Source organism: Sediminibacterium sp. GW821-FHT12F12, from assembly GCF_058806635.1.
Genome location: NZ_JBXAPW010000003.1, coordinates 172,729 through 230,399, shown reverse-complemented (window position 1 = coordinate 230,399; position 57,671 = coordinate 172,729). Strand labels below are relative to the sequence as shown.

Sequence of the window (57,671 nt, the reverse complement as noted above, 5' to 3'; positions counted from 1 at the left end):
CATCCATCAGTTCCAATCCGGAAACCATCAGTGCTTCCTTTAAAGTTTGCCATTGTGTATCCTGCAGTGTTTCCATGATCTCTACTTCGCCCAGGTCTACCACCATATAGTGCAGCCCCATTTTCTTCAACTCTTCCTTCACTACCATTTTGCATCTTTGGCTTACCATGTATTTGATAAATAGTTTCATGATTACTGTGTTTTTATGCGTAAGCGGTAAACGGTAGAAATACGCTTCTCGTAATTTCTGTTAATGATGATGAGGGGAAGGATAATAATTACTCTGTTAAGGCTTGACCGTAAACGGAGGTAGGGAGTGTATAATTGGCTGATGAGTCTGCCTGAAGGTAGTCTATTAAACCCAGACCTGCAGATATAGATATTCCTTCGGCGCTTATAATACAAAAGTCCGTAAGTAACTACTTACGGACTTTTGCTGTTATCAGTTGCAATTAATACAGCGTAAATTCTACACGTCTGTTCTGCTGACGGCCAGTGGCTGTCTTATTAGAAGAAACAGGTTGTGACTCACCATAACCTACCGCTTCAATGCGGCTGCTGCTGGCATTTTGTGATACCAGATAGTTCTTCACAGACTCTGCTCTGTCTTTAGACAAGCGCATATTAGCCTGGTCAGATCCTACATTGTCGGTATGTCCACCCAGCTTCAGGCTGAATCCCTTTTTCACCAGCAGTTCAGCTACCCTGTTCAGGTAAGGATATGAACGGGCGCGGATGGTTGATTTGGCAAAATCAAATTCCAGATTACGGATGGCTTCATTTACGATCTTTTTATCTTCTTCCGTAATTACGTACGTATTGTTGTATACTTTGATAACTGTGTCTTTAGCAGGCACTGCTACCGGTAAGGCACAACCCGCACCATCTACTTTTACACCAGCAGATGTGTTCGGACACTTATCAAAATAGTCAGATACGCCATCGCCATCGCTGTCCATTTTCATCCTGTTCATATCACTACGCATGGCATTCATCTCGGCCATATGTTTGTTATGTCTTTCTTCGGCTGCTGCCATAGCTGCACTCAGGGCATCATTTTTGTCCTGCATGCTTTTAGCCAGTTGAGCCGGTGCATTGTGTCTGGCTAACTGGGGTTTGGTTGTTTTACCAAGAATGAATTCCAGTCCGATGTGTGCATAAGAAAACTTATCACTGTTATAAGCAGGACCTTTTATATAACCATCCAGGTTATCGGCATCTACAAAAGCCATGGTATAACCCAGGTCTAAATTAACACTGGGAGACAAGTTGGCTTTGATACCAAGTCCCGCAGGAATAAAGAACTCTGTATTACTGCCTTCTGCATTAAAACGGACGGATGTACCCGCACTGGTGATCATGGTAGGTTTGAAATTAACCGCACCACCACCGATTGATAAATAAGGCTGGATAGAGGTATGCAGTTGTGACCAGTTGATATTGCCCAGTGTAACCACACCGCTTAAACTGGCTGCCCAGTTAACATCGGTTTTAAATGATTTGTAAGGACTGATGGGAGGCTGACCTACCCAGAGTTTATCGTTATTGGCTTCTAAACTGCCTCTCACTACATCCAGCTGTAAGCCGAATACATGTGAGGTCTGGAATTTGATATAACCACCATATTCCAGGGTTGGCTTCCACTTCGAAAAGTCGTTGCGGCCACCGGAAGCTGCAAAAGGGGCCATAACGCCCGCGTGTAAACCGATAGACCAGGTTCTGTATCCCTGATTGCCAGAGAATAACGCAGGTTCTATAACGGTGGTACTCTTGTAACTTGTATCCTGTGCGGTACCCGCCGTTACACTAAGCAGTGTGAGGGCGAATAAGGTTGTCAGGTGTGAAATGTACTTTTTCATAGCTGTGAATTTTGAATCCGGAAACTCCTTTATTGGAGAAAACCAGTGATACAAAGGTCAGTAGCAGGGTACAGACCAGCCTTACAGGCTTGGTAGGGATTATTACATGATTCACATATTATATAAGAAAACCGGCCTGCTATGGTAATGGCAGGCCGGTTTTCAACGTGGGTTCTTGCGGTATTTATTGATAACGATAAACTTTTTTGATCCGGTACACATGCTGCTGCGATGTGTATCCTTTGTAACTCACATATTCCTCTACCGGATAACCATCCGCATTATAGATGAATTCGGTTTTATAAGGAATAACAGAAGGGAAACCGCCACTATAGATTTTCTGTTCCAGTAAACGGTTGTTTTTGGAGCTGTTTGACAGGAAAATATCCGGATAACCCAACTGGTGTTTGGGGTTGATATAACTGTCGTAGTTGTACACACTGGACTCTCCACTACCTGTAGAACTGATGGCTTTATCAGACACCAGGTTGCCATTCCGGAACTGCATGGTGTAAGTCATGCTGTTGCCGTTGTAGAACAGATAATTGGCCGAAATGACCTGATGGGCATTGAACTGGCTGTAGTCAAACAATACATTGGTAGACTGGTCATAACTAACATTACTTACCGTAGCGATCTTTCCTGCTGCATACGTGAAGCCGGAAAACCCGGTAAGCGTGTTGTTGTCAGGATTGAACCTTTTGATTGTGTCAAGCTGCGTACCATTGTATATAAACTGGTACTGGTTGGTTAATGGCAGGTTGCTCGACTGTATTTGCTTCTGGTAAAACTTGATAGCAGACAAACGGTTATTGGCATTGTACAGGTATTCTGTGCGTGTATCCGGTACCAGGCCCGCTGCGTTTTCTATGAAAGTAGTTTCTTCCACCAACAATTTAGGCTGGCGAACGGCTGTCAGATGCAGCTGGGTGGTGTTGCCCAGTTCTGTTTTGCTAAGTGTTTTCTGTGCGTTAGTGTTCCACTTGGCTACCTGGAAAGAGAAAGTTTCATAATTCTCCGGTACCCTGATCTGGGTAACACCTTCCTGCAGTTCTATTTCCCTGATCCAGTGCTGACCGCCGGTGCTGCCGGCATCAACCACCAGTTTGCCGGGCAAACTGTCGTATACTACCTCACCCACAGTAATCGTCAATTTTACCGATAATTCTTTAAAAGCGATTTTGCCAAAATCATCTGCCGTATAACCAAAACTGGCTGGCGAGTCGGTGGCATCTACTTTCAATACCTGTACCGCTGCGGCGGTAACCCCTGTTTCTGTAATACTAACCGGAATAGATACCGGCTTGCTCACCAGTGCCGCTTTTGCTGAATTTGATTTAGGTGCTGCATATACAGCCGTATCGCTTGCTGTGGTTACAATAAATTTGGAAAGTACATAAGAACCCCTGGCCAGTGCGATTCTGTCGGTTTTATATACACCCTGGATATAATCAAGGGTCAGTTTTTTGTTGCTCACTACTTCCTGTCCCTGCTCGTTGTTAACGCTCACCAAAGCGTATAACTGTCCCTGACCCAACTGAACCCCGTTAGCGGATAATTGTAAATAAGTAGTTTGATCAACTGATCCCGGTACCGGCACCGCGTCTTCCGTTGTTTTGCGGCAGGAGGTAATGGTGATAATTGCCATCATCGCCAATGCGAAAGGCATAATAATCTTCTTCATAAATGCTTGCAGGTTTCTTTTAATAAATAGAATAGTAATCTTCGATATTCACGGCCTTGTATCCAGCTTTGTGGATGGCTCCGATCACATGATTTTCATCGATCGCATCCGGAGAGTAGACAGTCAGTTTTTTATCGCTGATGCAGAGATCCAGTTGCCAGTTGCCACGGCCAACAGCATTATCGAGATAGGGCTTTACCTTTTGAAAAGCAGATTCACTGCTGATATTGGTTTTATAAGTAATAAGTTCCATTTTCTTGTGCGTAGGTAATAAAAAACCTGCTTACACATGCCGGTTGCCGACGGTAAGCAGGTAGTTTTCAAATGCAAATATAAATTTCAGTAATAATTTTTTTGCCGACGATACATATGCTGCACATAGTCTACTTAAATGGTCATATATACAGATGTGCGGTAATGTTCACGAGGTAAATACCTGTTTATCATAGTGTAGCAAACTTCAGCCGCAGACTGTTACCTACTACGCTGATACTACTCAGGGCCATTGCGGCGCCGGCCAGCATAGGATCCAGCAGGAAGCCGTTAACCGGGTACAACAAACCCGCGGCAACCGGTATCCCGATCAGGTTATAGATAAAGGCCCAGAACAGGTTCTGGCGGATGGTTTGTACGGTTCTTCTCGATAGCTTCAGGGCCTTGGGTATGCTGTTCAGGTCTGAAGTAATCAATGTCATCTTGGCCACATCCATCGCAATATCGCTGCCCTTGCCCATGGCAATACTAACATCGGCCTGGGCCAGCGCATGACTATCATTGATGCCATCGCCCACCATCGCCACCGTTTTCCCTTGCTGCTGTAACAGTTTTACAAACGCAGCTTTATCGGCTGGTAACACTTCTGCTTTAAACTGAGTAATGCCTGTTTCTCTGGCAATAGCCGCAGCGGTTTGTTTGTTATCGCCGGTCAGCATATACACTTCAATCCCCTGCTGCTGCAGGTTGGTTATGGCAGCTTTTGAACCGGCTTTGATGGCATCGGTAATGGCTATCACGGCTACCGCCTGTTTGTTCTCTGCAAAAATCACTACGGTTTTGGCCTGCTGCTGCCAGCGGCTGATAGTAGCCTGCATATTGTCATCTATGCTGATATTTTTTTCTGACAGCAGGGTACTGTTGCCAAGCGTAAAAATTCTGTTCTGGTACTTTGCAGTTACGCCTTTGCCGGTAATACTTTCAAAAGAATCCAGTATTACTTCTTTACTGCCTTCCTGTGCCAGGTGTTTTACAAGTGCTTCGGCAAGCGGATGTTCAGATTGTTTTTCTATTGCCAGTAAAACGGATTTCAGCATCGGCTGATCAGATGCATGCGTGAATACCATATCACTCACGGTGGGTTTTCCTTCTGTAATGGTGCCTGTTTTATCGAGGATGATAGCATTCACCCGATGGGCCAGTTCCAGACTTTCGGCGTCTTTGATGAGGATATTATTTTCGGCACCTTTTCCCACACCTACCATGATGGCTGTGGGTGTGGCCAGCCCCAGTGCACAGGGACAGGCGATCACCAATACGGTTACTGCCGTTAAGAGGCCATGTGTAAAGGAATTTTCTCCTCCGAGTAATATCCATACAACAAATGTGAACAGGGAGATGCCCATTACGGTGGGTACAAAAATGCCGGCAATTTTATCAACCAGTTTTTGTACGGGTGCTTTACTGCCCTGTGCTTCCTGCACCAGTTTAATGATCTGCGCCAGCACGGTTTCACCACCCACTTTTTCGGCACTAAAGCGGAAACTTCCCTTTTGGTTAATGGTTCCTGCAAATACTTTGTCGTTTTCTTTTTTCTCTGCCGGAATGGGCTCGCCCGTGATCATACTTTCATCTACATAGCTGTTCCCGTTTACTACACAGCCATCCACCGGTATTTTCTCCCCGGGTTTTACCAGCAACAGATTTCCTGCCTGCACCTGGCTAACAGGAATTTCTTTGGTTTCGTTGTTATTGAGTACCAGGGTAACCGTTTTGGGTTGCAGGCCCATCAGTTTTTTGATAGCGGATGAGGTATTGGATTTAGCAGTTTCTTCCAGCAGTTTACCCAATGAGATAAAAGCAATGATCACTGCCGCGGCTTCAAAATACACATGGGCATGTAAACCACGGGCATGCCAGAAATCAGCAAAAAATGTGTTAAAACTGCTGAACAGGTAAGCGATACCGGTACTCATCGCTACCAGGCTATCCATATTGGCTTTGCCATGCATTGCCTGTTTCCAGGCATTGCTGAAAAAACCGCGGCCAAAATAAAATACCACTACTGTGGCAAGCGCCATCATGACATAATTACCATAAGGCATATCCATAAAAAACATCCCTATGACCACGATAGGGAGAGAGAGGATGCTTGACCAGATGGTTCGGTTTTTAGCAGCGCGGAAGTGTTTTTGCTGGGCCTGCTCTTTGGCTTCATCCCGGTTTTCGGTAACAACCACCATATCGTACCCGATGGCACGTACCGATTGCTGCAGTTTTTCGGGATCGGTAACAGCAGGATCGTAATGGATCCATGCGTCCTGACTGGCAAAATTAACACCCGCATCTGCTACCCCTTCTGTGGCTTTCAGCATAGATTCTACGCTGATGGCACAGGAGGCACAGCTCATCTCCAGTATGGGAAAAGTTTCTTTTACCAGTGCTGCCTGTTCTTTTTTGTTGGATAAGTGTACCATAACTAAAACATTTATACAAAAATCCGATATACCTGCTGCATGGTTGTTATACAATGCTGGGATAGATTCATATTATTTCAGGAACGGGCCGGCAGCTGTGCCGCCTGTTTGTTTTGCTCGATCGCTGTAAAATAGGCGGGTGTTAAACCTGTGTGCTGTTTGAACTGCCGGGAAAAATGTGCCGTGCTGCTGAATCCGAGTGCAAAGGCGACACCGGAAACACGCTGCCTGTTATATACCATCATTTCTTTCGCTTTGCTGATACGATACCGGGTGATGTAATTTTCCAGGCTCTCTCCCGCCTCTTCCGAAAAACTATCGCTGATGCTCTCATAACTCCTGTTTAGTTTTTCAGCTGCCAAACGGGAGAAACGGAATGCCTGCGGAAAATCGAAATGGCCGGAGTATACCTCGGCTACCAGCTCCCGGGTTGCCCGGGTCAGTTGGCTTTTTTTGGATTGCAGCAGGCTGAATCCGAGTGGTTCCAGCTTTTGTTGCAGCAATTGTGCTTCAATAGGGGTAGGGTGCAGCAGTACCAGCTCTCCCAGTTGCAGATGTTGTATGGGATAGCCCAGTTGGCCGGTCGCTTCCCTGACGGCATGGATACAACGCTCGCAGACCATGCCCTTGATATAAAATAATTGCTCCTGCATAAAACGGTAGTTTAGTACTGCAAACTACTTACGGGATATGGGGCAACTGTTACAGAATGGTAAGGAACCGTTATATAATTTTCAGGATCAGATCTTATCCAGCGGGATCCTGTTTTTTTCTTTCAGGTTACGGAACTGTGAAGCGGTAAGGCCGGTAATTTTTTTAAACTGGAGCGATAGATGCTGTACACTGCTGTAGCCTAACTGGTGGGCAATTTGGCCCAGGCTCAGTTCATCGTATACCAGTAATTCCTTTACTCTTTCGATTCGCTGCAGGATGGCGTATTTTTCGATGGTGATACCTTCAACGGAAGAGAAAAGGGTGCTGAGGTATGTATAATCCAACCCGAGTTTTTCCTCCAGAATGGCAGATAATTTCAGGTTAAATTCGTCATTGTTGCGGTGTATCAGCGATACGATCGTGGTTTTGATTTTTTCTACGGTTCTTGATTTTTTATCGTCCAGTAATTCAAAACCGATCGCTGATAGGGCATTGGATAAAACGTTGAGCCGATCCTGTCCGGGTGTTTCTGCCAGTTCTATTTCGCCCAACTGCACATGACGATACGTAAGCCCCAGTTGCTGCAGCTCCTGCCGTACCGCCATGATACAACGTTCACAAACCATATTTTTCACATAGAGAAACATATCAAAGGGGGGGCGTTGAATAAATACATGACGAAGATATTTATTTATCCTAATTCCTCATCCGTTGTCAGGCTAACGATAAACTTTACTATCTTTCTTTCATGAAAAACTGGCTCATTCTTGGCATATGTATTTTGTGTATCACTAATGGCTTACAGGCCCAGGTCCCTGCTCAGACCGTTCCTGATTTTCGTTTCCTGCAAAAAAACGGTACAGCTTTCACCCGCCGGCAATTGCCATCCGGTAAACCCCTGTTTTTTGCCTTTTTTGATATTACCTGCGATCATTGCCAGAAAGCCATGCAATACCTGAACAGCCACTACCGCGAGCTGGGCAGAGCCGCTATTTACCTTGTTACCCTCGATCCCGGACCCAGTGCAGAAGCTTTTCTCGGCAAATATGCCCCCCAATTACTCCGTCAACCCAATACGGTATTGCTGCGCGATACCCGTAACCAGTTTATCACTCTTTTTCAACCCCGGAAGTACCCATCCCTCTTCCTCTATTCGCCCCAGCAGCAACTGATCCTGTACAGCGATGAAGAAAAGGACCTGTCAGCCTTTGTTACAAAAATGAAAGGTGCAAAGTAAAAATCAGGCACATATTCTCTTTAGCGCCCAACAACCTTAAAAAGGGCTTATATGATTTTAATCAGCAAATAAATACAGAAGAATGCCTAATTTGTATTGGGCTTATCCGTATAGCAGAGTGTAGCTATCAGAAACAGGTAACTGGATTGATTATTTGCCGGCTATATGCTTCTGCATACGCGGCCGGTTAAACAGGTGAATCGGGTTTGTGTATGAATTTTATCCGAAAAAATAGCCTAACTGTAGCTGGTCTTGTTACCATCCTGGTCAGCGTGCTGGTAATTACCGGCTGGGTGCTGCATATTCCCCTGCTTACATCAGTATCCCCCGATTTCATTTCTATGAAATTTAATACTGCTATTTGTTTCCTCTTCACGGGAATTGCCTTACTGATGATTGGGGAAAAAAGTGGCAGAAAGGCTTGTGTCGTCTGCCTTATCATAGTTACCCTGATTGCTGTACTCACACTGATTGAATATATATTTTCTGTTAACATAGGGATAGATGAACTTTTCTGGACAGAGGGTCCCGGAACACCCTACACGGTTTATCCGGGCAGGCCCAGCGCACTAACGGTTGTTAATTTTCTGCTCCTGAGTTTTGTATTATTCAGTATCCGTAACAGAAAAATATTTGTACTTAGCTGGACTGCACTCTTCATTTCCCTTTTAATTGCAGCCGTTTCCGTCATCAGCTATTTTTTTGGAAATCCTGAATTGATCAGTATTCCTTCCCTTACTGTTCTTGCATTGCATACTGCCTTGCTGTTTCTGGTCATCTGCGCGGGTATTTATTATTCGATTTTTTTTCACCGAACAGCCCTTTCCTTTCAGCGAAGAATGATCAGTGGCTTTCTGGTGATCGCTTTCGTGATTCTGCTGGTGCTGTATCTGGATAATAAAACAGATAAGCAGGTTGATAAAACGGCTGATCTCATTCTAAACAATACAGAAAGCATTGTTCTGGCGGATGATATTATTGCTACTCTTACCCGGATGGAATCTGGTGTGCGTGGATACATGCTGATACGCGACTCCTCTTTTCTCAGCCCAACTATAGAAGAAAAGAATATATTGAAAAAGCGTCTGGAACAATTAAAATACCATGTTGCCAGGCACCCCCACCAGCAACTGCGCATGGATACCCTGTCGGCACTGGTAGCAAACCGTATCATTCTACTCGATTCCTCTTTACTCCTTTCTGGAAGGCAGGTTTCTTTACAAAACAACCTTAGGAACATTCTTGTTCGAACCCCTGTTTTAATGAACCGGATTATCGCTGTATTGAATGATCTCAAAAAAAAGGAACAGGAACTGGTGGATGAAGTACAAGCCAAAACCAATAAGCAAAATGCCAATGCCAACAATGCAATCCTGTTTCTGGGGTTTACCATTTTGGCCATTTTTCTATCGCTTATTCAATTGATTTTCCGTACCATCAAAGCACGTGCCAATGCAGAAGAGAATGCTTTGCAACTGGCAGCTACGCTGGAGCAAAAAGTGAAGCAACGGACTGCACAGCTGGACATGGCAAATGTACAGCTACACCGGTTGGCTGTACATTTACAGGATAAACGTGAGGATGAACAAAAGCAACTATCGCGTGAAGTAAATGATGAAATCGGACAGCTGGCATCTGCTGTAAAAATGGATATCGACTGGTTGGCCCTGCATGTAACCGATCCTGATCCGAAAGTGAGTAAACGGATTGGTAATGCGAGTAAGATTCTGCAAACCCTGATTAATGATGTTCGTAAAATCGCATCTTCGCTTCGGCCTGTAATGATTGATGAACTGGGACTGAATGCATCTATCAAATGGCTTTGCGAACAGTTTACCAAAACAAGTGGCGTTACCGCTGTATTTACTGAAGAGATGGATGATGCCGGCATTTCGCAACAGATCCGAACAGAACTGTTCAGGATCTGCCAGGAATCATTGACCAATATAACCAAACATGCACAAGCCAAAGAAGTAACCGTAAGGCTTTGGAAAACCAATGGCAGTATAGAATTAACCATTACAGATGATGGCAATGGGTTTGATGCCGTACATGATTCAGACCGGCTGGGTTTGATAAGCATCAGGGAAAGAGCGCTGGCTGTTAATGGCTCGTTGGAGATAAAAGCCGGGCATGGAAAGGGAACGGTTGTTCGGGTAAGAATTCCTGCCGCCTGAATACTGCTTTGATTCCGGAACCAACTTTACTTAGTTTTGCCTCACCATTCATTACCGTATGCTGTATATAAAACGATATTCCACACAATGGATCCTGCTGTTAATATGGCCAATAGTAGTAACTGCATCTACTCCTGTTAATTCGCCGGATTTTTCCTGTGTGGCACCTGCCGGATCCGGTTTTCAGGATAGTATCAGGATAATGACCTATAATGTACACCACTGTAATCCTCCCGGTAAAGCAACGCAGGGTGTGATTGATATCTCGGCTATTGTAAAAGCGATCCGCAGCCAGCAGCCGGATCTGGTGGCTTTACAGGAGATTGATGTAAATACCACCCGTTCAGGTAAAGAAATCAACGAAGCGGCGGCCATTGCAGAAGCCCTAGGTATGTATTTTTATTTTGGCAAAGCTATTGATTATGGCGGAGGTGGGTATGGAGTTGCCATCCTTTCCCGATACCCTCTCTCCGAAACCCGTACCCAATGGTTATCAAAGCAGGCAGATCCCAAAACCGAACGCAGAGCACTGGCCACGGCAAGGGTAACCATACCAGGTGGTAAACAGATCCGTTTTGCGAGTACCCATCTCGATGTAGAGAATGCTGCTAACCGTTTATTACAGGTGCAGCAGATTGCCGAAACCGCCCGGCAGGATTCGATCCCCTTTATACTGGGTGGAGATCTGAACGATAGGCCAGGCAGTCAGCCACTATCGCTTCTCGCTACACAATTACAGCTTACCTGCGATCCCTGTATGCCTACTTTTCCGCAGGATCTTCCCACAGAAGTGATTGATTTTATCGCTTTCTCTCCCAAAACAACCGCTAAAGTAATCAGTCATTTTGTAGTGCCCGAAACCTATGCTTCTGATCACCGGCCCTTGATGGCGGTATTATTGTTCCGGTAAACAAAAAAACAGTAGCCGTTTGCACCGAAATACCCCTGTTACTATTTCAGGCTGTATGTAGGCTGTTTTTGTTTTATTATATTTTATATTTAGAAATTGTTTGCATTAATTGGAACAACATGTTTACCCATGCTACGAAAATTCCGCTTCCCTGTCTGCCAACAAAGAGATTATCTTCCCTGCGATTGGATGAAGCTTATGCCAATCGCGACGCCGCAGGGAACAGGAAGTTTTTACAGCAAAATAGGCAGAGTGGATTTTTGCCTGATTAACTCAAACAGCTGCTTTAACTGCTGTACCGGTTTGTGATGGGGGCAGTGTAAAAGAAACCGGAGCAATTGTTGAATGTATGGCAGGCAGATATATTTTCACCAGTACAACTTACTTATGAAACAAGTCTTCATTTTATTGTTTTCCGTTTTCTGCAGCAATGCGGTATTGGCCCAACCGGCCCACCAGGTAAAAAACCTGAAGATCACGATACTCAGTACCATGCTGGCCCAAAAAGGAATGGGCGAATGGGGTTTTGCTGCCCTCGTAGAAGCCGATTCAGCAAAAATTCTCTTTGATGCCGGCAGCCACGAAAAAACCGTACTGGAGAACAGCAAACTTTTGAATATTGATCTTTCACAGGTTCCACGTTTTGTGATCAGTCATAATCACTGGGATCATACCATTGGCTGGATGCCGCTGCGTAACGAAATCAGCCGTACTAACCAACAGGCATTGTCTGTTACCCATGTAGGCAAAGGAATATTCGATACACGCCTGACAGAAACAGGGGAAGATGAAACCAAAATGCAGCAGGATTCAGCCTTGTATGTACAATCTGGCGGAAAAATCATTACCCATGCTTCTTTTACCGAAATTTCACCGGGCATCTATGTAACAGGGCCTGTAGCCAGAAAATATCCTGAAAAAAATTACGACCAGCGCTGGCAGAAAAAAGATGCGGCAGGTAAAACAGTGGGCGATATTGTTCCGGAAGACATGTCGCTGATTATCCGTACAGCAAAGGGGCTGGTACTTTTATCCGGTTGCGGACATTCCGGTATCATTAATACCATTACCCAGGCGCGCGATCACCTGCAACTGGAAACAGTATATGCGGCTATTGGCGGTTTTCATTTGTTACAGAACAGCGATGAGCAGATCCGCTGGACGGCTGATGAACTCAAAAAAGCGGGCATCCGTTATTTTATGGGAGCCCATTGTACAGGTATAGAGCCGGTATACCAGATCAGGGAATGGGCCGGATTAAAAAGAGGAGAATCAGTGGTTGGGTCTGTGGGGGCTACTTTCGACCTGGTGAAAGGTTTTACACCCGGGGCATTGGCGAGATAATAAGGATCGAATCATTTTATAATACCGTGTCTCAACCGGTGATCCCGGAAAGCTGTAACCAGGATCACAGTGGTATATCTTTTTCTTCTTCTTCGCAGAAAATATGTCCGACAAAACAATAGCTGTTCATGGGGCTCCTAGCTGCGGATACTATATAGGCTCAAGCACTGTTTATAATGTTGATTCATGCACGCCTGCATTAATCAGATTTTCTTATAGGTAAACACGATCCTCCGTGTTGTTATTATTGACCACGTAGTTACAATCGGCATAGCTGTGAAACATACCAATTTCTGGAATGAAAACTGGAACAGTTTTATGGCTTAAGTTGATTGTATGCTTTCATTTAGTGGTTTTTGTATTCAATGCACTTTATGAAATTGTTATTTCTGTAATTGTTGTTCATATTTAGTTAACCTTATCATAATACCCTTCCGTATGTTAAGCAAATCAAAAAAGAGTTATTTGCACAAAAAATTAAAATGAAAAAAGAACTAACGCTTTTGATTTTAATTTCATTTTTCAGTTGCACTGTTGCTTATGCACAGACTGTGATTAAAGGTGAAGTTAAAAATGAAAGATCTGAACCATTGGGAGGTGTGTCTGTGTTAATTGAGAATACCGGTTTAAAAATGAAGAAGACAACCGTTACCGGCCCTGATGGTGTTTTTGTACTCTCTAACCTCACAAAATCCGTTACTTACAGGCTTAGTTTTTCTTATGTAGGGTATGCTACTAAAGTAATTGAGAATGTAGTTACCGATAATGACAGATTACTCTCCATTACCCTGGCTCCTGCCAAATCAGAACTGGACGATATTGTGGTAGTAGCCTATTCTACCCAAAAGAAAGTAAATCTTACCGGTGCCGTAGACCAGGTATCGGGTAAGGTGCTGGAAAACCGTTCCATGTCCAACTTTTCGCAGGGTATTCAGGGTTTTATTCCCAACCTGAACCTGGTAATGGGCGATGGTAAACCTACCCAGTCTCCTGCCTATAATATCAGAGGTAATACTTCCATCGGACAGGGTGGAAGTGCACTGATCCTCATTGATGGAGTGGTAGGAGATCCTGCTCTGCTGAATCCGAACGATGTGGCCAACGTAACAGTTCTGAAAGATGCAGCATCTGCCGCAATTTACGGAGCAAGAGGTGCTTTTGGTGTGGTATTGATCACTACCAAAAATCCTACCAAGGGCAAAACAAGCATTACGTATTCTTCCAATTATTCCAGTAAGTCACCGATTGTGCGTCCGGATTATGTTACCAACGGATATACTTTTGCCAGAATCTTTAACGATGCCTGGAGTGCCTGGAACGATTATTCCCAGTTTCCGCAGAACGTGAACAAAACCGTTAAATTTTCTCAGGCCTATCTGGCAGAATTCAAGAAACGTAACGACGACCCTTCTTTGCCTAAAGTAGAAGTGGATGCAAACGGTGAATATGTGTACTATGGCAATACGGATTGGTACGATATCCTCTATAAGAGAAACACATTGGCGGTAGATCACAATATCTCTATCAGCGGAAGCAGTGATAAAGCAAGCTTTATGATCACCGGCCGCTATTATGGTCAGGATGGATTGTTCCGATACAATTCTGATGATTATAAAATGTACAATTTCCGGGCAAAAGGAACCATCCAGGTATTACCATGGTTGCGTTTTGAAAACAATGCGGATTATGCCAGTATGCAGTATCACAATCCGTTGAATGTGGGTGAAGGAGGTGGTATCTGGCGGAATATTTCAGATGAAGGACATGAAATGTCTCCCTTATTCAACCCCGATGGGAACCTGTCTTATTCTGCCGCATATACAGTAGGTGATTTTGTATATGGGAAAAACGGTATCGATTTTGATAAACGTACCCTGCGTAACAGAATTGGTTTTGTTTCTGAATTCTTCGATAATACTTTCCGTATCAAAGGGGATTTTACTATCCAGAATATCGATGACAATTCCAAAACCGTGCGTGTTCCGGTTCCGTATAGCCGTAAACCGAATGTGGTGGAATATATTGGTACTACTACCAATGATATTGCAAACAGCTACACAGAAACCCAGTACCTCGCTACCAATATTTACACTGAGTATGAGAATAAGTTTGCAGAAAAACATTATTTTAAACTACTGGCCGGTTTTAACAGCGAACAGTCTACTTACAAAGGACTCACTACCAGCCGTAATGGACTGATCTATGACAATGTGCAGAGTATTAACCTCGCATTGGGAACGGCGATTACTACGGCCGGCCCTTACGAACAGTGGGGGGTACGTGGTGGATTCTTCAGGCTGAACTATGGCTTTGACGACAGATACCTGCTGGAAGTGAATGGCCGTTACGATGGCTCTTCCAAATTTCCCAGCGATAAACGCTATGCTTTCTTCCCCTCCGTATCCGGCGGCTGGAGGGTATCTAAAGAACCTTACTGGAAAGTATCCCGAAACATTATTTCCGACCTGAAAGTACGGGCATCTTACGGCTCTTTGGGTAACGGTAATATTGCTTCGTACGCGTTTATGGAACAGTTCGGTATCAGTCAGTCGGGCCGGGTACTGGGAGGTATCCGTCCGCAAACCACCGGACAACCTTCTGTGTTGCCTGATAACCTTACCTGGGAAAAAGCCACTACTACCGATATCGGTGTAGACGCTTCTTTCCTGCGAAATAAACTGACACTGAGTTTTGACTGGTATGTGAGAAATACGACGGATATGTTTACAAATGGTCCAACACTGCCAGCTGTATTCGGTACCAGCGTGCCAAAAGGCAACTATGCCGATCTGCGAACCAAAGGCTGGGAAGTAGTGGCATCATGGAGAGATAATATTTCTGTAGCGCACAAACCCTTCAACTATGGTATCAGGTTATCGTTATCCGATTACCAGTCGGTGATTACCAAATACAATAACCCTACCCAATTGCTGAGTGATTATTACGTGGGTCAGCAACTGGGAGAAATCTGGGGTTATGTAACCGATGGTTTCTTTACGGCTGCCAATATCGGCGAAGCCTCCAAACAGTCTTTGATCAAGAGCTCCAATTCCGGAACTACGATGATCGGGGATGTAAAGTTTCTTGACCTGAACGGTGATGGTGTGATTAACACAGGCGCAAACACCGTTGCCAACCCGGGCGATCGCCGCATTATCGGTAATGCACAACCCCGCTACTCTTTTGGTGCCTTATTTGATTTTGACTGGAATAACTTTTTCTTCAGTGCTTTCTTTCAGGGGGTAGGTAAACAAAGTTGGTGGCCCGGTGCAGAAGCAGATGCATTCTGGGGGCCTTACAACAGGCCTTATAACCGCGTACCAACAGAAATGGTGGATAAGATCTGGTCTGAAGCCAATCCCAATACCTATTTCCCCCGGTTGAGAGGATATATTGCGCAGGGTACCGGACGTTCATTAAACGTAACACAAACCCAATACCTGCAGAATGTAGCGTATATCCGTTTAAAGAATATACAGCTGGGGTATAACCTTCCCCAATCCCTGATTGGCCGTTTAAAACTGAGCCAGGCCAAAGTATATGTTTCGGCAGATAATGTATGGACCTACTCGCCTATGTATAAGATTACACACAATCTTGATGTGGAAAATATCCAGGGATCAGACAGGGTGCTGACCAATGGGGGCAACGGAAACGGGCAGAATTATCCCATCCTGAAAGGATGGACAGTAGGAATTACCATCGGCTTATAATTGATCATCATTCATTAATTCAGATATGAAAAAGATACTTTTCTCCATAAGTGTAATAACAGTGCTGTTGGCTGGCTGTAAAAAACTTGACCAGGAACCTCAGGCCACAGCTTCTAAAAGCGCGGTATTCGGTAATGAAAAAGGATTACAGTTGTATGTAGCTTCTTTCTACAATAACCTTCCATCCGGTAACGATGTGGTTAGGGCAGATGCCATGAGCGATTATGGCGCCAGAACAGATGTGCCTGCTTTTCTGACGGCAAATGGCTTTACCGCGCTGCAAAGCTCAGGGTGGAGCTGGTCTCCCCTCAGGAACATTAATTATTTTATCGAAAACTGTACAGATCCTGCTGTGCCCGCAGGGGTTCGTCAGAACTATATCGCTATTGCCCGTTTTTTCCGTGCTTTGTTTTATTTCGATAAAGTACAGCGTTTTGGCGATGTGCCCTGGTATGGGAAAACCATCGACATTGCAGATTCTGCTACTTTGTATAAAGCAAGAGACCCGCGTGCACTGGTAATGGACTCTGTGCTGGCTGATCTTGACTTTGCTGCCAGTAATATCACGGCTACCGATCCTACACGCAGTATGATCACCAAATATGTGGCACTGGCGTATAAATCCAGGATCTGTTTGTTTGAAGGAACCTTCCGGAAATACCACGGTGGAACAGGTGGCCTTACCAGCGCAATTGCATCAACCGCAGACCAGTGGTTGCAGCAGGCGGTTGCCGCGGCAGATAAAGTAATGACCGAAGGCGGTTTTAAACTGAATACGGCCAATGGTACGGATCTGTCTTACAGACAATTATTCATCAGCAAACAACCGGTTACTACCGAAGTTATACTCTCGAATGTGGTAGATGCCACCCTGAATGTATTGAACGATGCCAACTGGTACTGGACCTCGGCCACTTATGGCTCGCGCCTCAGCTTTACAAGAACCTTTGTAAATACATACCTTAACACAGATGGCACACCTTTTACCGCTACAGCCGGCTACCAGACAAAAGTATTTGCCGATGAGGTAAAGAACCGCGACAAACGTTTACAACAGACCATCCGTGTAGGAAATTATAAAAGGATCAACGGTGGCGCACCTGAAGCTGCTCCTCCGGTATTCTCTTATACCTATACAGGATACCAGCCCATTAAATGGTGTTTGGATGATGTGTATTTTGATGGAGGAACCCGCAACGATAATTCTATTTCTCTGATCAGGTACGCAGAAGTATTACTGAACTATGCCGAAGCCAAAGCAGAGTTGGGTACGTTTACAGATGCTGACTGGGCCAAAACAATTGGTGCTTTACGGGCCAGGGCGGGTATTACCGGAGGGTTAACCACCAGGCCCACACTGGCAGATACTTATCTGCAAACAAATTATTTTCCCGGTATTACGGATCCTTCACTACTGGAGATCAGGCGCGAGCGCGGTATTGAACTGGCCTGGGAAGGTCTGCGTTTTGCCGATCTGCTGCGCTGGAAAAGAGGCGACCTGCTTACCCAACCGTGGAACGGGTTTTATGTGCCTGCGCTTAATGTACCGATGGACCTGAATGAAGACGGAAAAAATGATGTATTGTTTTACAGTGGTACGGCACCCGCGGCAATTGCGGGGGTAACTTTTATCAATGTATCAGCTACGCTTTCCAATGGATCGGTTAATCCGCAAAAACTGAGTGGCGGTAATTCAGGCGAAATTACCTGGCTGAATAATGCCGTTAGAAAATGGGAAGATAAAAAATACCTGTATCCCATACCTACTGCAGACCTGCTGATTAATCCAAAGCTGGGGCAGAACCCGGGCTGGTAATTTCCTTGTTGATAACGGATGTACCGGAAAGAAAAGGAAACAGGGTACACAACCCTGTTTCCTTTTCTTCTGTTTGCTGAAAATATAAACAGGTAGTCAATAACCGATACAACACCTGTATTGTACCATTTTTATACCATACACCCATGAAAAAAATAATCGTCATTGCCGCATGTATGTTGATAAACCTGTTGGCAGTGCAGGCGCAACAGATCACTATCGGCACATTCAATCTCCGTTACGATAATCCCGGCGATACGGGTAATCTCTGGAAAGACCGCGCCCCCATTGCAGCTGCCCTGATCCGGTTTCATGGCTTTGATATTGTTGGAACACAGGAAGGATTACGCAACCAGCTGGACGACCTGCAGAAAGATCTTCCGGAGTACAGTTTTTATGGAATTGGCAGGGATGATGGAAGATCAAAAGGCGAACATTCTGCGATCTTCTACAAAAAAGAGAAGTATGACCTGCAGCAGAGCGGCGATTTCTGGTTATCGGAAACCCCGGAAAAACCCGGTTTTGGATGGGATGCCAGGATTAACCGGATCTGTTCATGGGTAAAACTGCGCGACAGGAGAACTACAAAAAGCTTTTATGTTTTTAATGTTCACTACGACCACCGGGGTGTACAGGCCCGTGTGGAAAGCAGTAAACTGCTTGTTCGTAAAATAGAAGAGATTGCCAGGGGTGAGGCCGTGATCCTTACAGGAGATTTTAACGGCAACCATCAAAGTGAGTGGTACCGGTTTATACAGAATGGCACTTTGTTAAAAGATGCTTTGTGGCAGGTAGATCATCCTTACAGGAATAACGGAAGTTTTAATAGTTTCAAAACCGGGAACCCTTCAGAAGATATCATCGATCATATTTTTCTGTCGAAGCATTTTACAGCAACAAGGTATGGTGTGCTTACCGATACCTATCACGGTAAATTTCCTTCAGATCATTATCCTGTACTGGCAGGTATAGAACTGAAATAAAAGGAAAAGGAATCAGTCATATCTGATCAAAGGTTCCGGCAGAAGCTTCTGCCGGAACTTTTTGTTTAGGGATGCTAAGATACTGGTAAGCGAAAAGATGCCTATTTTCAGGGCAAAATAACACCTGATGAAAGCTACCCATCCCGATCCCCGGCTGATCTCTTTCAGATCGCTGGTGCAGGCAATCGGTTGGTTAAGTGTATTACTACCTGCGGCTATGTTGGTGGGTAATTACCTGTTTGGAAGTTGTAAAGCCATTCAGGATTCTGTAAGTGATTATTATTATACTGTTACCGGTGATCTGCTGGTGGGCATTTTATGCGCAGTGGCTTTGTTCCTGATCTCTTACAAAGGGTATCCCGGCGACCGGTTGGATAGTATCTTATCTACGCTGGCAGGGTTACTGGCATTGGGCGTGGCATTTTTCCCCACCAACGAAACCAGTGCCGATAGTTGTGCCATCATTCACCTGCCGCTGAATGAACTACGTAATAACCTGCACAATGTATTTTCTGCTGCTTTGTTCCTGGTACTCGCTGCCATCTCCCTGTTCCAGTTTACCAAAAGCAGAGGTGTTACCATTACCCCCCGGAAAAAACAGCGCAACCATGTTTATCGGATCTGTGGTGTGGCTATGCTGGTCTGTATTGTGTTGCTGGCCCTGTACACCAATACCAGGGATACCATGCCCTGGCTGAAACCCTACAAACCTGTTTTCTGGTTCGAGTCGGGTGCCCTCTTCGCCTTCGGGATCTCCTGGCTGGTAAAGGGTGGGTTGTTTTTGCGGGATAAATAATAATAGTAACGTCTTGTGCTATCGGATAATTCAAAATTTGTTGGTGCCGAGCGAAGGCGAGGGCAGACGAGGGTAGACAAAATGATGCGTTGGCAGAAGAAAAAGCAGTCCCGCCATCGGCGGGATAAAAGGGAAGGGGCTCCCGCCGGTAGCGGGACCGTGAGCGAAAAAAATCCTGACTATCAGGGTGATTTTTAATGGCACAATACATTAATAGTAGTATTGCCCCTCTGCCGGAATATCCGGTTGTAAGAATTAAGGTATTTTCCCCATAGCCGCAACTTCCTCTGCAGGAGGGGAATAACAGGGAGAGTAGGCCCGGGTTGCCAACCTGTTTTCTGGTCTTTTTATATTTCCTGATGTTCTCTTGAATGGATGACTGGAATGGGTAATCGGTAAGTTCTAAAAGTTACCAGTAGTTAACAATCAGGCCTGGATGCTTTACAGGAAATCGCTGATCATTCCTGCTAACCTCTTTATGTATTGTTTTTCAGGAAGATGTCATTTTACAAGTTAGAAGATGAGATGCAGCCCTTATGTAACATTTGTTACATAAGGCTCTGCTGGTTCTCTTTTTTTTCTATTCTCTGAAGTTTGCTGATAAAAGTCATGTATCAACAAAGTAATTATCATGAAAGCGGACATGCGCGGTAACGAGTTTTACACTTTCATAATACAGTAATAAAATCAACAAATGAAAAATCTTATCATTCTCGGAGCCGGTACTGCAGGTACGATGATGGCAAATCACCTGCACCATCAGTTAAAATCACCAGATTGGCAGATATCTGTTATTGATGAACGCGAAGAACATCATTATCAGCCAGGGTATCTTTTTCTTCCGTTTGATATATATACGCCGGAAGATATCATAAAAACCATAGAGGAATTTATACCCAAAGACGTAAAACTTCTCAAACAAAAGATCAGCCGGATTGTGCCAACAGAAAACAAAGTACAGCTCGCAAATGGCGATGAATTGGCTTATGATGTTCTGATTATTGCCACCGGCGCAAAAATTGCTCCTGAAGAAACAGAAGGAATGAAAGGTTCCGAGTGGCATAAATCTGTTTTTGATTTTTACACTTTTGAAGGGTCTCTGGCTTTGCGTAATAAATTGAGAGACTGGCAAGGGGGTAAACTGGTGATTCATATTACCGAAATGCCCATCAAGTGCCCGGTAGCCCCACTGGAGTTTTCGTTCCTGGCGGATTCTTTTTTTAAACACAAACACATGCGTGATAAAGTGGAGATCACTTATGTAACTCCGCTAAGTGGTGCTTTTACCAAACCCAAAGCCACGGAAGCACTGGAACACCTGCTGCATGAAAAGGGAATCCATATTGAAAGTGATTTTGCTATCGAGCATGTAGACAACGAAAAGAAAGAGATTGTGGATTATGGAGGAAGAAGGATCCCCTTTGATATCCTGGTAACCGTACCCACCAACAAAGGAGATGCTTTACTTGAAAGGTCCGGCATGGGTGATGACCTGAACTATGTGCCAACACATAAAGCCACCCTGCAATCCAAAGAGTATGCCAACATTTTTGTGTTGGGAGATGCCAGTAATATCCCAGCCTCAAAAGCGGGTTCTGTTGCCCACTTTGAAGCGGAAATTTTAACAGATAATATCCTCCGGTATGTAAAAGGAGAACCCCTGCTGGAAGAGTTTGACGGACATGCCAACTGTTTTATCGAAACCGGCAATGGCAAAGCATTGCTGATCGATTTCAATTATACACACGAGCCCGTTGAAGGAAGCTTCCCGTTTGCAGGTATCGGCCCGTTACGGTTACTTAAAGAGAGCAGGATGAACCATATGGGCAAACTAGCTTTCAGATGGATTTATTGGAATGTATTACTTAAGGGAACACATATTCCGTTTGTGTCTGCAACCATGTCGGAAAGCGGCAAAAAATTCGATTAATCATTTTATTATCTAATTATCTAAACATTAAAATAACAGGTTATGGAAAAGTTAATAGCAGGTAAATCAATTACCGTAAACGAAGAAGGTTACCTGACAGATTTCAGTCAGTGGGATACAACTGTTGGAGAAACATTGGCAGCTGAAGCTGAGATCACTTTAACTCCGCGGCATTGGGAAGTTATCAAATATCTGCAGGATGAACATAAAAACCAGGTAGCCCTCAGTATCAGGCGCATTGGGAAAAGCGGCCTCGTAGATATTAAAGAGTTCTACCAGCTATTTCCTGTTGCGCCATTAAAGACGGCCACAAAGATTGCCGGTATACCCAAACCCGCAAGTTGTATCTAACAAAAATAAAATTTGTCAATTATGAATGAGAATAAGAAAACTATTAAAAAGATGATGATCATCTTATCAAAAGGAACACTGGAAAACGTTTATGCTGCTTTTGTGCTGGCCAACGGAGCCCGTATGGAAGGTATAGAAGCGGAAATGTTCTTTACTTTTTTTGGTTTGGAAGCTATTCACAAAAAGAAACTCGAACACCTGCATGTAGCTACCGTAGGTAATCCTGCCATGCATATGCCAACCATGTTAGGAGGTTTGCCGGGTATGGAAGCCCTGGCCAGTGCCATGATGAAAAAGGAAATGGAAAAAATTGACATGCCGGATGTACATGAATTCCTGGATATCCTGACGGCTTCGGGCGTAAAATTATGGGCATGTAAATTGGCAATGGATATGTTCCATTATAAAAGAGAAGATCTGTACGATGGCATTGACGCAGTGATCACCGTAGGTGACTTTTATAAGCAAAGTGAGGGTGAAGGCGTACATATGCTCTTTGTATAAAACAGCGATCGTAAGATAACGTAACACACGCATTGTTATACCTGTTTCCGCAAACGGATAAATTCATGTTTTCCATAAACTGCCAGGCCGTATCTCAAACAGAAAGTAATTCTTTAGCGCGATGATTCGTGATGCAAAGAGAAAGCCGGTATGACATACAATTCTCGTGAAGAACATTTAACAAACATTCATTTCACAGACATGCAGGTTAAAATTACAATTATGAAAAAGATAATCATTACAATGGGCTTTGGTATATTACCTTTTCTTTTATTAGCGCAGACCGGGCATATCATGCAAGGCATCGGTGCAACCAATATGTCAATGGGTGGTGCCGCAACGGCGCAGCCAATTGATATTAACGGTGCTTTACAATGGAACCCCGCATCCATATCGGCATTTAGTACAAAACAGTTTTCCTTTAATGCCGGATTATTTTTCTCCTCACCGGCTTTATCATCAACAGCCCCCACGTCCGGTGGTCCTTTTACCGGGTTAACCAAAGATGCAAGAGGTGTTTCGGTAATGCCGGCACTGGCCATGGTTTGGGGCAATAAAAAGGGTAAACATACTTTTGGCGTATCCGCATTTGGTATCAGCGGTTTTGGCGTAAATTTTCCTGAGAACAACTCGAACCCGATCAGTATGCCTCAGAGCGAAGGAGGTTTTGGACAGATCAAATCTGATTACCAATTGCTGCAGGTAGGAATTACCTATGCGTATAAAATTGATGAACACTGGTCAGTTGGCCTGGCACCTACTTTTAATTATTCATCACTTGAACTGGCACCCAATCCGCTTTCTTCTCCCAGTTCAACCCTGGGTTATCCTGTAAGTAATAAAGCAAGTGCTTTGGGTATTGGCGGACAGGTTGGTGTTTTTTACAATTCAGGAAAGGGAATCAAACTGGGAGCTTCTTATAAAACACCACAATACTTTGGCGAATTTGATTTTAAGAATACTTACCTGAATGGAACAGCTGCTCCGAACGTAACATTCAAAATGAATTATCCAGCCATTTTATCGGCTGGCATAGGATATTCCATGAACCAGTTTGACCTGGCGGTAGATTACCGGTTTGTAAATTATGCCAACACAGCAGGTTTTGCCGCAAAAGGCTGGACCAGTACCGCATCGGTAGCCGGATTTGGCTGGAAGAATATATCCATTGTTTCAGCCGGTATCCAGTACAAAGGCATACAGAAATTGCCTTTACGGGTGGGGTATACCTACAGCTCAAATCCCATAAACAGTGAGCTGGCTTTTTTCTCTACGCCTGCAACCGCCATTATTAAAAATGGATTCCAGTTTGGATTGGGATATGAAGTTACAGCCAGATTTACGTTGAATGCAATGTACCATCATGGATCAAGCGGCGGCTCTACCAGTGGCCCCTTATTAAACCCGATGATGGTAACAGCCACGAACCCTTATGGTGCTATTCCTAACAGTAATGTTTCTTACAAAATGACGACAGATCTCGTTATGCTGGGGATCAACTATACCTTCTGATCAAACTAACAAAAAGTACATGCAAAATGCCGTACCCCGTGCGGCATTTTGCATGTATGGCAGAAAGCAGGAAAAGGAACTGACTGCTGTCAGGAGACACCTGCAGAGAAGGGAAGAGAATCAGCTGAATATATTTCGGAAAGTACAAGTGAGTGACACAACCCCAGCCGCCCCAAGCCGGGTAGCCGGCATAAAAAAGCCCGCCTTTGCAAATGCTTCGGCAGGCGATGTAGTCCCGACAAGAATCGAACTTGTATCTAAAGTTTAGGAAACTTCTATTCTATCCATTGAACTACGGGACCGATTAATTAGTAATTAACAATTAGCAATTAAAAATTACAGAAAGACTTGTTATTACTATTTACTCATTATTATATGTAAAGAACTTGTATCAAAAGTTTAGTCCCGCCATGGCGGGATATTCTATCCATTGAACTACGGGACCAGGGTAATTGACAATTAAAAATTAGCAATTAACAATTAGGACAGTAAGGTTCCTATTACCAATTACAAATTTTTAATTTTTAATTTTTAATTTTTAATTTTTAATTTTTAATTTTTAATTTTTAATTTTCACTCCCTCTCGGGCTGCAAAAATAATAGATTCTCCTATTCCCCGTTCAACAGATTTAAGCTGACTCATTGGTGCAAAAGCACTTTTACGGGAAATAATTTAGCCCGGATCAGCCATTTCTTCTGTATTTTCAAGGCATTAAAACAGCTTTATGAAGATATCCCGTTTGCTGCTGGTGCTGGCAGCTGTGTTCTGTAGCAGTCAGTTTCTCCGGGCCCAGACGGCCGGTTCCAAACCCAAAGCCGTATTGAATCATGTGGCCATTTATGTGGTGGATCTGGAAAAAACCCGTAGTTTCTACAGCGGCGTGTTTCAGCTGGATACAATACCCGAACCCTTTCACGATAACCGCCATATCTGGTATTCCATTGCCCCCGGCGTGGCCCTGCATGTAATACAGGGAGCCGATGTGCCCAAAGAATATTTTCTCAATAACCATATCTGTTTCAGTGTGCCCAAAACAGAGGTATTTGTGGGTATCCTGCAGTCGCGCAAGATCCCTTACTATAACTCCAAAGGCGTTATGGGCGAGATCACCAACCGCATAGACGGCGTAAAACAGATCTGGGTGAAAGATCCCGATGGCTACTGGATTGAAGTGAATGATGCTAAAAACTGAGGGGGTGAATGGGTAATGGTGAATAGTCAATGGTGAATAGGGGGAGGCCCCTATTGACAATTGCCCATTCACAATTGACTACTCACCTTTTCCCCTATCTTTGCCCCTCTCAAAAAAGGGTTATGAAGTTTTACAATCTATTGATCAAATACCGTTTCTGGCTGGGTTTATTGGCTATTGCATTGGCGGTTACAGTTAATGTGATGAGCAGTTTCTGGCCATCTTTTATACTGTACTTTATTGGTGTGATCGCCATTGCCAGTCATTTCTTCATCGGACCCATGCGCCTGATACAGGAACCCATGGAAGCCGGTAATATTGAAGAAGTAGAAAGAATCCTGAAAACCATCTGGTATCCGGGATTGCTGTACAAACCTGTCCGTTCTACCTATTATACCATTCTCGGTAACCTGGCCATGATGAAACAGGATTTCACCTCTGCCGAGGCGCACCTGAAAAAAAGCTCCGAACTGGGTTCGCCTATGCCAGAGGCTGAAGGTTCCAACAAACTGCAGCTGGGCATGATGGCCATGCAGCGGGGCGACCTGAAACAGAGCGAGAATTATATCCGTGCCGCTATCCGTGCCGGCATTCCCGATAAAGAAAGTGAAGCGGTGGCTTATCTGAGTATGTGCCAGATCTTCATGAACAAACGCGAGTTCCGCGCCGCCAAAGATTTTTTCCGCAAGGCCAAAGCCTGTAAACCCAAGACCAAACAGGTGCTGGACCAGGTGAAAGAGATCGAAAAATACATTTCCCGTATGCCCGGATAGGAATCGGGACGCTCAAAGCGGCCTGAACCCTGCATAAAGCAGCCTGAACCCTACAATCTTCTTAGTATATTCACACTTACCCTATTTACGAAAGATCCATTGCCACCCCGCAATGGATCTTTCTTTTACACCCATCGCAGAGAAACTGAGGAAAATCATATAATATATTTCCAAAGATGAGTAGTTTCATGGAGTGAAACAAAACTGGCAGAAATTACTGGTGGTATGCCTCCTGTGCCTGCTGTTGGTTTGGCTGCTGGTTATCATAATAAGAGCCCTCTAAACATTTAAATAAAACAAGTATGAAAAAAAACATGGGTAACACCGATCGTATTATCCGCGTAATAGCGGCTATCATTTTTTCGGTACTGTATTTTACCGGTACTGTAACCGGTACGGTTGGACTGGTATTAGTGATCCTGGGAGCTGTTTTCCTCGCCACTTCTTTTATCAGTTTCTGCCCCTTGTATACACTGGTCGGCATCAATACCTGCGAGAAAAAAGCTTGATTAAGTACAGGTAAGCAGAAGGGGGCGGCCCCCCGCGCCCCGCTTACTTGTCTTTTTATTGTATGTATTATGGTGATAGTCGCAAATCAAAACTCCCTACTCACCACTGACGACTCACGATCCCAACTCCCCGATTATCTGGTTTGATGAGATTGTTACGCACTGTATAACTAACCAAAACTCCCTACTCACCACTGACGACTCACGATTCCCGCCCTCACTGCAATGCCTGATACACCGCTACCTTAAACTTTTCTGCTATCTCCCCGTGTGTGAAGGGATATTGTTGTAACACAAACTGCGCTACTATTTTTTCTTTGGGATCTATCCAGTACGATGAGGCAAACATACCTCCCCAGCTGAATGTACCGGGCGATAACACTGTTTTGGCGGCAACACGTTCTGTTACAATATCAAAACCCAGCCCAAAACCAGACTGCCTTACATCGCCTGTCTGGTTCTGCGTCATCATGTCAATACTATGCCGGCTCAGTAAACGTTTGCCATTATACTCGCCCTTATTAAGTAACATTTGCATAAACACGGCATAATCGTAAGCCGTAGAAACCAGTCCGCCGCCACCGGAATAAAAACTGCCATCACTGAGTATGGGGTAGTCGCGGTAAAAACTGCCGTTCACTGTGATCATCTCGGGCGTGTTAATCACTTTTTTCCGGTTGTCTTCGGAATGTAACATGGCCAAACGACTGTGTTTTTCTGCAGGCAGATAGAAATAGGTATCCTTCATCCCCAATGGATCAAAAATGCGCTGGCGGAAAAAAGCGTCCAGGCTCAGGCCACTAACCACTTCTATCAGGTAACCCAATACATCGGTGTTCAATCCATAGGTCCATTTTTCGCCAGGTTGGTGTACCAGTGGCAGGCTGGCCAGTTTCAGGATATTATCACCCAGCTTGCCGCCTTTTAATCCAATACCGCCTACTACACCAGCTTTGGCATAAATAGCATTCATGGTTTCGCTGCCGATCTGCGCATAACCGATACCCGAAGTATGTGTTAACAGCTCGCGTATACTGATCTCCTTTTTGGCAGGAACTGTAGTATAGGTTGTATCGGCCTTATTGAATTTATCGAGTACCACCGGTTTGTGGAAGGCAGGAATGTATTTGGAGATGGGCTCATCCAGGAGAATCTTTCCCTCTTCATACAACATCATTACTCCCACACTGGTAATGGCTTTGGTTTGCGAAGCAATACGCCAGATCGCATCTTTCTGCAGCGTTTTGTTCTTCTCCCTGTCGTCGTATCCCAATGCTTTATGGTATACAATATTGCCATCTTTGGCTACCAGGGCAATGGCGCCCGCTATCCAGTTACTGTCTATATACTGCTGAATCAGGGCATCCACCCGTTTCAGGCGCTCAGCCGAAAAATGATTATTCTCCGGCAACCCGTTTTTCAGCACAGGCTGTTGTGCCCATGCATTGCTGGCTACTACACATAATAAAGTAAGGAATACGGCAAGCTGTTTTTTCATGTGGTTTGATTGAACTGGTAAGTTCATGAACAAATCAGAAAAAACAAAAAGAATCGTGGGGCGTGAGGCGTGAGTCGTGAGTCGTGAATCGTCAGTCGTGAATCGTCAGTGGGCAATGGTCAATGGTACATCCTGTGGGTTAAACTCCCTACTCACCACTCACGACTGACGATTCACGACTCACCACCCTCTCCACTACTTCCGGAAAATGCCTGTGCTCCAGCACATGGATCTTTTCGGCCAGTTTTTCGGGGGTGTCGCCGGGTTCGATGGGGCAGGTAGCCTGGAATATAGGGGTGCCTTCGTCGAAATGCTCGTTTACATAATGGATGGTAATGCCGCTTTCTTTCTCGCCAGCGGCGATGACGGCTGCATGTACATGCATGCCGTACATACCCTTGCCACCATATTTGGGAAGAAGGGCAGGATGGATATTGATGATTTTATTGGGATAGGCAGCTACCAATGCATCCGGCACTTTCCAGAGAAAACCGGCCAGCACCACAAAACCGATCTCCCGGCTTCTCAACTCAGGCAGGTAGGCATCTCCCCTGAAAAAACGCTCTTTTTCTATCAGCAGGGTAGGGATCTGGTTGGCGGCGGCTATACCAAGCACTCCTGCCCCCGGTTTATTACAAACAATCAATGACACTTTAATAGAACTATGATTTTTCAGGTGGGCAATGATCTTTTCGGCATTGGAACCTGCGCCGGAGGCGAAAATGGCGATTTTCGTGAGTCGTGAGTCGTGAGTCGTGAGTTGGGAAGCAGGGCTTTTCACTCCAGACTCCAGACTCCAGACTCCTAACTTATTCAGCAGTTTCTTCTCGTATTTCCAGAAAAAAGCCCACTGCCCCAGCAGAAAACCGTAGGTGAGCAGGATGGCCTGGTAACCGAATACCAGCATGCCCACGCGCAACAGTACTTTCCATATCCAGAATGTGCTTTCATCCATGCCCAGCCAGCTGGTGATATAGCGGGTAAGGGCCGCGGTGGTGGTACCTGTAAGGCCAAAAACAATGAAAAGGATCCAGAATTGACGGGTACTTACCCCCCATTTGTCCTGCAGGCGTTTAAACATGGGCCAAAATTGGGATAAAAATCTGACTAATCTTTTGCTCTTTGTCAAATAACTTCGCTCAATCAATATCGTTCCAATTCCATGACAGGTTTTGAAACAATATGATGAGAATCGGCTGAAACTCAAGCCAGACAAGGATAAAAAAATTTTCAGGCCTTGGAGTTTTTGTCAGCTTCCTGTCATATTTTTGCAGCCGTTCACGGATATTTTTCCACACCAAGAACCACAGTTTGTGAATATGATATCTTTTAGACGTTTCGCCAAAACCTTCGTCACCGGAACTATCCTTTTCCTGAGTTTTTCTCTGGGTACTACAGCAAATGCGCAAGATGGGAAGTCTCTTTTCCAGACCAATTGTGCGTCTTGTCACGCGGTACATAAAAAATCTACAGGTCCGGCCCTGACTGGCGTGGAAGACCGTTGGCCCGATAAAGCCAAGCTCCATGCCTGGATCAAAAACAGTGCAGCTGTGTTAAAGTCGGGCGACAAGTACGCCAACGACCTGTACCTCGAATACAGTAAAACAGCCATGCCAGCTTTCTCCAGTCTGGCAGATGCTGATATAGATGCGATTCTAGCCTATATCAAGTCTGTACCTGCCCCCGGCGCTGCCACCCCAGGTGCTGCTGCTGCCGGTGCGCCTGCACAGGATGGAGACAATACCTTATTATTTGGTATTCTTACCCTGATTCTTGCCGTGGTGGCCCTGATCCTGTTACAGGTGAACGCTAACCTGAAGAAATTAGCCGACGAGCGCGAAGGATTTGCCCCTGTTGAGCCGGTTCCTTTCTGGAGAAACAAGAGTTATATCGCTTTCCTGACCGTTATTCTCTTTATAGTAGGTGGTTACCTCACTTCAAAAGGTGCCATGGCGCTGGGCAGAAGCAAGGACTACCAGCCGGTACAGCCTATCTATTATTCGCACAAAGTGCATGCAGGTGTTAACCAGATCAACTGCCAGTATTGCCATACGGGTGTTTACCAGGGCAAACAGGCTACCATCCCTTCTGTGAATGTTTGTATGAACTGTCACATGAACATCAACGAGTACAAAGGCGAAAAACTGTACGATGAAGAAGGTAAAGAAGTGAACGGTACCGCAGAGATCCAGAAATTATACAAATACGCAGGATTTGAAGAAGGCAAACCATGGGATGCTGCCAAAGCTAAACCCGTTGAGTGGGCCCGTATTCACAACCTGCCCGACCACGTATATTTTAACCACTCTCAGCACGTGAAAGCAGGACAGGTTGCCTGTCAGACCTGCCACGGTGAGATCCAGAAAATGGATGAAGTAAAACAGTTCTCCGACCTGAGCATGGGTTGGTGTGTAAACTGTCACCGCGAAACCAAAGTGCAGTTCAAAGACAATGGTTTTTACAGCATTTACGAAAAATACCACCAGGACCTGAAATCAGGCAAGATGGATAGCACCAAAGGTGTTACCGTTGAGAAAATCGGTGGTACTGAATGTCAGAAATGTCACTATTAAGAATTTGAAAATGGGGCAATTTGAAAATTTGAAAATGATTTTCAGACCCGGGTTTCAAATGATTGTTTTCGAAACGCAGTATATAATTGTAGTATAAAAGAAAGAGAGAATTTTTGAGAGGCTGATACAGCATTTTCAAATTTTCAAATTCTCAAATTTTCAAATCAGTATATGGAGCAAAAAAAGCACTGGCAAAGTTTTGGAGAGCTGAATCAGTCTGACGCGTACAGCAAGGATGTGAAAGATGAATTCAGAGAAGAACTACCTTTTGTTGCCGATGAAAGCAAAAGCACCAGCTTTTTAGAAGCAAAAGCGCCCCGCAGGGACTTTTTAAAGTATCTCGGTTTCAGCACAGCCGCCGCAGCCGCAGCCGCCAGTTGCGAAATGCCGGTGAAAAAAGCGATCCCCTTTGCCAATAAACCGGAAGATATTGTACCGGGTGTTTCCAAATACTACGCTACCACCTATGTACAGGATGGCGATGTAGTGAGTGTACTGGCCAAAGTGCGCGATGGACGTCCGATCAAAATAGAAGGTAACGATCTGAGCCCTATCACCAAAGGCGGTACTTCTGCCCGCGTACAGGCTTCGGTACTCGACCTGTACGATACTGCCCGTCTGCGTTTCCCTACCATCGATGGAAAAGAAGTAACCTTCGAAGCCATTGATAAAGCCGTTGCCGGTATCCTGGCCGGTCCGGTGGTTGTGTTAACCAGCTCCATCACTTCACCTTCTACCCAACAGGCCATCAATCAACTGGTTGCCAAATTCCCGGGTAGCCGCCACGTAACGTATGATGCGGTTTCATACAGCGGCATGTTACTGGCCAACGAAGCTACCTATGGCAAAAAAGCCATTCCTTCTTACCATTTCGAAAATGCAAAAGCGATCGTGAGCATCGGTGCCGATTTTCTCGGTACCTGGCTGAGCCCGGTTGAGTTTGCGAGACAATACGCTACCGGAAAGAAATTAGACGAGAAGAACCCCGAGATGAGCAAACACATTCATTTTGAAAGTGTAGCCAGCCTCACTGGTTCCAACGCGGATGAAAAATATTTGCACCGTCCATCTGAAACAGGTGCTGTAGCAGCTGCTTTGTTAAGCGCTGTGAACGGTCAGGCAATTACTATTTCCGATGCCAAACTGAAAGCCGGTATCGAAAAAGCTGCCAAAACCCTGAACGCCAATAAAGGCGCTGCATTGGTGGTTTGCGGAAGCAATGATGTAAATGTTCAGATCATCGTAAACGCTATCAACGAAGCCATTGGTGCCGGTGGTAAAACCATCGACTGGTCTGTTACAGTCAATACCCGCCAGGGTGTGGATGCAGACTTTGCCAAACTGGTAGAAGATATGAATGCCGGTTCTGTAGGTGCTTTACTGGTACATGGTGCCAACCCGGCCTATACCTGGTATGATGCCGAGAAATTTAAAGCCGGTCTGAAAAAAGTAAGAACCACCATCTCTTTCAGCAGCAAGCTGGATGAGACCGCAGAACTCTGCAAATATGTAGTACCCGATCATAACTACCTGGAAAGCTGGGGTGATGCCGAACCGATTACCGGTCATTATTCCTTTATCCAGCCTACTATCTATCCTTTGTTCAAAACCCGCCAGTGGCAGGATAGTCTCCTGAAATGGAGCGGTGCTACCACCGATTACCTCGCTTTCCTGAAGGTTTTCTGGAGCGCGAAAGTGGGTGGCGAAACCGGTTGGGACAAAGCCTTGCAGGATGGAGTAATCAATCCCGCTGCCGGTGTATTAAGCGGAGCAGCTTTTAACGGAGCATACGTTGCCGCGGCAGTTGCTGCGGTAGGTACTGCCAAAAAAGGCGGAGAGATTGAACTGGTACTGTACGAGAAAGTAGCGATCGGTGCCGGTCAGGGTGCTGCTAACCCATGGTTACAGGAATTACCCGATCCCGTTACCCGTGCCACCTGGGATAACTATGTAATTGTATCGCCAGCCCTCGCAAGAACCCTGTTGAATATTGATCTGAACAATGGCGGTCAGGCAGATGCGTACGAAGTAAATCCTCCGAAGAAAGTTGTAAAAGTAACGGTGAACGGCAAGAGCGTAGAGCTGCCTGCCCTCATCATACCAGGAACCCATCCCAACACCATCGGTATTGCCGTGGGTTATGGAAGAAGTGAAAAACTGGGTAAATCTGTGGTAGGTACCGGCAAAAACGCCTATCCTTTTGCTTCTTTGAACGGTGCTACCGTCAGTTTTGTGAACAGCAATGTAACCATTACCGCTACCGGCGATAAATATCCTGTTGCCTTAACACAAACCCATAGCCGTTACGATACCGCACAGGGTAACCGTACGGAAGTAATGAAAGAATTAACACTGGCCGAATATAAATCACATCCTACTGAGATCAGAGAAGAGCGCGAAGCTGAACTGAAACCATGGGGTGGACTGGAGAAATTTGAAAGCCAGGGTACCATTTATCCTGTGTACGACCGTCCGGGTATCAAATGGGGCATGAGCGTAGACCTGAATACCTGTAATGGTTGTGGCGCCTGCGTAGTGGCCTGTAATGCAGAGAACAACGTTTCTGTAGTAGGTAAACCGGAAGTATTACGCGGACACGAAATGCACTGGCTGCGTATTGACCGCTATTTCAGCGGCGATATGGATAACCCGAATGTGGTATTCCAGCCCATGATGTGCCAGCACTGCGATAACGCTCCTTGTGAGAACGTTTGTCCGGTAGCCGCTACCAACCACAGCAGCGAAGGTCTGAACCAGATGACTTATAACCGTTGTATCGGTACCAGGTATTGTGCCAACAACTGTCCGTATAAAGTACGTCGTTTTAACTGGGCCGATTACAACGGTTCCGACAGCTTCCCAGACAATCAGGAAGGTATTGTGAGCGATGTGGTACTCGATATGAACGATGATCTTACCCGCATGGTACTGAACCCGGATGTTACGGTTCGTTCACGTGGTGTGATCGAGAAATGTTCTTTCTGCGTACAGCGTTTACAGGAAAGCAAACTGAACGCCAAGAAAGAAAGCAGACCGATGGTTGACAGCGATCTGAAAGTGGCTTGCCAGCAGGCTTGTCCTACCAACGCCATCAACTTTGGTAATGCCAACGATGCCAACAGTTCTATTACCAAAACAAGAAAAGAGAATCCGAACCGTCAGTTCTATGTGCTGGAGCAACTGCACGTACTGCCTAATGTAACCTATATGGCAAAAGTGCGTAACCTGGAAGAAGAACACCATGCAGCCGGCGCGAAGGAAGAACATCAGGCAGAAGGCGCAGAGAAAAAAGAAGCGGCGACCACTCATTAAGGTGAATGGTGAATGGGCAAAGGTGAATCTATTATTGACTATTCACTATTGACCATTGACAAAAGAGGAGTAGCGAACAGCAGTACAAGTGAGTGACACAACGAAGTTGCACAAAGAACAAAAGTTGATTCAATAAAATACTATCCCGCTGCAAGCGGGAGGGACCAATAAACAAGACCAGATGCATTTAAAGTACGAATCACAGCTCAGGGAACCATTGGTGAATGGCGACAAAAACTATCACCAGGTTACAGAAGACATCGTTCGCCCTATTGAAGCGAAGCCTTCCAGACTTTGGTATGTCGGCTTTTACATAGCTGTCGCATTGTTGCTGTTTGGTGTATATTCCATTTACCGGGATGTTACCTACGGTATCGGCCAGTGGAACCTGAATAAAACAGTAGGTTGGGGTTGGGACATAACCAACTTCGTATGGTGGGTAGGTATCGGTCACGCCGGTACACTGATCTCAGCGATCCTGTTGCTGTTCCGCCAGGGCTGGAGAACGGGTGTAAACCGTGCGGCGGAAGCGATGACCATTTTTGCGGTAATGTGTGCGGGCCAGTTCCCCATCTGGCACATGGGCCGTGTGTGGATGGCGTTCTTTGTATTACCTTATCCCAATACCCGTGGTCCTTTGTGGGTGAACTTTAACTCACCGTTATTATGGGACGTATTTGCGATCTCTACTTATTTCACCGTATCGCTGTTGTTCTGGTACAGTGGTCTGATCCCCGATCTGGCTACCGTGCGCGACCGCGCTTTCACCAAACTGCGTAAGCGTTTGTATGGTATTGCTTCTTTCGGCTGGACAGGTTCTACCAAACACTGGCAGCGCCACGAGAGCTTATCGCTGGTACTGGCGGGTTTAAGTACCCCACTGGTATTGTCTGTACACACGATCGTATCCTTCGACTTCGCCACCTCCGTGATTCCGGGTTGGCATACTACCATCTTCCCTCCTTATTTCGTTGCCGGTGCCATCTTCTCCGGTTTTGCCATGGTGCAGACCCTGATGGTGATCATACGCAAAGTGTTTGAAATGGAAGACTATATCACCCTCGGTCACATTGAGGCGATGAATAAAGTGATTGTACTGACCGGTTCTATCGTAGGTATTGCCTACCTCACAGAGCTGTTCATGGGTTGGTACAGCCAGAACAAATATGAGGGTTACACTTTCTGGTACAGCCGTGCATACCTGTTCAGTCCATATGGCTGGAGCTACTGGGGTATGATGGCATGTAACGTATTGAGCCCGCAGATCTTCTGGTTCCGTAAAATGAGAAGGAACCTGTTTGTGACCTTCTTCATGAGTATCATCGTAAACATCGGTATGTGGTTCGAGCGTTTTGTGATCATCGTTACTTCGCTGTACCGCGATTACCTGCCTTCCAGCTGGTCTGTTTACTACAGCCCTACTATCTGGGAGATCGGATTCTATGCCGGTACATTCGGATTGTTCTTTACCTGCTTCTTCCTGTTTGCCAAATACATGCCTGTAATTGCGGTAGCAGAGATCAAATATGTACTGAAAACAACCGGAGAAAACTATAAAGGTAAAATGGACAAGATCGAAGAGCAGAAGCTCGAAGAGTTTGTTCACGACCATGCACATTAATACAACACCCCTGCCCTGCAAAGGGATGGATGAATATAAAGTAGTTAAAAAAAGCTGGTAGCTCACAGCTCACAGCTAAAAGCTAAAAAAATGGCAAAAAAGAAATTCGTAGTAGGCTGCTTTGATGACGAAGCTGTTTTATTTCCTGCGGTGAAGAAAGTCCGTACTTCAGGATATAAGATCCATGATGTGTACACGCCGTTTGCGGTGCACGGACTGGACCATGCGCTGGGTCTGAGAGAGACCAGTCTGCACACAGCCGGGTTTATCTATGGTATTACCGGTACAGCAACTGCACTGGGTTCTATCAGCTGGATCCTGGCGAAAGACTGGCCGCTGAACTTTGGTGGTAAACCGCATTTTGCGTTGCCGGCCTGGATCCCTATTACCTTCGAGCTGACTGTACTGTTTGCAGCAGTGGGTATGGTGTTAACTTTCTGCTACCTGTGCCAGTTGGCACCGTTTGTGAAAAAACATCATTTCCATGCACGTGCCACAGATGATCTGTTTGTGATGGTGATCGAGTGTACAGAAAAAACCAATGCCGAAGACCTGAAAGCCTTCCTGGCCAGCAATGGTGCGGTGGAAACAGATATCCAGGTAGCGGAAGACGGATGGTGGTTAGGCCGTTACGACAAAGACGAACATCCTTTCCAGAACAAACAAACTGTTGTTGCTTAATATTACTTTTTAGAATAGATATATGATGAAGAAATTATCAATCATAACTGTTTTGTCTGCCGCCGTGGTAATCGTGAGCTGCAGTGATGTAAAACGTACTCCTGGCAAGGTATATATGCCGGATATGGCTTACAGCCGCGCTTATGAAACCTATGCAGATCACAGCAACCTGGCTGAGAAGGGCATCAACTACACTGCGATGCCGGTTGCCGGAACCATTTCTCGCGAAGAGGAAATGCCTTTCCACCTTACCAAAGATGCACCGGGCGATTCTACCAATTATGTAGCATCCAAACTGGTAAAGAACCCGATCGATTCCATGTCTGCAAAAGAGACAGAAGAAGCAGAAAGGTTATACCAGATCAACTGCGGTATCTGCCATGGTAATAAGCTGAACGGTAACGGTCCGCTGTACAAAGATGGTAATGGTCCTTATGCAGCCAAACCTGCCACACTGGTAGGCGATGCCAAGTATGAAGCGATGCCTGAGGGACAGATGTTCTACTCTGTAGCGTATGGCAAGAACATGATGGGATCTTACGCATCACAGCTGAGCCGCAAGCAGCGCTGGATGGTGATCAAGTATATCAAGAACAAACAAACAGAAGCAAAAGCTACCCCGGCAGCAGCACCTGCAGCGGCAGTTACCAAATAAATTAACCTTTCGCCGGTTGGCGCAAGAAAAGTACAAACTGATATAAAAGAGTATAACGATGGCATCTATCAGAGAGCAATTTGAGATTCCCGGAAAGATGAAAACCTGGTCAATGGCATTGATCGGTGTTGGTCTGGTTGCATTGGTAATCGGCGCAGTCACCAAAGGTTTCAGCTCCGACGAACATGAACAGGCCCATTTCTGGGGAACCCTCATGTACAATACGATCTTCTGGACATTGATCTGTAATGCCAGCATGTTTTTTATCTGTGTTACCACATTGGCCATGGGTGGCTGGCAGCAGTCGTTCAAACGTATCCCTGAAGCCATTTCTACCATGGTACCTATTTTCGGTTCCATCACATTCCTGGTGCTGATTTATGTTGTAGTAAGCGATAAACACCATATTTACCACTGGCTCGATACAGAAGCGGTAGCGAAAGATCCGATCCTGTCTGGTAAAGCCGGTTTCCTGAATGCGAAATTCTTCATCATCTGGACTACCCTGGCCATTGGCCTGTGGAGTTTACTGGGCTGGAGAATGCGCCAGATCAGCCGCGAAGCAGATGAGGCTCCGATGGACCAGGAGAAAGGCGCTTCTTATATCTGGAGAAGTACCGTTCGTGCGGCTCTCTTCACCGTTTGGTTCGCTTTAACCGTGGGTTCTACCATTCCCTGGTTATGGATGATGAGTATTGATGCACACTGGTATTCTACCATGTACAGCTGGTACACATTTGCAAGCTCTTTTGTATCCGGTATGTCGCTGATCGCTCTTTGGGTAATTTACCTGAAGAACAAAGGTTACCTCGAATTAACCAACCAGGAGCACTTACAGGATATCGGTAAGTTCATGTTTGCTTTCTCTATCTTCTGGACCTATCTCTGGTTCTCTCAGTATATGCTGATCTGGTACGCCAATATTCCGGAAGAAACTGTTTATTTCAAACACAGGGTGCAGGGGCCGTACAAAGGCATTTTCTTCCTGAACCTGATCATCAACTTTATCTGTCCTTTGTTGATCCTGATGAAACGCTCAGCCAAGAGAAATTACACATTGGTAACTTTTATGGCAGTATTGATCATCTTTGGTCACTGGATCGATTTTTACCAGATGGTGATGGGTAGCCTGTCTAAAGAACATGTAACCCTGGGCTGGCTGGATTTCGGTATCCTGAGTCTGTTTGTAGGTATGATGATCCTGTTCGTAGGACGTGCCCTGGCCAGCAAACCGCTGATCTCCAGGCACCACCCGTTCCTGAAAGAAAGTATCATTCACCAGGTATAATTGTATTGTAGCATTTTTTGTTAGATAAGATAATATTGATAGCGTTATGACAATGTTTTTAACCATAGCAGTAATTGTGCTGATCTTTTTAGTGATCTTCCAGATCGCCAAAGCCAGCGAATATGTATCTGTTCTGAAAGGCGAAGATGTTAGCCGTAAACAGAATAACAAGATCAACGGCTTCCTCATGGTTGTGTTCCTGGTACTCGGTATGATCGGTGTGTGGTACTGCAATAAAATGCTGTTCGGTAAAACACTGCTGGCCGTAGATTCTGCCAGTGTAGAAGGCGCCCGTGTGGATTCTATGTTATGGATCACGATCGGTGTAACCGGTATCGTATTCATTGCTACCCAGGTTATCCTGTTCTGGTTCGCTTATAAATACCAGGAAAGTGACACACGTAAAGTGTATTTCTTTCCACACGATAATAAACTGGAAGTATTGTGGACCATCGTTCCGGCTATTGTGTTAACGATACTGGTGGTGATCGGTTTACGTAACTGGTTCCTCTTTACTGGTGAGCCTCCCAAAGAAGCCATGGTAGTGGAAGTAACCGGCAAACAGTTTAACTGGATCTTCCGTTATCCTGGTAAGGATGGTGCTTTCGGGAAAAAATATTACAAAAACATCGATGATGCATCCGGTAATGCACTGGGTGTTCTCTGGGATGATAAACTGAGTCATGACGATGTGGTTACCGATAAAATGCTCATCGTAAAAGGCCGTCCTGTAAAGCTGATCATCGGTGCAAGGGATGTGATCCATGATGTAGGTCTGTCTCATTTCCGTATGAAAATGGATGCGGTACCGGGTATCCCCACCACCATGTGGTTTACCCCCAAGTATACAACCAAAGAAATGAAAGAACTGACCAAGAATCCTGATTTTGTGTACGAGATCAGTTGCGACCAGATGTGTGGTAACGGTCACTATTCCATGAAGGGCATTATTGAAGTGGTAGAGCAGGAAGAATATGATATGTGGCTGGCTAAGCAGAAGCCACAATACCTGGTGGCCAATCCTGATAAGGATCCGGAAACAGCCAAACCAGCCGCTACTCCGGCCGATACCGCCAAAGTTGCAACCAAAGTGGTTGCTAAATTGTAAATAATAAATATCCGGTTCCGCTATATCGCGGGATCATCGTGAACAGAAAATATTAAAGAAAACAGAGTATGAGTAACGAAGCTGTTTTACATGCACATTCAGATGCTGCAACACATGATGCACATGGTGATCATCATCATGAACACCACCATCATGAGACCTTCATCAGTAAATATGTGTTCAGTCAGGACCACAAAATGATCGCCAAACAATTCCTGATCACAGGTATGTTCTGGGCGGTGCTGGGTGGTTTGATGAGTGTGCTGTTCCGTCTGCAACTGGGTTATCCCGAAGCCACTTTCCCCTGGCTGGAAGATATTCTCGGTAAATGGGCTAAAGGTGGCCGTATTACACCGGAAGCTTATTATGCGCTGGTTACCACACACGGTACCGTACTGGTATTCTTTGTATTAACAGCCGGATTGAGCGGAACCTTCGCCAACTTCCTGATTCCTTTACAGATCGGTGCAAGGGATATGGCTTCTCCTTTCATGAATATGCTCAGCTACTGGTTCTTCTTTGCAGCCAGTGTGGTAATGTTATCTTCTATTTTTGTTGAAACAGGTCCTTTTAGCGGCGGTTGGACCGCTTACCCTCCGTTAAGTGCCCTGGGCGATGCATCGCCGGGTTCTAAAACGGGTATGGATCTGTGGATTGTGTCGATGGCCCTCTTTGTGGTATCTTCCTTATTGGGTGGTCTGAACTATATCGCAACCATCCTGAACATGCGTACCAAAGGGATGAGCATGACCCGTTTGCCATTAACCATCTGGGCCCTGTTCTTCACCGCTGTATTGGGTGTATTGTCTTTCCCTGTATTATTCTCAGGTTTTATCCTGTTAATCTTCGATCGTAATTTCGGAACCAGCTTTTATCTCTCTGATATCTTTATCAGCGGAGTAGGGGCCTTACCTAACGAAGGTGGTAGTGCTATCCTGTACCAGCACTTGTTCTGGTTTTTAGGTCACCCCGAAGTATATATCATTTTATTACCAGCCATGGGTATGGTATCAGAGATCATGTCGGTGAACTCGCGCAAGCCTATCTTCGGATACATGGCCATGATCGGTTCGCTGTTTGCGATCGCCATCCTCGCCTTTCTGGTATGGGCGCACCACATGTTTGTTACCGGACTGAATCCTTTCCTTGGTTCCGTATTCGTACTGTTAACCCTGCTGATTGCGGTACCTTCTGCCATCAAAGTGTTTAACTGGTTAACCACTTTGTGGAGAGGTAATATCCGCTTCACACCGGGTATGATGTTCGCGATCGGTTTTGTAAGTTTATTTATCTCGGGTGGATTAACCGGTATCTGGTTAGGAAACTCTGCACTGGATATTCACCTGCACGATACCTATTTTGTCATTGCCCACTTCCACATTGTAATGGGTGTGGCATCTATGTTCGGTATGTTTGCCGGTATCTATCACTGGTTCCCTAAAATGTATGGCCGTTACCTCAACAATTCGCTGGGGTATATCCACTTCTGGGTAACCATTGCTGGTGCTTATATGATCTTCTGGCCCATGCACTACGAAGGTCTGGCCGGTATGCCACGTCGTTACTACGATTACAGCATCTGGGAAAGTTTCAAACAGTTCGCAGAACTGAACCGTTTCATCAGTACAGTGGCCATGATCGTATTTGCTGTACAGCTCTTGTTCCTGTTCAATTTCTTCTACTCTATCTTCAAAGGAAGAAAAGTAACCGTCCAGAATCCATGGGGTTCCAATACGCTGGAATGGACCACACCGATCCGTCCGGGTCATGGTAACTGGGTAGGCGAAATTCCGGAAGTACACCGTTGGGCGTACGATTACGGTAAGGATGGAAAAGACTTTATTTCCCAGACCACACCGGTAGGAGCAGACGAAAGTCATCACTAAGAAATAATCATACCGGCCTGTTCTTATGAAGGCTGGTTAACATAGATGCAATGCTCCCGGTTACCGGGAGCATTGTTTTTAACTGCGATAAAAAAGACAGGAGTGCAGTACCACACCGGTGCCAAATTCATTCCTGTCAGAACCAATATGAAGGGAACGGTAAATACATCCACTTCTTTTTCACTGGCGTCTAAAGTGAAGGATTATTTTCAGCTGATCAAGTTCACGCTGAGTTTTACCGTGGTATTTTCCTGTGTGATCTGTTATTTACTGGCGCCCAATGTGGTGGAATACGATTGGTGGATGATCTTCCTCCTGTTTGTAGCAGGTATGCTCATCACCGGCAGTGCCAATGCTATTAACCAGGCAGTAGAAAAAGATACGGATGCCATGATGAAGCGGACCTCTTCGCGCCCGGTAGCAGATGGAAGAATGAGCCAGCAGGAAGCCTACACTTTTGCAACCCTGGCCGGTTCGGTAGGTGTTTTTATGATCGGTTGGTTTTTTACCACCGATGAGAATGCGTTTAACTGGAATGCCGCTTTATTATCTGCGTTCAGTCTGTTTCTTTATGCATTTATCTATACACCGCTGAAGAAGATCAATTCCATTGCGGTGCTGGTAGGTGCTTTTCCTGGTGCATTACCCTGTTTAATCGGATGGGTAGCGGCTACCAATATGCTCAATCCACTGGGTACCGTAGTGGCCAATGGCAAAGAGTTCTCTAATGTAGGTGGATGGATCCTGTTTGCCATCCAGTTTCTCTGGCAGTTCCCGCATTTCTGGGCCATTGCCTGGGTAGCGCATGGTGATTACAGCAAAGCGGGTTTCAAACTGCTGCCTGCCGATAAAGGGCCTACCCGTTTTACAGCCGTGCAAGGTATCATGTATTCAGTACTGATGATACCGGTGGGTATCCTGCCATATTATTTTGGCATGACGGGCCAGGTAAGCATGTGGATCCTGGTTGTATGCAACCTGTTCATGGTTTTTCAGAGTCTGCGTTTGTATAAAGAGATGAATGCAAAAGCGGCCAGGAGAGTGATGTTCAGCAGCTATATCTATTTACCGATTGTTTTACTGGCCCTTTTGGCAGATAAAATCAGATAATAACTAAATAAATGAACGTGACAATGACAACAGTGCAGCCTAACGAACCCAGCCGGATCCATCCGCATAAGTTTACCTTGTGGGTGGGTATGGGAAGTATCATCATGATGTTTGCTGGTTTAACCAGTGCCTATGTGGTTAAAAAGAACCAGAGTAACTGGTTGGAGTTTAATCTGCCCCAGATATTCTGGTACTCAACTTTTGTGATCCTGCTCAGCAGTGTTACTATTCATCTTACCGTAAAAGCCTTTAAAGCGAGGGAAATGGGCCGTTACCGTTTCCTGGTTACCCTTACCGCGGCCCTGGGTGTGCTGTTTCTGGTACTACAGTTGCTCGGGTTCAGGGAATTACAGAACAGTAATATTGCGCTGGTAGGAGCCAAGAGCAATTCAGCGGCTTCTTTTCTTTTCGTGATCACCGGTCTGCACATGTTGCATATACTCGGTGGCGTAATAGCCCTGCTGATTATTTTTGCCCGTGCGTATGCCGTAAAAGTCAAGAATTACAGTAGTTTGCCGATAGAAATGGCGGCCACTTACTGGCACTTTGTAGATGTACTCTGGATCTATTTATTCATCTTTTATAACTGGATCGGGTAGTTGAAGAAAAAGTTGGGGTTTATTCACCTTTTTTGAACACTAGCCAATATTTTTGTAACGAAATTTCAGATAACTCATGTCAACAGCAACAGTTACACCCACCAAGTTGTGGGGCGGCGGGAAGAGCCCATTTAATGTAGAGTACGGCAAATTGATGATGTGGTACTTTTTGATGAGTGATGCTTTCACTTTTGGCGCCTTCCTGATCTCTTATGGTACCATCCGTTTTTCCACCAATGGATGGCCTGACCCTAACGAAGTATTCAAGAGTTTCCCCTTTGCGCCGGAAGGTGTACATGCGCCACTGGTGTTTGTGAGTGTGATGACTTTCATCCTGATCATCAGTTCCGTTACCATGGTACTGGCAGTGCATGCGGGTCATAACATGGATAAAAAAGGCGTTGTAAAAAACCTGATCTGGACCATTATCGGCGGTATCGCTTTCTTAAGCTGCCAGGCCTGGGAGTGGAATCACCTGTTTCATGAAGGTGCCTGGTGGGGTCGCAATCCTTTCCTGAACCACGATGGAACGGCTTCTTCTACCAATTTTACCAATTACTTCTTTACCATCACCGGGTTTCACGGGTTTCACGTATTCTCCGGTGTGATCATCAATATTATCATGCTGATCATGACCCTGACCGATAAATTCGAACAGCGTGGTCATTACCTGATGATTGAGAAAGCTGGTTTGTACTGGCACTTTGTAGATCTGGTATGGGTATTTGTATTCACCTGTTTTTACCTGATCTGATTTTTTCTGATTCGTTAATTATATAAGCAAAATATTTATGGAACATACAGTAGCACACGAAGAGCACAGTGGCGGTGGAACCAAAGAGATTGTAAGGGTAACCGTTATCCTTTCTGTTTTAACCATTGTGGAACTGATAATCGGTTTCTGGATGATGGGGATGCCACTGGAAAGTGGTCTGCGCCTGGCAGCCAAAGGCACCATCGTTATCCTGATGCTGGCCAAAGCCTTTTACATTGTAGCTTATTTCATGCACCTGAAACATGAATTGAAGAACCTGATCATGACCATCGTGGTTCCTTTGGCCCTGTTTGTATGGTTTATCATCGCTTTCCTGTATGATGGTAACTCTTTCCGTAACCTGCGTAACACCTACGATCCGCATTTTAAAGAACAGAGCACTATCAAGGTAGAAAAGAAAGCAGAAAACAAACACGGAGAGGCCAAACATGAAGAAGCCAAACCTGCAACAGAGAAAAAAGCGGTGGAGTAAGAATAGAAGATTGCAAGTTTTATATAATTTCTAAACCATCGTATGTTATCACGATGGTTTTTTTATAGAGATACCTTATGAATAAAAAAGCGTTATTAGGCCTGTCAGTAGCACTGCTGTTGCCGCTATGCTGTTACCTGTGGCTTCGGTATGCCAGCAGTTCTGCCGTTGATATGCCCAGAAGATACCTGTTGGATACGGTGGTAGAGCGGATCGATAACGGAAAGATGGTTACAGACAGCATCTGGCACAAAACCGCCAATATCCGTTTGCAGAATCAACTGGGCGATACAGTTAGTCTGTACGACAAACAAGGCAAGATCCTGGTAGTTGATTTCTTTTTTACTCATTGCGGAAGTATCTGCCCTAAGCTGACTTCCAATATGTCTGTTCTGCAGCAGTCGTTTATCCGCGGCGGTAACCTGCGTAAAAAGATTGATACTTCCATTGTACAGTTCGTTTCCTTCACTGTAGATCCCGAACGCGATAGTGTGCCGGTGTTGAAAGAATATGCTGACCGATTTGGTGTTAACCATGAAAACTGGTGGATGCTGACCGGTAACCGCGATTCTATTTACCGTTTTGCTTTTGAAGAGTTAAAAGTAGATAAGTTCAGCACAGAGCCCATCAGTCCGGATTTTGTACATACCAGCCGTTTTGTGCTGATCGACAAAGAATACCGGGTTCGTGGGTATTACAACGGACTTGATTCCGTTTCGCTCGGTAAACTGGCCCGTGATATCGGTTTGTTGATGCTCGAGAAAGACAAAAAACAAAAAAGTGCTGTTTTTGCGCAAATCCTTGATCTGGGCTGGCTCTGGCTCATCATTATCACCGCAGTTATCTTTTTTGTTACCTATATGCGCGGCAGAAGAAAACTAAATGGGTAGGATTTTGTTAATTGGTTTATTCGTTTACTGGTTTATGGGTCTTCAGGTACAATGAAAAACCTGACAACCTTATCAGCTAATAAACACATGAACCAATAAACTAATAAACAACTAAACCAATAAACAAACATGTTACAAGCCTCTATTTCAAAAAACGATAAAAAAGCTTCCTGGCTGATCGGTATTTTTTCTGTTGTTGTGTTTACGGCAGTGGTGTTACTCGGACGTGTAAAGCTGGAGTTGAACCTGGGTTTTGATGTACATGTTTTTGCTACTATCAATGCTTTTGTCAATTCGGCGATAGCAGTATTGCTCGTGGCTGCACTGGTGGCGGTAAAGAATAAAAATTACCAGCTGCATAAAAGTCTGATGATGCTGGCATTGGTATTATCGATCCTGTTTCTGGTATCTTATATTGCGCACCATTTACTGGCCGGCGAAGCCAGGTTCGGAGACGCTAACCATGACGGCGTATTGAGTGAAGAGGAAAAACTGCAGGTGGGTAATATTCGTGTAGTGTATTATCTGATACTCGGAACACATATTGTACTGGCGGCACTGATTCTGCCATTAATCTTATTTACAGCTTACCGTGCTTTAACAGCCGAATTTCCTGCACACAAAAAACTCGCTAAAATTACCTGGCCCTTGTGGTTTTATGTAGCGGTTACCGGACCGATTGTCTATTTTATGATCAGCCCTTATTATACGTAATTTGAAAATTTGAGAATGTGGCAATTTGAAAATGAAGACAATTCTCTGAAGATGGGTTTTCCATTTTCAAATTTGTAATTCTACTGCCGGGTCCCAGAACTTCTTTTCAAAATCTACTATCACATCATCCACCACCCTGATTTTTTCTTTTTGGAGGAGTTCTTCCATTTGCGTGGGTGTGGCAAAATGCATTTTCCCTGATAACGTACCATGGCGGTTTACTACGCGGTGTGCGGGAACCCCTGACTGGTTATGCGCACCATTCATGGCCCATCCCACCATACGCGCACTCATTTTGGTACCGAGGTAGGCGGCAATGGCTCCGTAGGAAGTAACACGACCCCTTGGTATCCGGCGGGCTACGGCGTATACCTGTTCAAAAAAAGAACTGTCTGCCTTGCCACTTGGTAAAACGGATTTTAATTTTTCGGGAGATTTTTTCGCAGCCACGATGCATGGTTTGTATCAGCAATTTACTGTTTCGTGGCAGATGTGCTTTCTTTTTGCAGCAGTAATTCAGAGCGCCGGGGTTCGGGCACAGATTCATACTGGTAAGGGCAATGCCGGCACCCATGTCCGCAGCAGTGCCCTTTCTCTATATGATATTTTTCTGTGAACACGATATAACCGTGCTCATCGTGGTAAAAATGAATGCCTTCAATCAGGTTCTGACTCACTGAGTAATTGTTTTAATACTTCGTCTTTTTCCAATGGCAGTTCCCGGTTAATGCGGAAACAGAGATAATGGATCCGGTTACTGCCTGCAATATCCAACCCCTCATAATGGGTCTTGATCATCAGTTCGGGTTTGATCTGCGGCTGTTTGTAAACATTGTCTGAGTCTTCTAACAACTCCAGTCCAAATAAGTTGATAACGGCCAAAGTAAAGCGGTACAGGTCTGGACTATCCGTTTTCAGGTTCACCAGTCCGCCGGGTTGAAGTATCCGTTGGTATAAACGCAGAAAACGGGGATGAGTGAGTCTTTTCTTGGCCCGGGAACCTCGTAACTGCGGGTCGGGGAAAGTGATCCAGATCTCTGCTACTTCTCCGGGTTGAAAATAATCGGTGATCTTATCTATATGCGATCGTACAAATGCCACATTGGTCAGACCTTCATCCAGTGCTGTTTTAGCACCGCGCCAGATGCGGTTACCCTTCAGGTCAATCCCAATGAAATTTCTTTCCGGATACATCCGGCCCAGTCCGGTGGCATATTCGCCCTTACCGCAGGCCAGTTCCAGGGTAATACTTCCGTCATTCTTAAAAAAATCCTTCCATTTACCCTGCATATCCTGCGGGTATTCCAGCACATTCGGAAAATGTTTGATGGCTTCGAAACGAATCAGTTTTTTCTGTCCCATGGGTGGCAAAAGTACTGTAAAATCATATCTGATAATGGAGGATAAGGTTGGACTTCTTTCTTGCTCAATCTGTCCATCAGTTTACCCTGTGCATGGTAACGATCAGGGAGGGGACTGCTGGTCTTGTAGGAGATGTTCTTGCATCTATTTTCTCAATTATAATTGTGAGAACCGGGGTACTCCATACTATTTCAATATAATCTCCCGCAGCCAGATCAAAGTAATAATTCCAGGCAGCCACTTCCAATGCTGTGTTTCCGGATAAGTTAAAGTCTGTTGCAGAATTGGGGACATCGGTACCGTTTTTCCTGAACCAGATGGTTACATCTGAGGCACCTGCAGATGATTTCGACATCTGTGCCGAAAACTCAAGATTATAAATCCCGGCATTGTCTACTTTGATCTGTGTTCCGTTTGCAAGACTAACACCATACCCGCCAATATCAGTCGTGTTCAATGTCATTAGGATAGCTGTATTGATGGCAGAGGCTGTTTGGGTGGTATTATCTGAAAAGCTGCCAAAATTAGAACGAACAGGTGTAAAGCCCAGGGCAGTTATAACATTAGAGGAACTAAGGGCAGCTGAACTTAATATACCTGAACTGTTCGACTGAACAAACCCTGTACTTGTAAATGCACTTAGTGTAGTGGTTCCGCTTACTGTTAATCCGGTAAGCGTGCCCAGACTGGTAATATTGTTTTGGGAGGCTGTACCCAGTGTACCGTTAATTGTTGTAGCGCTCAGTGTGGTGGCATTGATAGTTCCGTTTACATTCAGGGAACTAAGTGTACCCAAACTGGTAATATTGTTTTGTGCGGTGGTACCGAGTGTACCATTAATGGTTGTAGCGCTCAGCGTAGTTGCATTAATAGTTCCGTTTACATTCAGGGAACTAAGTGTACCCAGACTGGTAATATTGTTTTGTGCGGCGGTACCGAGTGTACCATTAATGGTTGTAGCGCTCAGGGTAGTGGCATTAATAATTCCGTTTACATTAAGAGAGATAAGTGTACCGAGACTGGTAATATTGTTTTGAGCGGCAGTACTAAGCGTGCCGTTAATTGTTGTTGCACTCAGAGTAGTGGCAGTGGCGGTTCCGTTTACATTAAGAGAAGTAAGTGTACCCAGACTGGTAATATTGTTTTGAGCGGCAATGCTAAGCGTTCCGTTAATTGTTGTTGCACTCAGGGTAGTGGCAGTGGCGGTTCCGTTTACATTAAGAGAAGTAAGTGTACCCAGACTGGTAATATTGTTTTGAGCGGCAGTACTAAGCGTTCCGTTAATTGTTGTTGCACTCAGGGTGGTTGCATTAACCGTTCCGTTTACGTTCAGGGAGCTAAGTGCACCCAGACTGGTGATAACAGGTTGCGCAGCAGTGGTAACTGTGCCTGCCGTTGTTGCTGTACTGGCATTTCCTGACAAAGGGCCGGAAAATGCAGTAGCAGTAATAGTTCCTGCCGAAAAATCTCCGGATGCATCTCTCCTGATAATCGTATTAGCTGTATTCGCATTAGTGGCGGCAATGGCTAAACCGGTAGCCGTGGCAACATTGGCAGCAGTAGCGCCTCCTACAGTTACAACCGATGGGGATGTGGCTGTTCCTGAAAGATCGCCAGACAATTGCACTAACCCTTTTGTACTGATTGAAGCATCAGGTAGCCCATTGGTAATTGCGTTGGCTACAAATGCAGTAGTGGCCAATTTTGTTGAGTTATCATCGCTGTTGGCAGTGACACCCGTTGCTCCTGAAGGCAATGCCAGTGTGCCCGTTAGGGAAGGTGAAGTTATAAGCGGTGATGACAGTGTTTTGTTGGTGAAAGTTTCTGTTCCATTCAACGTTGCTAAGGTACCTGCGGTAGGCAGCGTAATATTGGTGGTTCCGTTTGTGGTTACAGTGGTTACAAAGGAACCCACTGTAACCAGATTACCTCCCAGTGTAATCGTTTTGCCTGCATTGGAAATACCGGTACCTCCATTTTCTCCCGAAACCGGAACGGAAATACTACCCGCAGAAGTTACCCAGCTTACACTGGTTCCATCGGTCTGTAAGAACTTACCGGCATTACCCGTCTGGGGAGGTAATAACGCACTAAGACCTGCAGACGCAGTGGACGCACCGGTGCCACCATTCGCAACAGAAAGCGGAAGTTCACTCGATGATAATTTCTGTAAAAGGGCAGCGGTAACATTTGCTTTTGTAGAGATCAGCGTGGTGTCTATTTTTAGTGTGCCAAATGTGGTGATCGGTCCTCCCGTCAGTGTATTATCGGTTGCAATACTGGTAACACTTCCCAAACCGGATCCTGAAGCACTGATTACACCATTGGCATCTATAAAAATGTTGTTACCGATTTTTACCCCTCCCAGTGTTGTTGCGGAAGCGGTTGGAAGATAATACGCAGACGGTTTATTAGTCAGATCATTGTAATCACCGCTTGTGGCCACATTTGCCAAGGAAGGTTTGTTCAGGATCTGTATCACACCACTGGTTGCATTCCAGTCAGCATTTACCTGTGGTGCGGGAATGCGGGCAGCTATTCCGTCTGCATAAGATTTTACGGCTTTAACACTCGGGTACCTGGCATCAGAACTTCCATCGTTGGTGATATTGCTGCTTTTGTTGGTGATGGATTCTTTGGTATCAAGGGCTGACTGAACAGGGTTGCTTATCGGTTTGTCTATATCACTGGTATTATCCGCCTTGTCAAGCTGCAGGTTAACTTTCAGATCGAGCAGGTTATTGGTTCCTGTTCCGCCCTGTTCCAGTGATAGAACACCAGCAATATTTTTGGCAGCAACGCCATTGGCATAGTGAGCAAAGGGAACAAAATTTATCTTCTGTGTACCTAGTGAAATAAAATCGATTCCACCAGTAGGATCAATTTCTATCTGAAGATATTTGTTGCCTGTACTCCAGTTGATCCCTGTATACGAACCTGTAATAATTGTAGTGGGTGGATTGGGATCACCTAATACCAGCACAAATAACCCAACTGCATTGGTTATTGTTGCTTTAATCTCACTGTATTCCAAAAAACCATTTTGAGAACCTTCTCTTACAGACATCCTGACAGTAATTTTCCTGTTGGCAATTACTGTTCCCGCAGCGTTTCTGGCTACTGCCTGGAAGTTGATGCCATTCACCAATTGCGCCACAACAACAGAACACAAACAGCTAAGAATAACTAATATCAGGATCGCTTTCTTCATGCCTTACTGTTTAATGATTTTATAGGAACTTGTTTTGATAGGCTGCCCATTGATGAGATAAGTCACAATCAGATTGTAAAAACCACTGGGGTATTTTGATATGTTCAATTGTTTCTGATAATGGATGCCTTCATATGCTTCTTCCACCCTCTGCAGTACCATTCCGGTTATTGTTGTGAGTATTACCTGTATTCTGCCGGGTACAATCAAGGTAGACCTGATCGTAATCAATGACCTTGTAGGATTGGGTCCCGCAAAAATTTTATTAGAATCTGCCGGGCCGACCGGATTAAACGGCGTTAATGCATCAAGTTTCGATTGCAGAAAGCCGGTTGTAACAATGAAATCAGCATTTGAACTGAGTGTTTGCACAGAAATCAATTCACCAAAACTCCAGTCAAATAGAAAATCGCCACGGGAAAAATAACCACCCCCCGCGTTAATCACCTGTGGTTCTTTCTGTTGAGCGATTGCAGAAAACTGCGTAATTAAACCAACAAAAAGCGAGAATAGTTGACAATATGATCTTCTGAAACACACTTGACATTTTTTAACCTGTTGACGCTACAGGAGATAACATGATAAAATCCTTTTTACGAGAGAGTAGATAGCTTATTGAATTTGTTTAGTACTTCCGAATGTGGGTATATGGGGTTTTGCTAAACCTGTCTTTGTTATAGATCCAGTGTTACTTACTTTACGCTAACTGACTTTGTTGTAGTATCAAGTCTAATCTCTCCTTCGTGTTGTATAAAGTTCGAATATTAAAATAGTTTGTTTTATGACATTCATCATCCCCGTAAAAGAGATACTTCCGAAATGCCATAACTTATTGATAATCAATCAAATATTTTAGAGCAATACGAGGTTATTTCCGGATATTGATCCGCAAAAAATAGAAATAGCCCGGTTGCAAGAAAGGGAATTCCTGCCCGCCTGGTTCTGTAGTATGAAATTTAAGTAAGTTAAGCCTGGTCCATAGTCGGCATAAGCTTATCGCTCCAACTTAAACCCCGGATCGGTAGCTGGTCTTTTGGCTGCCATGGCTACTTTCCAGCCGGTACGGTACATCCATTCGGCCATTTTTTTCAGCTTGACATAATCGATGTTCTGCGCATTGTCCAGCGGGGTGTGATAATCCGGATGCAAGAGGGTAGTGTACATCAGCGAAGGAATTCCCAGTCTCGCATAAGGCAGGTGATCACTCCTGAAATACCATCCTTCCGGGTGGGTGGGTTTATCCCAAAGGGTATCCAGTTTAAACCGCGGGCCTTCCCGGTTGGCCTCCATGGCCATCTGCACCAGTTCGGCAGAATTGCGGTGTGGGGCCTGTACGCCCAGTATAGCGGCACTGTCGGGGTGGTTACGACCGATCATGTCGCCATTCAAAACGGTTACGATAGCACCCAGTGGTACCGTTGGATGTGAGGCATACCAGCGCGAACCCAGTAATCCTCTTTCTTCTGCTCCATGCATCACCACCAGTACAGAACGTTTGGCCGGTTTTTGTTTAAAGGCACGTGCCGCTGCCATGATGGCCACATCTACACTGGCATTATCATCGGCACCATAATAAATACTATCGTTCTGGATGGTATTGCGGATGCCATGCGCATCCTGGTGCCCGCTGTAGAGCAGGTATTCTTTCGCTAACACAGGATCTGTTCCTGCAATCTTTCCAATAATATTCACAGAAGGGTACTGGAATCTTTCTATGGTCAGGTTCAGTTGCAGACTTGCCTGTTGTTGTAATTCCTGTTTGGCAGATGCATGTAACCAGAGTACGGGCACCGTAGCGGTAACTTGTGTATTGGGACCGCCTTCAATATCATAACTGCCTCTCTTGAAATTTTCAACGGCATCGTTCCAGCTGTTTTCTGCGGTTTCATCTGCGATAAAGATGATAGCGGCAGCCCCACGATTCACCAGTGCATTGCCATATTTTACCATGATACTGCGGTTGTAACGCCAGCTAGGTAAAGAAATATTCATATTAATGCCATCGGGTACAGCTTCCAGCGCCACTACTTTTCCTTGTACATCAACGGAAGACAGATCAAGGTTGCGGGCATTGCCGAGATATACGATCGGTGCATCCAGCTGCTTGCCGGCGATCTGCGATACGGCTACTTCGCTCCATAAAGTCAGCGGGCGGTTGTTGATGCGGATGCTGCTGTGATCTGCCAGCCGGTTACGCCACATAGAAAAGAACTGGAAATAGGTACCATCATCACCGGCAGGTTGTAGGCCAATGGCACGGAACTGTTCGGCCATCCACATAGAGGCTTTTAATTCATCGAGGGTACCGGCAGAGCGGCCTTTAAAATGGGCATCGGCCAATGCATAAAGGTCTTTTGTAAGATCAGCTTCACGGATAGCAGCTAAAGCAGGTGGCTGGTTAAGCGATTGAGAGAAGAGAGAAACAGCGCAGCTGATAACAGCAATAACAAGTATAATTTTTTTCATGATCACTTGCATAAGAGATCAGAAAGTTACAGGTTTTATGTCAACGCTGATGGGTAATTATCTTATTAATAAGCACAGTTGGTATTATAAAAATCAAACAGAAGGGTCCAGCTTTTTTCGTTGATAAACGGAATGTTCATGGCTTCGGCATAAGTAAGTATCCTGGGCATAACGGCACTTAGCCGGGGAGTTGTGCTGAAATATTTTTCGAACGATTCTCGGTTCAGACTTACTTCCATAGGTGCACCGTTGTTATAGAGTGGATTGATGATCGCATAATGAACCTGGTATAGATCTACATCTGCATTATTCTTCCGGAAAGTTTTGGTAAATAACAGCGGACCTTCTGACAGGTTTACTGCAAATGAAACTACATTTTCAGACCTGGGGAGAGATGCATTTGCCGTTTGCGCTTTCACGCTGTTACAGAATATGGCCGAAACGATAAAGAGATACTTCATTTTTTTGATTTGGTAAAGGCGAACACTGTAATACGCAAGAATATTTGACTCTCGATTTGTTTTGACAATTACTACATTGAATCATTCTTGGCCTCTTGTTGATGAGTCATGTTTTCCGATCTCGGCAAGAGAAAAAATTTGCTCAATACAAAGTTGACGCAAGTGGCGTAACAGATTGTTACATAGTGGTTTCGGATGCTTGCAGCATCCACAGAATTAACAAACGGGTTTGTTAAGAATAGGTTTTTTATGATTTTCTGCCATAAGATCTGATACTATAAATCAATCATGCAGAAACGTTGCTACTCAAAGCATAGAGCAACGGTATACCGGTAGAGTAGCTATGAGTATCTGTACGCATGAAGTGTCTGCAGACAAACTCATACGTGAAGAAAAAATAAATGGAGTTGTGGTGATCTGTTTACAGTATGAGCGATTGGAAAATTCATCTTATAGTAATGCATCGCAGCAGTATCAGTTCCGGATGGGTAACAGGTGGCTGTCACACGGCATTGTAAAAACAGGTAGTAGCAGGTCAATAGGTTATAGCCATCGCAGGTGTATAGGCAAGATTCTTTTCGTAGACATCTGTTACTTGTTAGCTACATGCTTGGCTTGGATTAAAATGAGTGAGAGGAAATAAGTAAGCGTCCTGCCTTCATCATTCATCTGTTCCTTGTTCAATATTCCTCTGTTCAAAAGCCGCGGGACACCAATAAAAAAGCCGCAACAGATTTTGTTGCGGCTTTTGCTGCTGTAGGGGGAGGGATCGAACCTCCACGAGGCAGTTAGCTGTAGTACAAAGTTCGGTGGTCGACCCCGGTCATCTGACTATTGCTACTCAAATGGCTCTATGCTACGTTTATCCTGTTATCCTCACCCCCGAGACAAGAGGGCATGTCTGCCAAAAATTTCATCACCCCACAGTATATAAGAACCCGTCGTTGTTACATTGACAAGACAATATTACAGCAAATCCCACATTAATTGTAAATATTTCAATAAATATTTTGATAATATAGAAAAAATTCAATAAATTTGATATTATATTGAATAATTACAAAAATATAAATCAATATGGGGGTAAAATTGAATCTTGACAAATTGGATTTCCAGATCATCCAGGAAATGATGGAAGATGCAGAGATCTCTTATGCCGACCTGGGCAAGAAACTCTTTGTTTCCGGCGGTACCATTCATGTGCGTATCAAGAAACTGGAAGAGCTAAAGGTAGTGAAAGGTAAAAAATTATCGGTAGATCTCAAATCACTGGGCTACGATGTGATCGCTTTTATCGGAGTATACCTCGAAAAAAGCTCTTTATACGATAGTGTGGCCAAAGAACTGAAAAAGATCCCGCAGATCGTTCGCCTCAACTATACCACGGGTAATTACAGCATGTTCGCTGAAATCGTGTGTAAAGATATCCAGGAACTCCGCTTTGTACTGCACGATGAACTGCAGAAGATCAAGGGTATTGAAAGAACCGAGACCTTTATCTCACTCGAAGAAAGCCTCGACCGGAATGTGGTAGTGGCGCCGCAGTCCTGACAGGAATAAATTGTATTTTCATAGCCTATGCAAAGCTCCTCTTTTAATCTGGTAACGGTGGTTGCTGCCCTGCGTAAACGCTGGACAACCATCGTGTTTTTTATCATAGCGAGTGTAATGGCTGCAGCTATTACCGTGTATGTAATGCCTGCTTATTACCGGTCAACCGCTACCCTTGTATCAGCCAATCCGGTGCTGGCAGATAAAGCCAGGTTTTTCAACAGTAATATACAGAACCTGTATTCCTATTTCGGTTCGGGGGATGATCTTGACAGGATTGCCGGCATAGCGGAGCTGGATACGACTTACAAAAAACTGGTTGATGAATTTGATCTCATCCATTATTATGCGCTCAGCGGCGACAGTGTTTCGTTGTTGCGCAGAAAAGCGGTGCTGCTTCTGCGAAAAGATCTTTCTTTTCAGAAAACTGATAAAGACCAGTTACTCATCAAAGTATGGACCAAAGACAGAAACTTATCTGCCAGACTGGTTAACCGTATGGTAAGTTTGATAGAAGAAACTGAAAGTAACTTATGGCAGATGCATTACAGGCAGGCTATCAACAATCTGCAACTTGCGGTTGCGGGTATGGAAACGAAATATAGTGCACTAAGCGATAGTTTCCGGTTGGCTACTCCTTCCCGGAAAGAGTTAGTAACTGCCCAGATGCGCAGCCTGCTTGATCAGTTACAGCAATACAGGAAAACAGCAGATGAATTTACCCTGGCCATTGCCACACCACCAGCTGTTCTGTATGTATTGGAAACAGCTGTACCTGCGGCTAAGGCAGAAAGACCGGATAAATTAGCCATATTGATTGCCACAGGCCTGGTTTCCTGTGTGTTTATCTGTTTGCTGGTGCTGGTAAATGATAGAAAACAACCTGCCTGATATGACAGGGTCTGTGCGGCCATACCAGCGAAACCTTTACCTCTCCTCGTTGATCTTTCTGTTGAGCGGTATATGGGCCATTACCCGGCACCAACCCTATTGGCTGCTGATCCCTTTTGTGTGGATCTTATTTCCAGCGATATTTCATTTCCTGATTAACCAACCGGGTAAGCTATTCTGGGCATGGCTGGTCTGTTTGCCTTTATCTACAGAGCTGAATATCACACCGGCACTGGGACTTGATTTTCCGGGCGAGATCTTGCTGGTCTTACTCACGGCGTTGATTATCGTTCGCTGGATCCATCAACCCTTATGGGTGCCCTATGATCTGGTAAAACATCCTTTGTTTTTGGTACTGCTGATTTACCTGGGCTGGATCGGGATTACTTGCTTTTATTCGGTAGAAACAGTGCTCTCGGTAAAATACCTGTTGGCCAAAATCTGGTATATAGTTCCGTTGGTGGTTTTGCCGCAAGTATTACTGAAAGGGCGTACTGATAGCCGGAAGCTGGCCCTGTGTTTATTGATACCGATGGCATGGGTGGTGTTGCAAACCCTGATCCGCCATGCTTCGTATGGATTTCGTTTCGACGCTGTTCAAAAAACACTGGCTCCTTTTTTCAGGAATCATGTTAACTACTCCGCTTTATTGGTTTGCCTGTTGCCGGTAGCGGGGTGTTTATGGTTATTGACGCCTGCTGAAAAGCGTTACAGAAAGTGGATCGGTTATGGGATCATACTGGGTTTAACTGGCGTTTTCTTTGCCTATTCCCGGGGCGCGTGGATCGCTTTACTGGTGGGGATAGCCATCATACCGGTGGTTAAGCGCAGAAAAATGGGAATACTGGTAACCATTGCAGGCATAATCATCCTGACAACAACAACCTGGCTGGTGACAGATGAAAACTATATCCGTTTTTCTCCGGAACACGACCAGACCATTTTTCACACTGATTTCAGCGAACATATGCTCGCCACGGTACAACTCAAAGATGTATCTACCGCAGAAAGATTTTACCGCTGGATAGCCGGAGTAAAAATGCTGGCCGAAAAACCGGTAACGGGGTTTGGCCCCAATAGTTTTTACCTGCATTACCGTCCTTATACGGTCAGCAGTTTTGAAACATGGGTGAGTAATAATCCCGAGCATTCCACTGTGCATAATTATTTTATTCTGATTGCTCTCGAGCAGGGACTGATCGGGTTGCTATTATTCTGTGTTTTATATTTTGGTATGCTCTTCTACGTGCAGTCTTTGTATCACCGCCTGCAAGGTCCTGTTTACAGAACCATGGCCCTCACCATTGCCATGATACTCGCCATGATCGGCGTCATCAACAGCATGAGTGATATGATTGAAACAGATAAGATCGGAGGGCTTTTCTGGTTATGCCTCGGAATGGTGATCTGGCTGGAGCGGAAGAACAGAGAGGAGAGGGAGGAGTTGGTGAATATCGAACACCGAATAGCGAACAAGGAATATCGAACATAGAACAAATGAACAGATGAACAAGGAACAGACGAACACAGAACATAAAACACAGAACAAATCCAGAACGACTGTATAATCAACCCTCACCTCTCCGATCGACATTCGACATTCCCTGTTCGATATTCGATATTCTACAACTTCCCACGCACATTCAACGCATCTCTCAATCCATTCCCCAATAAATTAAAAGCGAGCACGAGCAGCATGATGGCTATACCCGGTGCCAGTGCCAGCATGGGGTTGTGGGTGATGATGAAATTGTAGTTCTCTTTGATCATCAGTCCCCAGCTGGGCTGCGGTGGTTGTACACCTACGCCGAGAAAGCTAAGACCTGCTTCCATGACAATAGCGGAGGCGAAATTGCTGGCGGCGATGACCATGACCGGGCCGAGAATATTGGGAAGTATATGGCGGAAAATG

At 45.0% G+C, this 57,671-nt stretch carries 49 protein-coding genes and 1 tRNA gene (2 of these 50 only partly in view); 32 read left to right on the top strand and 18 right to left on the bottom strand.

The features are described 5' to 3' along the window. From AC1RNB_RS06155 to AC1RNB_RS06125, 7 genes are all read right to left on the bottom strand, one after another. Nucleotides 1-190, bottom strand: partial view of a helix-turn-helix domain-containing protein gene (locus AC1RNB_RS06155; RefSeq protein ID WP_493081624.1) — the 5' end (the start) only. The gene continues 407 nt to the left of window position 1, outside the view; the window shows 190 of its 597 coding nt (coding positions 1-190); the start codon lies at nt 188-190; its stop codon lies beyond the left edge, outside the window. Between the two features lie 262 nt (nt 191-452). Then, nucleotides 453-1,859 (bottom strand): OmpA family protein, encoded by a 1,407-nt coding sequence (locus AC1RNB_RS06150; RefSeq protein WP_493081622.1) that lies wholly within the window; start codon nt 1,857-1,859, stop codon nt 453-455. 184 nt (nt 1,860-2,043) lie between these two features. Beyond that, nucleotides 2,044-3,543 carry a hypothetical protein gene (locus AC1RNB_RS06145; protein WP_493081620.1) on the bottom strand — a complete coding sequence of 500 codons (1,500 nt, stop codon included), beginning with the start codon at nt 3,541-3,543 and terminating at the stop codon, nt 2,044-2,046. Nucleotides 3,544-3,562: 19 nt separating this feature from the next. Then, on the bottom strand, nt 3,563-3,796 hold the full coding sequence (locus AC1RNB_RS06140; protein WP_493081619.1) for a heavy metal transport/detoxification protein: 234 nt from the start codon (nt 3,794-3,796) through the stop codon (nt 3,563-3,565). A gap of 190 nt (nt 3,797-3,986) precedes the next feature. Continuing rightward, nucleotides 3,987-6,233, bottom strand: a complete 2,247-nt coding sequence (locus tag AC1RNB_RS06135) for a heavy metal translocating P-type ATPase (RefSeq protein ID WP_493081618.1) — start codon at nt 6,231-6,233, stop codon at nt 3,987-3,989. A 77-nt stretch (nt 6,234-6,310) separates the two neighbouring features. Beyond that, entirely contained in the window at nt 6,311-6,886 is a 576-nt protein-coding gene (locus AC1RNB_RS06130) for a helix-turn-helix domain-containing protein (RefSeq protein ID WP_493081616.1), read from the bottom strand. Nucleotides 6,887-6,973: 87 nt separating this feature from the next. Continuing rightward, on the bottom strand, nt 6,974-7,492 hold the full coding sequence (locus tag AC1RNB_RS06125; RefSeq protein ID WP_493081614.1) for a helix-turn-helix domain-containing protein: 519 nt from the start codon (nt 7,490-7,492) through the stop codon (nt 6,974-6,976). A 143-nt stretch (nt 7,493-7,635) separates the two neighbouring features. Between AC1RNB_RS06125 and AC1RNB_RS06120 the strand changes: the two genes are divergently transcribed. The 12 genes from AC1RNB_RS06120 to AC1RNB_RS06065 all read left to right on the top strand — a co-directional run bounded on the left by AC1RNB_RS06120 (nt 7,636) and on the right by AC1RNB_RS06065 (nt 24,160). Continuing rightward, complete coding sequence (locus tag AC1RNB_RS06120) at nt 7,636-8,124, top strand: TlpA family protein disulfide reductase (RefSeq protein ID WP_493081612.1); 489 nt, start codon at nt 7,636-7,638, stop codon at nt 8,122-8,124. 212 nt (nt 8,125-8,336) lie between these two features. Further along, nucleotides 8,337-10,301 carry a sensor histidine kinase gene (locus AC1RNB_RS06115; protein WP_493081611.1) on the top strand — a complete coding sequence of 655 codons (1,965 nt, stop codon included), beginning with the start codon at nt 8,337-8,339 and terminating at the stop codon, nt 10,299-10,301. Between the two features lie 58 nt (nt 10,302-10,359). After that, nucleotides 10,360-11,211 (top strand): endonuclease/exonuclease/phosphatase family protein, encoded by an 852-nt coding sequence (locus AC1RNB_RS06110; RefSeq protein ID WP_493081610.1) that lies wholly within the window; start codon nt 10,360-10,362, stop codon nt 11,209-11,211. 387 nt (nt 11,212-11,598) lie between these two features. Further along, entirely contained in the window at nt 11,599-12,555 is a 957-nt protein-coding gene (locus tag AC1RNB_RS06105; RefSeq protein ID WP_493081608.1) for an MBL fold metallo-hydrolase, read from the top strand. Between the two features lie 482 nt (nt 12,556-13,037). Then, the gene (locus AC1RNB_RS06100; protein ID WP_493081606.1) at nt 13,038-16,268 is read left to right on the top strand and encodes a SusC/RagA family TonB-linked outer membrane protein; all 3,231 of its coding nucleotides are present in this window, start codon (nt 13,038-13,040) and stop codon (nt 16,266-16,268) included. Nucleotides 16,269-16,293: 25 nt separating this feature from the next. Next, nucleotides 16,294-18,084 carry a RagB/SusD family nutrient uptake outer membrane protein gene (locus AC1RNB_RS06095; protein ID WP_493081605.1) on the top strand — a complete coding sequence of 597 codons (1,791 nt, stop codon included), beginning with the start codon at nt 16,294-16,296 and terminating at the stop codon, nt 18,082-18,084. 146 nt (nt 18,085-18,230) lie between these two features. After that, the gene (locus tag AC1RNB_RS06090; protein WP_493081604.1) at nt 18,231-19,067 is read left to right on the top strand and encodes an endonuclease/exonuclease/phosphatase family protein; all 837 of its coding nucleotides are present in this window, start codon (nt 18,231-18,233) and stop codon (nt 19,065-19,067) included. A gap of 127 nt (nt 19,068-19,194) precedes the next feature. Continuing rightward, nucleotides 19,195-19,863, top strand: coding sequence for a hypothetical protein (locus AC1RNB_RS06085; RefSeq protein ID WP_493081602.1), 669 nt, complete (start codon nt 19,195-19,197; stop codon nt 19,861-19,863). A 694-nt stretch (nt 19,864-20,557) separates the two neighbouring features. Beyond that, nucleotides 20,558-21,793 carry a type III sulfide quinone reductase, selenoprotein subtype gene (sqr, locus tag AC1RNB_RS06080; protein ID WP_493081601.1) on the top strand — a complete coding sequence of 412 codons (1,236 nt, stop codon included), beginning with the start codon at nt 20,558-20,560 and terminating at the stop codon, nt 21,791-21,793. A 42-nt stretch (nt 21,794-21,835) separates the two neighbouring features. After that, entirely contained in the window at nt 21,836-22,144 is a 309-nt protein-coding gene (locus AC1RNB_RS06075; protein WP_493081600.1) for a TusE/DsrC/DsvC family sulfur relay protein, read from the top strand. A gap of 21 nt (nt 22,145-22,165) precedes the next feature. Next, nucleotides 22,166-22,648: a DsrE/DsrF/DrsH-like family protein gene (locus tag AC1RNB_RS06070; protein WP_493081598.1), complete on the top strand. Its 483-nt coding sequence runs from the start codon at nt 22,166-22,168 to the stop codon at nt 22,646-22,648. Nucleotides 22,649-22,870: 222 nt separating this feature from the next. Then, the gene (locus AC1RNB_RS06065) at nt 22,871-24,160 is read left to right on the top strand and encodes an OmpP1/FadL family transporter (RefSeq protein ID WP_493081596.1); all 1,290 of its coding nucleotides are present in this window, start codon (nt 22,871-22,873) and stop codon (nt 24,158-24,160) included. A gap of 230 nt (nt 24,161-24,390) precedes the next feature. On the opposite strand, the gene AC1RNB_RS06060 is transcribed toward AC1RNB_RS06065, so the two are convergent. Continuing rightward, nucleotides 24,391-24,462 (bottom strand) — tRNA-Arg (locus tag AC1RNB_RS06060). Between the two features lie 423 nt (nt 24,463-24,885). Between AC1RNB_RS06060 and AC1RNB_RS06055 the strand changes: the two genes are divergently transcribed. From AC1RNB_RS06055 to AC1RNB_RS06045, 3 genes are all read left to right on the top strand, one after another. Further along, complete coding sequence (locus AC1RNB_RS06055; RefSeq protein WP_493081595.1) at nt 24,886-25,353, top strand: VOC family protein; 468 nt, start codon at nt 24,886-24,888, stop codon at nt 25,351-25,353. Between the two features lie 122 nt (nt 25,354-25,475). Further along, the gene (locus AC1RNB_RS06050; RefSeq protein WP_493081593.1) at nt 25,476-26,126 is read left to right on the top strand and encodes a tetratricopeptide repeat protein; all 651 of its coding nucleotides are present in this window, start codon (nt 25,476-25,478) and stop codon (nt 26,124-26,126) included. A gap of 302 nt (nt 26,127-26,428) precedes the next feature. Continuing rightward, nucleotides 26,429-26,635: a YgaP family membrane protein gene (locus AC1RNB_RS06045; protein ID WP_493081592.1), complete on the top strand. Its 207-nt coding sequence runs from the start codon at nt 26,429-26,431 to the stop codon at nt 26,633-26,635. 217 nt (nt 26,636-26,852) lie between these two features. Here AC1RNB_RS06045 and AC1RNB_RS06040 read toward each other — a convergent pair whose 3' ends face one another. Next, on the bottom strand, nt 26,853-28,133 hold the full coding sequence (locus AC1RNB_RS06040) for a serine hydrolase domain-containing protein (RefSeq protein ID WP_493081591.1): 1,281 nt from the start codon (nt 28,131-28,133) through the stop codon (nt 26,853-26,855). Nucleotides 28,134-28,281: 148 nt separating this feature from the next. Continuing rightward, complete coding sequence (gene purN / locus AC1RNB_RS06035; protein ID WP_493081589.1) at nt 28,282-29,214, bottom strand: phosphoribosylglycinamide formyltransferase; 933 nt, start codon at nt 29,212-29,214, stop codon at nt 28,282-28,284. Between the two features lie 238 nt (nt 29,215-29,452). Here purN and AC1RNB_RS06030 point away from each other — a divergent pair, with 238 nt between their 5' ends. The 14 genes from AC1RNB_RS06030 (at nt 29,453) to AC1RNB_RS05965 (ending at nt 45,817) form a co-directional block, all read left to right on the top strand. Next, nucleotides 29,453-30,706 carry a c-type cytochrome gene (locus AC1RNB_RS06030; RefSeq protein ID WP_493081588.1) on the top strand — a complete coding sequence of 418 codons (1,254 nt, stop codon included), beginning with the start codon at nt 29,453-29,455 and terminating at the stop codon, nt 30,704-30,706. 171 nt (nt 30,707-30,877) lie between these two features. Beyond that, on the top strand, nt 30,878-34,018 hold the full coding sequence (locus AC1RNB_RS06025; protein ID WP_493081586.1) for a TAT-variant-translocated molybdopterin oxidoreductase: 3,141 nt from the start codon (nt 30,878-30,880) through the stop codon (nt 34,016-34,018). Nucleotides 34,019-34,199: 181 nt separating this feature from the next. Further along, nucleotides 34,200-35,639, top strand: a complete 1,440-nt coding sequence (nrfD, locus tag AC1RNB_RS06020) for an NrfD/PsrC family molybdoenzyme membrane anchor subunit (protein WP_493081585.1) — start codon at nt 34,200-34,202, stop codon at nt 35,637-35,639. A gap of 90 nt (nt 35,640-35,729) precedes the next feature. Further along, nucleotides 35,730-36,320: a DUF3341 domain-containing protein gene (locus AC1RNB_RS06015; protein WP_493081583.1), complete on the top strand. Its 591-nt coding sequence runs from the start codon at nt 35,730-35,732 to the stop codon at nt 36,318-36,320. Between the two features lie 22 nt (nt 36,321-36,342). Then, on the top strand, nt 36,343-36,975 hold the full coding sequence (locus tag AC1RNB_RS06010; RefSeq protein WP_493081581.1) for a c-type cytochrome: 633 nt from the start codon (nt 36,343-36,345) through the stop codon (nt 36,973-36,975). A 58-nt stretch (nt 36,976-37,033) separates the two neighbouring features. Further along, nucleotides 37,034-38,263: a quinol:cytochrome C oxidoreductase gene (locus tag AC1RNB_RS06005; RefSeq protein WP_493081579.1), complete on the top strand. Its 1,230-nt coding sequence runs from the start codon at nt 37,034-37,036 to the stop codon at nt 38,261-38,263. 46 nt (nt 38,264-38,309) lie between these two features. Beyond that, nucleotides 38,310-39,371 carry a cytochrome c oxidase subunit II gene (locus AC1RNB_RS06000; RefSeq protein WP_493081577.1) on the top strand — a complete coding sequence of 354 codons (1,062 nt, stop codon included), beginning with the start codon at nt 38,310-38,312 and terminating at the stop codon, nt 39,369-39,371. 68 nt (nt 39,372-39,439) lie between these two features. Beyond that, complete coding sequence (locus AC1RNB_RS05995) at nt 39,440-41,257, top strand: cytochrome c oxidase subunit I (protein WP_493081575.1); 1,818 nt, start codon at nt 39,440-39,442, stop codon at nt 41,255-41,257. Between the two features lie 102 nt (nt 41,258-41,359). After that, complete coding sequence (gene cyoE, locus AC1RNB_RS05990; RefSeq protein ID WP_493081573.1) at nt 41,360-42,367, top strand: heme o synthase; 1,008 nt, start codon at nt 41,360-41,362, stop codon at nt 42,365-42,367. A 23-nt stretch (nt 42,368-42,390) separates the two neighbouring features. Continuing rightward, the gene (locus tag AC1RNB_RS05985) at nt 42,391-42,966 is read left to right on the top strand and encodes a cytochrome c oxidase subunit 3 (protein ID WP_493082067.1); all 576 of its coding nucleotides are present in this window, start codon (nt 42,391-42,393) and stop codon (nt 42,964-42,966) included. Nucleotides 42,967-43,042: 76 nt separating this feature from the next. Continuing rightward, nucleotides 43,043-43,720, top strand: a complete 678-nt coding sequence (locus AC1RNB_RS05980) for a cytochrome c oxidase subunit 3 (protein ID WP_493081571.1) — start codon at nt 43,043-43,045, stop codon at nt 43,718-43,720. Nucleotides 43,721-43,757: 37 nt separating this feature from the next. Further along, nucleotides 43,758-44,213: a cytochrome C oxidase subunit IV family protein gene (locus AC1RNB_RS05975; protein WP_493081569.1), complete on the top strand. Its 456-nt coding sequence runs from the start codon at nt 43,758-43,760 to the stop codon at nt 44,211-44,213. A 77-nt stretch (nt 44,214-44,290) separates the two neighbouring features. Beyond that, nucleotides 44,291-45,103: an SCO family protein gene (locus AC1RNB_RS05970; RefSeq protein ID WP_493081567.1), complete on the top strand. Its 813-nt coding sequence runs from the start codon at nt 44,291-44,293 to the stop codon at nt 45,101-45,103. Between the two features lie 129 nt (nt 45,104-45,232). Then, entirely contained in the window at nt 45,233-45,817 is a 585-nt protein-coding gene (locus tag AC1RNB_RS05965; RefSeq protein ID WP_493081565.1) for a DUF420 domain-containing protein, read from the top strand. Nucleotides 45,818-45,883: 66 nt separating this feature from the next. Here AC1RNB_RS05965 and AC1RNB_RS05960 read toward each other — a convergent pair whose 3' ends face one another. The 7 genes from AC1RNB_RS05960 to AC1RNB_RS05930 all read right to left on the bottom strand — a co-directional run bounded on the left by AC1RNB_RS05960 (nt 45,884) and on the right by AC1RNB_RS05930 (nt 53,317). Then, nucleotides 45,884-46,267: an MGMT family protein gene (locus AC1RNB_RS05960; protein WP_493081564.1), complete on the bottom strand. Its 384-nt coding sequence runs from the start codon at nt 46,265-46,267 to the stop codon at nt 45,884-45,886. A 23-nt stretch (nt 46,268-46,290) separates the two neighbouring features. Then, the gene (locus AC1RNB_RS05955) at nt 46,291-46,494 is read right to left on the bottom strand and encodes a C1orf53 family protein (protein WP_493081563.1); all 204 of its coding nucleotides are present in this window, start codon (nt 46,492-46,494) and stop codon (nt 46,291-46,293) included. Then, nucleotides 46,475-47,179 (bottom strand): tRNA (guanosine(46)-N7)-methyltransferase TrmB, encoded by a 705-nt coding sequence (trmB, locus tag AC1RNB_RS05950; RefSeq protein ID WP_493081561.1) that lies wholly within the window; start codon nt 47,177-47,179, stop codon nt 46,475-46,477. The genes AC1RNB_RS05955 and trmB overlap by 20 nt, the downstream gene beginning before the upstream one ends. Nucleotides 47,180-47,255: 76 nt before the next feature. Then, nucleotides 47,256-50,390, bottom strand: coding sequence for a beta strand repeat-containing protein (locus AC1RNB_RS05945; RefSeq protein WP_493081559.1), 3,135 nt, complete (start codon nt 50,388-50,390; stop codon nt 47,256-47,258). 3 nt (nt 50,391-50,393) lie between these two features. Beyond that, nucleotides 50,394-50,837, bottom strand: coding sequence for a T9SS type A sorting domain-containing protein (locus AC1RNB_RS05940; protein WP_493081557.1), 444 nt, complete (start codon nt 50,835-50,837; stop codon nt 50,394-50,396). A gap of 546 nt (nt 50,838-51,383) precedes the next feature. Beyond that, a complete protein-coding gene (locus tag AC1RNB_RS05935; RefSeq protein ID WP_493081555.1) occupies nt 51,384-52,856 on the bottom strand; it encodes a M28 family metallopeptidase in 1,473 nt (490 codons plus the stop codon). Nucleotides 52,857-52,921: 65 nt separating this feature from the next. Beyond that, nucleotides 52,922-53,317, bottom strand: coding sequence for a hypothetical protein (locus AC1RNB_RS05930; protein ID WP_493081553.1), 396 nt, complete (start codon nt 53,315-53,317; stop codon nt 52,922-52,924). 1,077 nt (nt 53,318-54,394) lie between these two features. Here AC1RNB_RS05930 and AC1RNB_RS05925 point away from each other — a divergent pair. Genes AC1RNB_RS05925 through AC1RNB_RS05915 form a run of 3 tightly spaced genes read left to right on the top strand, consistent with a single transcriptional unit; the run spans nt 54,395 to nt 57,251 of the window. Further along, nucleotides 54,395-54,868: an Lrp/AsnC ligand binding domain-containing protein gene (locus tag AC1RNB_RS05925; protein ID WP_493081551.1), complete on the top strand. Its 474-nt coding sequence runs from the start codon at nt 54,395-54,397 to the stop codon at nt 54,866-54,868. A 27-nt stretch (nt 54,869-54,895) separates the two neighbouring features. Next, nucleotides 54,896-55,759, top strand: a complete 864-nt coding sequence (locus tag AC1RNB_RS05920; protein ID WP_493081549.1) for a Wzz/FepE/Etk N-terminal domain-containing protein — start codon at nt 54,896-54,898, stop codon at nt 55,757-55,759. Nucleotide 55,760: 1 nt separating this feature from the next. Further along, the gene (locus tag AC1RNB_RS05915) at nt 55,761-57,251 is read left to right on the top strand and encodes an O-antigen ligase family protein (RefSeq protein ID WP_493081547.1); all 1,491 of its coding nucleotides are present in this window, start codon (nt 55,761-55,763) and stop codon (nt 57,249-57,251) included. Nucleotides 57,252-57,382: 131 nt separating this feature from the next. Here the strand turns inward: AC1RNB_RS05915 and AC1RNB_RS05910 are convergent, their stop codons facing one another. Then, a protein-coding gene (locus AC1RNB_RS05910; protein WP_493081545.1) for an ABC transporter permease crosses the window boundary here: on the bottom strand, nt 57,383-57,671 show its final stretch. Its footprint extends 794 nt past the window's final position; only the last 289 of its 1,083 coding nucleotides appear in the window; its start codon lies off the right edge, out of view; the stop codon is at nt 57,383-57,385.

Bases quoted from the DNA above. Each gene is read 5' to 3' on its own strand.
- AC1RNB_RS06100 (WP_493081606.1), top strand. From the start codon at position 13,038: ATGAAAAAAGAACTAACGCTTTTGATTTTAATTTCATTTTTCAGTTGC.
- AC1RNB_RS06105 (WP_493081608.1), top strand. From the start codon at position 11,599: ATGAAACAAGTCTTCATTTTATTGTTTTCCGTTTTCTGCAGCAATGCG.
- AC1RNB_RS06000 (WP_493081577.1), top strand. From the start codon at position 38,310: ATGACAATGTTTTTAACCATAGCAGTAATTGTGCTGATCTTTTTAGTG.
- trmB (WP_493081561.1), bottom strand. From the start codon at position 47,179: ATGGGACAGAAAAAACTGATTCGTTTCGAAGCCATCAAACATTTTCCG.
- AC1RNB_RS05965 (WP_493081565.1), top strand. From the start codon at position 45,233: ATGTTACAAGCCTCTATTTCAAAAAACGATAAAAAAGCTTCCTGGCTG.
- AC1RNB_RS06030 (WP_493081588.1), top strand. From the start codon at position 29,453: ATGATATCTTTTAGACGTTTCGCCAAAACCTTCGTCACCGGAACTATC.
- AC1RNB_RS06135 (WP_493081618.1), bottom strand. From the start codon at position 6,233: ATGGTACACTTATCCAACAAAAAAGAACAGGCAGCACTGGTAAAAGAA.
- AC1RNB_RS06140 (WP_493081619.1), bottom strand. From the start codon at position 3,796: ATGGAACTTATTACTTATAAAACCAATATCAGCAGTGAATCTGCTTTT.
- AC1RNB_RS06125 (WP_493081614.1), bottom strand. From the start codon at position 7,492: ATGGCGGTACGGCAGGAGCTGCAGCAACTGGGGCTTACGTATCGTCAT.
- AC1RNB_RS06005 (WP_493081579.1), top strand. From the start codon at position 37,034: ATGGCATCTATCAGAGAGCAATTTGAGATTCCCGGAAAGATGAAAACC.
- AC1RNB_RS05930 (WP_493081553.1), bottom strand. From the start codon at position 53,317: ATGAAGTATCTCTTTATCGTTTCGGCCATATTCTGTAACAGCGTGAAA.
- AC1RNB_RS06065 (WP_493081596.1), top strand. From the start codon at position 22,871: ATGAAAAAGATAATCATTACAATGGGCTTTGGTATATTACCTTTTCTT.
- AC1RNB_RS06110 (WP_493081610.1), top strand. From the start codon at position 10,360: ATGCTGTATATAAAACGATATTCCACACAATGGATCCTGCTGTTAATA.
- AC1RNB_RS05935 (WP_493081555.1), bottom strand. From the start codon at position 52,856: ATGAAAAAAATTATACTTGTTATTGCTGTTATCAGCTGCGCTGTTTCT.
- AC1RNB_RS06055 (WP_493081595.1), top strand. From the start codon at position 24,886: ATGAAGATATCCCGTTTGCTGCTGGTGCTGGCAGCTGTGTTCTGTAGC.
- AC1RNB_RS05975 (WP_493081569.1), top strand. From the start codon at position 43,758: ATGGAACATACAGTAGCACACGAAGAGCACAGTGGCGGTGGAACCAAA.
- purN (WP_493081589.1), bottom strand. From the start codon at position 29,214: ATGTTTAAACGCCTGCAGGACAAATGGGGGGTAAGTACCCGTCAATTC.
- AC1RNB_RS06145 (WP_493081620.1), bottom strand. From the start codon at position 3,543: ATGAAGAAGATTATTATGCCTTTCGCATTGGCGATGATGGCAATTATC.
- AC1RNB_RS06050 (WP_493081593.1), top strand. From the start codon at position 25,476: ATGAAGTTTTACAATCTATTGATCAAATACCGTTTCTGGCTGGGTTTA.
- AC1RNB_RS06095 (WP_493081605.1), top strand. From the start codon at position 16,294: ATGAAAAAGATACTTTTCTCCATAAGTGTAATAACAGTGCTGTTGGCT.
- AC1RNB_RS05945 (WP_493081559.1), bottom strand. From the start codon at position 50,390: ATGAAGAAAGCGATCCTGATATTAGTTATTCTTAGCTGTTTGTGTTCT.
- AC1RNB_RS06075 (WP_493081600.1), top strand. From the start codon at position 21,836: ATGGAAAAGTTAATAGCAGGTAAATCAATTACCGTAAACGAAGAAGGT.
- AC1RNB_RS06130 (WP_493081616.1), bottom strand. From the start codon at position 6,886: ATGCAGGAGCAATTATTTTATATCAAGGGCATGGTCTGCGAGCGTTGT.
- AC1RNB_RS06085 (WP_493081602.1), top strand. From the start codon at position 19,195: ATGAAAGCTACCCATCCCGATCCCCGGCTGATCTCTTTCAGATCGCTG.
- AC1RNB_RS06115 (WP_493081611.1), top strand. From the start codon at position 8,337: ATGAATTTTATCCGAAAAAATAGCCTAACTGTAGCTGGTCTTGTTACC.
- AC1RNB_RS06015 (WP_493081583.1), top strand. From the start codon at position 35,730: ATGGCAAAAAAGAAATTCGTAGTAGGCTGCTTTGATGACGAAGCTGTT.
- sqr (WP_493081601.1), top strand. From the start codon at position 20,558: ATGAAAAATCTTATCATTCTCGGAGCCGGTACTGCAGGTACGATGATG.
- AC1RNB_RS06045 (WP_493081592.1), top strand. From the start codon at position 26,429: ATGAAAAAAAACATGGGTAACACCGATCGTATTATCCGCGTAATAGCG.
- AC1RNB_RS05985 (WP_493082067.1), top strand. From the start codon at position 42,391: ATGACAACAGTGCAGCCTAACGAACCCAGCCGGATCCATCCGCATAAG.
- AC1RNB_RS06010 (WP_493081581.1), top strand. From the start codon at position 36,343: ATGATGAAGAAATTATCAATCATAACTGTTTTGTCTGCCGCCGTGGTA.
- AC1RNB_RS05980 (WP_493081571.1), top strand. From the start codon at position 43,043: ATGTCAACAGCAACAGTTACACCCACCAAGTTGTGGGGCGGCGGGAAG.
- AC1RNB_RS05995 (WP_493081575.1), top strand. From the start codon at position 39,440: ATGAGTAACGAAGCTGTTTTACATGCACATTCAGATGCTGCAACACAT.
- AC1RNB_RS05970 (WP_493081567.1), top strand. From the start codon at position 44,291: ATGAATAAAAAAGCGTTATTAGGCCTGTCAGTAGCACTGCTGTTGCCG.
- AC1RNB_RS06070 (WP_493081598.1), top strand. From the start codon at position 22,166: ATGAATGAGAATAAGAAAACTATTAAAAAGATGATGATCATCTTATCA.
- AC1RNB_RS05915 (WP_493081547.1), top strand. From the start codon at position 55,761: ATGACAGGGTCTGTGCGGCCATACCAGCGAAACCTTTACCTCTCCTCG.
- AC1RNB_RS06025 (WP_493081586.1), top strand. From the start codon at position 30,878: ATGGAGCAAAAAAAGCACTGGCAAAGTTTTGGAGAGCTGAATCAGTCT.
- AC1RNB_RS06120 (WP_493081612.1), top strand. From the start codon at position 7,636: ATGAAAAACTGGCTCATTCTTGGCATATGTATTTTGTGTATCACTAAT.
- nrfD (WP_493081585.1), top strand. From the start codon at position 34,200: ATGCATTTAAAGTACGAATCACAGCTCAGGGAACCATTGGTGAATGGC.
- AC1RNB_RS05920 (WP_493081549.1), top strand. From the start codon at position 54,896: ATGCAAAGCTCCTCTTTTAATCTGGTAACGGTGGTTGCTGCCCTGCGT.
- AC1RNB_RS05925 (WP_493081551.1), top strand. From the start codon at position 54,395: ATGGGGGTAAAATTGAATCTTGACAAATTGGATTTCCAGATCATCCAG.
- AC1RNB_RS06150 (WP_493081622.1), bottom strand. From the start codon at position 1,859: ATGAAAAAGTACATTTCACACCTGACAACCTTATTCGCCCTCACACTG.
- AC1RNB_RS06040 (WP_493081591.1), bottom strand. From the start codon at position 28,133: ATGAAAAAACAGCTTGCCGTATTCCTTACTTTATTATGTGTAGTAGCC.
- AC1RNB_RS06090 (WP_493081604.1), top strand. From the start codon at position 18,231: ATGAAAAAAATAATCGTCATTGCCGCATGTATGTTGATAAACCTGTTG.